This is a genomic window from Ensifer canadensis (genome assembly GCF_017488845.2).
In the GTDB taxonomy this organism is placed as follows: Bacteria; Pseudomonadota; Alphaproteobacteria; order Rhizobiales; family Rhizobiaceae; genus Ensifer; species Ensifer canadensis.
In genome coordinates this window covers 789,077-845,131 of the sequence record NZ_CP083370.1, presented here as the reverse complement: position 1 = coordinate 845,131, position 56,055 = coordinate 789,077, and the positions used below count along the sequence as shown (strand labels likewise).

General features: G+C 61.1%; 55 protein-coding genes, 1 tRNA gene and 1 pseudogene. 24 read left to right on the top strand and 33 right to left on the bottom strand.

All coding sequences use genetic code 11. The annotated features are described in order from the left end of the window. Positions 1-500: 500 nt before the first annotated feature. Positions 501-647: a hypothetical protein gene (locus J3R84_RS04115; protein ID WP_162174732.1), complete on the top strand. Its 147-nt coding sequence runs from the start codon at positions 501-503 to the stop codon at positions 645-647. A 13-nt stretch (positions 648-660) separates the two neighbouring features. On the opposite strand, the gene J3R84_RS04110 is transcribed toward J3R84_RS04115, so the two are convergent. After that, entirely contained in the window at positions 661-1,500 is an 840-nt protein-coding gene (locus J3R84_RS04110; RefSeq protein ID WP_025426420.1) for an SOS response-associated peptidase, read from the bottom strand. Between J3R84_RS04110 and J3R84_RS04105 the strand changes: the two genes are divergently transcribed. The 9 genes from J3R84_RS04105 to J3R84_RS04065 all read left to right on the top strand — a co-directional run bounded on the left by J3R84_RS04105 (position 1,499) and on the right by J3R84_RS04065 (position 7,451). Next, positions 1,499-1,969, top strand: a complete 471-nt coding sequence (locus J3R84_RS04105) for an NUDIX hydrolase (RefSeq protein ID WP_025426419.1) — start codon at positions 1,499-1,501, stop codon at positions 1,967-1,969. The two genes, J3R84_RS04110 and J3R84_RS04105, sit on opposite strands and share 2 nt — an antisense overlap. Beyond that, a complete protein-coding gene (locus J3R84_RS04100) occupies positions 1,969-2,421 on the top strand; it encodes a TIGR02301 family protein (RefSeq protein ID WP_025426418.1) in 453 nt (150 codons plus the stop codon). The genes J3R84_RS04105 and J3R84_RS04100 overlap by 1 nt, the downstream gene beginning before the upstream one ends. Before the next feature lie 159 nt (positions 2,422-2,580). Further along, positions 2,581-2,850, top strand: coding sequence for a hypothetical protein (locus J3R84_RS04095; protein WP_025426417.1), 270 nt, complete (start codon positions 2,581-2,583; stop codon positions 2,848-2,850). 16 nt (positions 2,851-2,866) lie between these two features. Beyond that, positions 2,867-3,637: a hypothetical protein gene (locus J3R84_RS04090; protein ID WP_025426416.1), complete on the top strand. Its 771-nt coding sequence runs from the start codon at positions 2,867-2,869 to the stop codon at positions 3,635-3,637. Positions 3,638-3,978: 341 nt separating this feature from the next. Next, the gene (ygfZ, locus tag J3R84_RS04085; RefSeq protein ID WP_025426415.1) at positions 3,979-4,824 is read left to right on the top strand and encodes a CAF17-like 4Fe-4S cluster assembly/insertion protein YgfZ; all 846 of its coding nucleotides are present in this window, start codon (positions 3,979-3,981) and stop codon (positions 4,822-4,824) included. Continuing rightward, a complete protein-coding gene (locus J3R84_RS04080) occupies positions 4,821-5,429 on the top strand; it encodes a YfbR-like 5'-deoxynucleotidase (RefSeq protein WP_025426414.1) in 609 nt (202 codons plus the stop codon). The genes ygfZ and J3R84_RS04080 overlap by 4 nt, the downstream gene beginning before the upstream one ends. 1 nt (position 5,430) lies before the next feature. Continuing rightward, positions 5,431-5,970, top strand: a complete 540-nt coding sequence (locus J3R84_RS04075) for a tyrosine phosphatase family protein (protein WP_025426413.1) — start codon at positions 5,431-5,433, stop codon at positions 5,968-5,970. 1 nt (position 5,971) lies between these two features. Then, complete coding sequence (locus J3R84_RS04070; RefSeq protein ID WP_107028447.1) at positions 5,972-6,952, top strand: NUDIX hydrolase; 981 nt, start codon at positions 5,972-5,974, stop codon at positions 6,950-6,952. Positions 6,953-7,208: 256 nt separating this feature from the next. Continuing rightward, positions 7,209-7,451, top strand: a complete 243-nt coding sequence (locus J3R84_RS04065) for a hypothetical protein (RefSeq protein WP_025426411.1) — start codon at positions 7,209-7,211, stop codon at positions 7,449-7,451. Between the two features lie 113 nt (positions 7,452-7,564). Here the strand turns inward: J3R84_RS04065 and nadC are convergent, their stop codons facing one another. The 3 genes from nadC to nadA are packed head-to-tail and all read right to left on the bottom strand — an operon-like array spanning position 7,565 to position 11,256. Next, positions 7,565-8,473, bottom strand: a complete 909-nt coding sequence (gene nadC, locus J3R84_RS04060; protein WP_025426410.1) for a carboxylating nicotinate-nucleotide diphosphorylase — start codon at positions 8,471-8,473, stop codon at positions 7,565-7,567. A gap of 49 nt (positions 8,474-8,522) precedes the next feature. After that, on the bottom strand, positions 8,523-10,121 hold the full coding sequence (locus tag J3R84_RS04055) for an L-aspartate oxidase (protein WP_025426409.1): 1,599 nt from the start codon (positions 10,119-10,121) through the stop codon (positions 8,523-8,525). A 55-nt stretch (positions 10,122-10,176) separates the two neighbouring features. Beyond that, complete coding sequence (gene nadA / locus J3R84_RS04050) at positions 10,177-11,256, bottom strand: quinolinate synthase NadA (RefSeq protein WP_025426408.1); 1,080 nt, start codon at positions 11,254-11,256, stop codon at positions 10,177-10,179. Between the two features lie 61 nt (positions 11,257-11,317). On the opposite strand from nadA, the gene J3R84_RS04045 reads away from it, so the two are divergent. Further along, the gene (locus tag J3R84_RS04045) at positions 11,318-11,509 is read left to right on the top strand and encodes a hypothetical protein (RefSeq protein WP_203529452.1); all 192 of its coding nucleotides are present in this window, start codon (positions 11,318-11,320) and stop codon (positions 11,507-11,509) included. Here the strand turns inward: J3R84_RS04045 and J3R84_RS04040 are convergent. Further along, positions 11,426-12,648 (bottom strand): annotated as a pseudogene (locus J3R84_RS04040) (MFS transporter). The gene J3R84_RS04045 and the pseudogene J3R84_RS04040 overlap by 84 nt on opposite strands. 106 nt (positions 12,649-12,754) lie before the next feature. After that, positions 12,755-13,621 (bottom strand): helix-turn-helix domain-containing protein, encoded by an 867-nt coding sequence (locus tag J3R84_RS04035; protein WP_025426406.1) that lies wholly within the window; start codon positions 13,619-13,621, stop codon positions 12,755-12,757. 129 nt (positions 13,622-13,750) lie between these two features. Between J3R84_RS04035 and J3R84_RS04030 the strand changes: the two genes are divergently transcribed. After that, entirely contained in the window at positions 13,751-14,674 is a 924-nt protein-coding gene (locus J3R84_RS04030; protein WP_038576814.1) for a phytanoyl-CoA dioxygenase family protein, read from the top strand. A 29-nt stretch (positions 14,675-14,703) separates the two neighbouring features. Here J3R84_RS04030 and J3R84_RS04025 read toward each other — a convergent pair whose 3' ends face one another. The 5 genes from J3R84_RS04025 to recO form a co-directional block, all read right to left on the bottom strand. Then, positions 14,704-15,552: an MOSC domain-containing protein gene (locus J3R84_RS04025; RefSeq protein ID WP_025426404.1), complete on the bottom strand. Its 849-nt coding sequence runs from the start codon at positions 15,550-15,552 to the stop codon at positions 14,704-14,706. Positions 15,553-15,631: 79 nt separating this feature from the next. Continuing rightward, on the bottom strand, positions 15,632-16,288 hold the full coding sequence (locus J3R84_RS04020; RefSeq protein ID WP_025426403.1) for an HD domain-containing protein: 657 nt from the start codon (positions 16,286-16,288) through the stop codon (positions 15,632-15,634). A 9-nt stretch (positions 16,289-16,297) separates the two neighbouring features. Beyond that, on the bottom strand, positions 16,298-19,126 hold the full coding sequence (locus J3R84_RS04015; RefSeq protein WP_025426402.1) for a DUF2339 domain-containing protein: 2,829 nt from the start codon (positions 19,124-19,126) through the stop codon (positions 16,298-16,300). 253 nt (positions 19,127-19,379) lie between these two features. Further along, positions 19,380-19,889 carry a PaaI family thioesterase gene (locus J3R84_RS04010; RefSeq protein ID WP_057211453.1) on the bottom strand — a complete coding sequence of 170 codons (510 nt, stop codon included), beginning with the start codon at positions 19,887-19,889 and terminating at the stop codon, positions 19,380-19,382. A 63-nt stretch (positions 19,890-19,952) separates the two neighbouring features. Continuing rightward, the gene (recO, locus tag J3R84_RS04005) at positions 19,953-20,699 is read right to left on the bottom strand and encodes a DNA repair protein RecO (RefSeq protein ID WP_038576811.1); all 747 of its coding nucleotides are present in this window, start codon (positions 20,697-20,699) and stop codon (positions 19,953-19,955) included. 236 nt (positions 20,700-20,935) lie between these two features. Between recO and J3R84_RS04000 the strand changes: the two genes are divergently transcribed. Further along, entirely contained in the window at positions 20,936-21,673 is a 738-nt protein-coding gene (locus tag J3R84_RS04000) for a L,D-transpeptidase (protein WP_025426399.1), read from the top strand. A gap of 16 nt (positions 21,674-21,689) precedes the next feature. Here the strand turns inward: J3R84_RS04000 and J3R84_RS03995 are convergent, their stop codons facing one another. Together J3R84_RS03995 and J3R84_RS03990 are read right to left on the bottom strand one after the other, a co-directional pair. Beyond that, positions 21,690-22,046: a glyoxalase/bleomycin resistance/dioxygenase family protein gene (locus J3R84_RS03995; RefSeq protein WP_025426398.1), complete on the bottom strand. Its 357-nt coding sequence runs from the start codon at positions 22,044-22,046 to the stop codon at positions 21,690-21,692. Positions 22,047-22,059: 13 nt separating this feature from the next. Next, positions 22,060-22,542 carry an SRPBCC domain-containing protein gene (locus tag J3R84_RS03990; protein ID WP_025426397.1) on the bottom strand — a complete coding sequence of 161 codons (483 nt, stop codon included), beginning with the start codon at positions 22,540-22,542 and terminating at the stop codon, positions 22,060-22,062. A 49-nt stretch (positions 22,543-22,591) separates the two neighbouring features. On the opposite strand from J3R84_RS03990, the gene J3R84_RS03985 reads away from it, so the two are divergent. The 3 genes from J3R84_RS03985 to rkpK all read left to right on the top strand — a co-directional run bounded on the left by J3R84_RS03985 (position 22,592) and on the right by rkpK (position 25,423). Next, a complete protein-coding gene (locus J3R84_RS03985) occupies positions 22,592-22,924 on the top strand; it encodes an ArsR/SmtB family transcription factor (protein ID WP_025426396.1) in 333 nt (110 codons plus the stop codon). A 69-nt stretch (positions 22,925-22,993) separates the two neighbouring features. Further along, positions 22,994-24,037: an NAD-dependent epimerase gene (locus J3R84_RS03980; protein ID WP_057211454.1), complete on the top strand. Its 1,044-nt coding sequence runs from the start codon at positions 22,994-22,996 to the stop codon at positions 24,035-24,037. A 72-nt stretch (positions 24,038-24,109) separates the two neighbouring features. After that, positions 24,110-25,423 carry a UDP-glucose dehydrogenase family protein gene (gene rkpK / locus J3R84_RS03975; RefSeq protein ID WP_203529446.1) on the top strand — a complete coding sequence of 438 codons (1,314 nt, stop codon included), beginning with the start codon at positions 24,110-24,112 and terminating at the stop codon, positions 25,421-25,423. 136 nt (positions 25,424-25,559) lie between these two features. Here the strand turns inward: rkpK and J3R84_RS03970 are convergent, their stop codons facing one another. From J3R84_RS03970 to J3R84_RS03955, 4 genes are all read right to left on the bottom strand, one after another. After that, on the bottom strand, positions 25,560-25,877 hold the full coding sequence (locus tag J3R84_RS03970; RefSeq protein ID WP_203529448.1) for a hypothetical protein: 318 nt from the start codon (positions 25,875-25,877) through the stop codon (positions 25,560-25,562). Between the two features lie 209 nt (positions 25,878-26,086). Then, a complete protein-coding gene (locus J3R84_RS03965; protein WP_025426392.1) occupies positions 26,087-28,393 on the bottom strand; it encodes a Tex family protein in 2,307 nt (768 codons plus the stop codon). A gap of 172 nt (positions 28,394-28,565) precedes the next feature. Beyond that, a complete protein-coding gene (locus J3R84_RS03960) occupies positions 28,566-29,822 on the bottom strand; it encodes a cyclopropane fatty acid synthase (RefSeq protein ID WP_025426391.1) in 1,257 nt (418 codons plus the stop codon). A 306-nt stretch (positions 29,823-30,128) separates the two neighbouring features. Then, entirely contained in the window at positions 30,129-31,175 is a 1,047-nt protein-coding gene (locus J3R84_RS03955; protein WP_057211459.1) for a glutathione S-transferase family protein, read from the bottom strand. A gap of 174 nt (positions 31,176-31,349) precedes the next feature. On the opposite strand from J3R84_RS03955, the gene J3R84_RS03950 reads away from it, so the two are divergent. Next, a complete protein-coding gene (locus J3R84_RS03950) occupies positions 31,350-32,375 on the top strand; it encodes a glycerophosphodiester phosphodiesterase family protein (protein WP_025426389.1) in 1,026 nt (341 codons plus the stop codon). A gap of 240 nt (positions 32,376-32,615) precedes the next feature. Here the strand turns inward: J3R84_RS03950 and era are convergent, their stop codons facing one another. The 8 genes from era to rpoZ form a co-directional block, all read right to left on the bottom strand. Further along, positions 32,616-33,545 (bottom strand): GTPase Era, encoded by a 930-nt coding sequence (gene era / locus J3R84_RS03945; protein WP_025426388.1) that lies wholly within the window; start codon positions 33,543-33,545, stop codon positions 32,616-32,618. Positions 33,546-33,553: 8 nt separating this feature from the next. Then, entirely contained in the window at positions 33,554-34,273 is a 720-nt protein-coding gene (rnc, locus tag J3R84_RS03940) for a ribonuclease III (RefSeq protein WP_025426387.1), read from the bottom strand. Next, complete coding sequence (lepB, locus tag J3R84_RS03935; protein WP_025426386.1) at positions 34,270-35,013, bottom strand: signal peptidase I; 744 nt, start codon at positions 35,011-35,013, stop codon at positions 34,270-34,272. The genes rnc and lepB overlap by 4 nt, the downstream gene beginning before the upstream one ends. 169 nt (positions 35,014-35,182) lie before the next feature. Further along, positions 35,183-35,602 (bottom strand): holo-ACP synthase, encoded by a 420-nt coding sequence (gene acpS / locus J3R84_RS03930; RefSeq protein WP_025426385.1) that lies wholly within the window; start codon positions 35,600-35,602, stop codon positions 35,183-35,185. Beyond that, positions 35,599-36,063, bottom strand: coding sequence for a DUF2062 domain-containing protein (locus J3R84_RS03925; RefSeq protein WP_234907713.1), 465 nt, complete (start codon positions 36,061-36,063; stop codon positions 35,599-35,601). Before J3R84_RS03925 ends, acpS begins: the two co-directional genes overlap by 4 nt. Before the next feature lie 284 nt (positions 36,064-36,347). Beyond that, complete coding sequence (locus tag J3R84_RS03920; protein WP_067698885.1) at positions 36,348-36,500, bottom strand: DUF3563 family protein; 153 nt, start codon at positions 36,498-36,500, stop codon at positions 36,348-36,350. A 345-nt stretch (positions 36,501-36,845) separates the two neighbouring features. After that, positions 36,846-39,071, bottom strand: a complete 2,226-nt coding sequence (locus J3R84_RS03915) for a RelA/SpoT family protein (RefSeq protein ID WP_025426383.1) — start codon at positions 39,069-39,071, stop codon at positions 36,846-36,848. Between the two features lie 103 nt (positions 39,072-39,174). Next, entirely contained in the window at positions 39,175-39,582 is a 408-nt protein-coding gene (rpoZ, locus tag J3R84_RS03910) for a DNA-directed RNA polymerase subunit omega (protein WP_025426382.1), read from the bottom strand. A 470-nt stretch (positions 39,583-40,052) separates the two neighbouring features. Here rpoZ and J3R84_RS03905 point away from each other — a divergent pair, with 470 nt between their 5' ends. Continuing rightward, on the top strand, positions 40,053-40,634 hold the full coding sequence (locus tag J3R84_RS03905) for a LabA-like NYN domain-containing protein (protein ID WP_025426381.1): 582 nt from the start codon (positions 40,053-40,055) through the stop codon (positions 40,632-40,634). A gap of 71 nt (positions 40,635-40,705) precedes the next feature. On the opposite strand, the gene smpB is transcribed toward J3R84_RS03905, so the two are convergent. Next, on the bottom strand, positions 40,706-41,185 hold the full coding sequence (smpB, locus tag J3R84_RS03900; RefSeq protein ID WP_025426380.1) for an SsrA-binding protein SmpB: 480 nt from the start codon (positions 41,183-41,185) through the stop codon (positions 40,706-40,708). Next, positions 41,185-42,069: a 4-hydroxy-tetrahydrodipicolinate synthase gene (gene dapA / locus J3R84_RS03895; RefSeq protein ID WP_025426379.1), complete on the bottom strand. Its 885-nt coding sequence runs from the start codon at positions 42,067-42,069 to the stop codon at positions 41,185-41,187. The genes smpB and dapA overlap by 1 nt, the downstream gene beginning before the upstream one ends. A 296-nt stretch (positions 42,070-42,365) precedes the next feature. Between dapA and J3R84_RS03890 the strand changes: the two genes are divergently transcribed. The 3 genes from J3R84_RS03890 (at position 42,366) to J3R84_RS03880 (ending at position 46,388) form a co-directional block, all read left to right on the top strand. Next, complete coding sequence (locus J3R84_RS03890) at positions 42,366-44,438, top strand: lytic transglycosylase domain-containing protein (RefSeq protein WP_203529450.1); 2,073 nt, start codon at positions 42,366-42,368, stop codon at positions 44,436-44,438. 342 nt (positions 44,439-44,780) lie between these two features. Then, entirely contained in the window at positions 44,781-45,266 is a 486-nt protein-coding gene (locus tag J3R84_RS03885) for a BA14K family protein (RefSeq protein ID WP_081788894.1), read from the top strand. Positions 45,267-45,488: 222 nt separating this feature from the next. Beyond that, positions 45,489-46,388, top strand: coding sequence for an alpha/beta fold hydrolase (locus J3R84_RS03880; RefSeq protein ID WP_025426377.1), 900 nt, complete (start codon positions 45,489-45,491; stop codon positions 46,386-46,388). Between the two features lie 204 nt (positions 46,389-46,592). Here J3R84_RS03880 and J3R84_RS03875 read toward each other — a convergent pair whose 3' ends face one another. The 5 genes from J3R84_RS03875 to J3R84_RS03855 all read right to left on the bottom strand — a co-directional run bounded on the left by J3R84_RS03875 (position 46,593) and on the right by J3R84_RS03855 (position 53,171). Then, positions 46,593-47,654 (bottom strand): porin, encoded by a 1,062-nt coding sequence (locus J3R84_RS03875; protein ID WP_025426376.1) that lies wholly within the window; start codon positions 47,652-47,654, stop codon positions 46,593-46,595. Between the two features lie 75 nt (positions 47,655-47,729). Beyond that, positions 47,730-48,662 (bottom strand): tyrosine-type recombinase/integrase, encoded by a 933-nt coding sequence (locus tag J3R84_RS03870; protein ID WP_082555454.1) that lies wholly within the window; start codon positions 48,660-48,662, stop codon positions 47,730-47,732. Positions 48,663-48,842: 180 nt separating this feature from the next. Further along, positions 48,843-49,898 carry a porin gene (locus J3R84_RS03865; protein WP_207932891.1) on the bottom strand — a complete coding sequence of 352 codons (1,056 nt, stop codon included), beginning with the start codon at positions 49,896-49,898 and terminating at the stop codon, positions 48,843-48,845. A 655-nt stretch (positions 49,899-50,553) separates the two neighbouring features. Next, a tRNA-Ser gene (locus J3R84_RS03860) sits at positions 50,554-50,643 on the bottom strand. 308 nt (positions 50,644-50,951) lie between these two features. Continuing rightward, entirely contained in the window at positions 50,952-53,171 is a 2,220-nt protein-coding gene (locus tag J3R84_RS03855; protein WP_025426375.1) for a caspase family protein, read from the bottom strand. Positions 53,172-53,491: 320 nt separating this feature from the next. On the opposite strand from J3R84_RS03855, the gene J3R84_RS03850 reads away from it, so the two are divergent. The 3 genes from J3R84_RS03850 (at position 53,492) to J3R84_RS03840 (ending at position 55,689) form a co-directional block, all read left to right on the top strand. Beyond that, the gene (locus J3R84_RS03850) at positions 53,492-53,848 is read left to right on the top strand and encodes a hypothetical protein (protein ID WP_025426374.1); all 357 of its coding nucleotides are present in this window, start codon (positions 53,492-53,494) and stop codon (positions 53,846-53,848) included. 209 nt (positions 53,849-54,057) lie between these two features. After that, positions 54,058-54,432, top strand: coding sequence for a PilZ domain-containing protein (locus tag J3R84_RS03845; protein WP_025426373.1), 375 nt, complete (start codon positions 54,058-54,060; stop codon positions 54,430-54,432). A gap of 132 nt (positions 54,433-54,564) precedes the next feature. After that, positions 54,565-55,689, top strand: a complete 1,125-nt coding sequence (locus J3R84_RS03840; RefSeq protein WP_025426372.1) for a pyridoxal phosphate-dependent aminotransferase — start codon at positions 54,565-54,567, stop codon at positions 55,687-55,689. 67 nt (positions 55,690-55,756) lie between these two features. Here J3R84_RS03840 and J3R84_RS03835 read toward each other — a convergent pair whose 3' ends face one another. After that, positions 55,757-56,023, bottom strand: coding sequence for a sel1 repeat family protein (locus tag J3R84_RS03835; RefSeq protein WP_025426371.1), 267 nt, complete (start codon positions 56,021-56,023; stop codon positions 55,757-55,759). Positions 56,024-56,055: the final 32 nt, after the last annotated feature.

The following is a 56,055-nucleotide window of genomic DNA, read 5'->3' as shown; positions in this document are numbered from 1 at the left end:
GACCGTCAGAAATACGGCGCCCGGGAGGCCCGCACGTTTGTCATCTTGGATTTCGGGAGACGAAAACGGCCAGGCCAGCGAAGCGCTAGCGAATAATCTTCCGGCAGATAATGCAGGTAACCGTTTTCATGGCCACACTTATCGCGCGTCGCATGGCGCCGGTCAAGTGGTGAGCCGCATGCGAAGCACAGCCAACTATCCAAGCTGAGGCATGGTCATGGATTTGTCACGATTTGGCTTATCTGGGATCGCCACGCGGGAAAGAGATTCGCGGTGCAGCTTGGCCCTGCGCCACGGTTCCTGTCTCCGGAGAAAATGAGGAGGAGCGTCGTTGTCGCCTACAGCGCCGCGCGTCTTATCGGACGCGCCAAGGTCGCTGTAGCCCTTTGAATTGCTGCATGTTCTTATCCTTGAATCGGATACGATTTAAGGAAACATGCAGTAGGCAAGCGAGAACGAGGCGTTTCCGGTCCAGGAAAAGCATCAAGGAGTGCATGCACGTGAAGACCGCCAAGACCACCGACATCGCCAAGACACCCGCCGATCTGGTTCAACAGTACCGTCCGCTTGGTCTCAAGGCCGTGCTGGCCGCTGCCCTGCAGGTGAAGGCAAAGCCCACCGCCAAGCTGAAGAAGCAGACGGCCTAAGTACCCATGAGATTCAGAATAGGGACATCTGCCCGTCGTCGGGCTTGTCCCCGTTCTTGTCGTCCTTCACGGGCGCTTTCGGCACCAGTTGCGGGATGACCGCCTCCTGGATATCGGCCCCCGCATTCGCCACCTTGTTGACCTTGTCGGATACAGGGATCGCTTCGAAATAATCCTCCGACGCCGGCACCATCAGATCGAGGACGTCGCGCGGCTCCTGCGTCTTGCAATCCAGCCAGCGGGCGAAATCTTCCGGCTGGATCACCACCGGCATGCGGTCATGTATGGGGGCAATCGCGGGATTGGCGCTGGTGGTGAGCACTGCAGCAGTGTCGACTTCGGAGCCATCGGCGGAAGACCAGGTCTCCATCAGGCCGGCAAAGGCGACGATGCCCCCTTTTCGAGGACGGATCCAATAGGCCTGCGACGCCTCGCCGCTGCCCTTTGCGGGGCGATGCCATTCATAGAAGCCGGATGCCGGGACGAGAACGCGCCGATGGCGCATCGCGGCGCGAAACGATGCCTTTTCGATCGCCGTCTCGGCACGGGCATTGATCAGCAGCGGAAAGTCCCTGGGGTCCTTGACCCAGCCGGGCGTGAAGCCCCAGCGAACGAGAAGGGCCTTGCGCTCCGGCAGATTGCTGCCCGGCCCGGCGCGATCCGCGGCGACCACGACGATGATCGGCTGCGTCGGCGCAATATTGAAGCGCACCGGAAAGTCGTCGCTTTCCAGCAGGCCGAACAGCTCCATCAATTCTTCCGGGGTCGCCGTCAGCGCAAAACGTCCGCACATGACATGGATGTGGCACTTCACGTAGGATGGGTCAACGATACCGATCGAAATTGATTCCATCATGCCGAAACAGCCCGAACTCGCCTCCTCCGTCATTCTCGAACGCGATGGCCGCTACTTGCTTGTGCGGCGCGCCAATCCGCCGTCGGCCGACATGTACGCTTTTCCCGGCGGCCGGGCCGAGCCGGGAGAGACGCCGGAGCAGACGGCCCTGCGCGAATTGCAGGAAGAGACCGGCATTTGTGCCGACAACCCCGTGCTGTTTGAAACCTACGATCTGCCGGGCAAAGAATCCGAGGGTCGGCATTTCTTCCTCTCCGTCTTCAAGGCGCAGGCGGACGCGAAGGCTGTCGCTGTTGCCAGCGACGACGCAGCCGGCCTCGGATGGTTCACGCCGGACAAGATCTTTGCGCTTCCCATTCCCGACAGTGTTCGCGAATGCGTGGAAAAACTGGCCGCCCAGGCTGCAGCCAACGCAAAGACGGGCGGATGCCTTGAAACAGCCGTCGATTCGGACTTGAAGGGATGATGACATTCGGCCCGACCATCATCCGCCTGACTGTGACAACACTGCTGCTTGCCACGGCGACGGCCGCTGCGTCGCAGAAGACGGCTGCACCTCCGCAGGACAAGACGCAGACGCAAGCGCCCGCACCTGCTGTCGTCGAGGAGAAGCCGACACCCTATGACCAACGGCTGATTCGCCTCGCCGAGGTGCTTGGATCGGTCCATTATCTGCGCAATCTCTGCGTAAAAGAGCCCGAGGATGTCTGGCGGCGCTCGATGCAGCAGCTGATCGACAAGGAAACGGCCAACGAGGAAAAAAGGCGCGAGCGGATGACCGCCGCCTTCAACCGGGGGTATCGCACCTTTGCCTCTGTCTACACTACCTGCACGCAGCCGGCGATCGTCGCGGAACAGCGATATCGTGCCGAAGGAGCAACACTTGCGTCAGAAATCGTCGCTCGCTTTGGAAATTAGCAATAAATTAACCTCTTTTCTCACGACCCCGTGTCGTTTCGGGAAAAGGCTGCTAAGTTCGTTAAGAGAGTGGTAAGAAGTGACAACCGGGTCACAGTCGTTCAGTTGGGGTTCAGCCGGACGACGTTAAAGTGAGCCACTTGCAGCAATGGAAGTCGCATGGAACGAATGATGGAACCAAGCCTGACCGACATCGATGACATGATCGTCCACGAGAAAATGCAGGCAGCGCTGGAACACCAGAACGAGGCCTGGGCGGACGGCATGGCTGATGGCATCGAGCCAGAAATCATCGCCGATGCGGCCATCGCTCTAGCCATGCGGGAAACCGTTCGGCTTCATGGTGAAGAAGGTGCGGAAGCGATGCTCAATTCGCTTCGCGAGCGCATGCTCGCCGGTGAATTTTCGCCCCAACGCTCGCTTCAGTAATATCAGGACTGCCCTTATGAGCCGGAACCATGCCAACCGGACCTCTCCGGTTCGCCTTGTTACGCTGCTTCTGGCCGGTGTCGCTCTCTGCGTTCCGGTTATGATGTCGCCCGCATTCGCGCTCAGCGAATTGCAGGAAGCGCCCAACGCAGTCGCAAGCGACCAGAATACTCCTCCTCCGCCAGCCGAACCTGTGGACGACGAACCGGATCAGGAAGAAAAGCTCCCGCTCGAAATCCCGATGCCGGACCCGCTGATCAAAAAGACGGTTACCATAACGAAGGAAGATCAGGCCGCCGAAGAGCCGAAGACGGTCGAACCCGTAGAAGTGCTCAGCGACGTCTCCAAGATACCGGCGCCTGTGGCGCGCATGCGCGAGTTGATCGTCGAGGCGGCTGCCTCCGGCGATATCGAGCGGCTGCGGCCCCTGCTCGGCAAAGGCCCGACCCAGACCCAGGTCACTGGCGTCAGCGCCGATGAAGATCCGATCGCGATCCTGAAAAGCCTGTCGGGCGACCAGGATGGCGTCGAGATCCTGGCAATCCTGCTCGACGTTCTTTCGACCAGCTTCGTCCAGGTCGACAAAGGTACGCCACAGGAAGCCTATGTCTGGCCCTATTTCGCCGAAAAGCCGCTGGCCTCGCTGACCGCCCCTGAGAAAGTCGACCTCTTCCGGCTGGTGACGGCAGGCGATTTCGCGGACATGGAAGAATTCGGCAGTTACAACTTCTATCGTGTCGGCATCATGCCCGACGGGAAGTGGAAATTTTTCATCGCCGGCGACTAGAGCACTTCATCTTTAAACAGAAGCATTCTGCCGGAAGGAATTTCGGCCAGGACCAAGGCGGCTGGCAAAGAGCGCAGCAGAAGCTGCGGTCGAGACGGCCGCCGCCGGTAATGGCCGAAATTCATCCGGCCCTTAGGGTTGGCTGAAAACGGCCGCCCACTGTGTCGGATGGCTTGCCCGATGGATCCGCATCGCTCAGCGCCATCCTTCGTGTGGAACGGCCGTTTTGAGCCAACAGAATTGCTTCCGTTTAAAGATGAAGTGCTCTAAGCGCCGGCGATACGCTTGCCGTTCATCCCTGAACATCCTACCTGTTCGGCAATGTGAACAGGAATCGAGCCATGCCCAGAGTTCGCCTCGACGACCGCGCGATCGTCTCCGTTTCCGGCAAGGATGCGGAAGATCTTCTCCAGGGGTTGATCACCACCGATCTCGATGCCCTCGCCCCTGACGAGGCGAGGCCAGGCGCGCTGCTGACGCCGCAGGGCAAGATCCTGTTCGATTTCATGATTTCCCGCGACGGCGACGGCTTCAGGCTGGAAACGACTGCGGATCAGGCCGAAGCGCTTCTGAAGCGGCTGACCATGTACAAGCTGCGCTCGGCGGTGACCCTGTCGCTCGACACCTCCACACCCACTGTCATTGCCTTCGACGAGCCGCTGGCCGAGGGATTTCGCGACCACCGCTTCGAGAAGGCCGGCGCCACCGTTTTCCGCTTCTATGGTGAGAGCGAAGCGGACTCAGCCTCTAATGCCGACCTCGACCAACTCCGGATCGTCTCCGGCATTGCCGTTTCCGGCCCCGATTATGCGCTGCAGGACGCCTTCCCGCATGATGTGCTAATGGACAAGAATGGTGCGCTCTCCTTCCGCAAGGGCTGCTATGTCGGTCAGGAAGTGGTTTCGCGCATGCAGCACCGCGGCACGCAGCGCCGTCGCGTCGTAATCGTCGCCGGTGCATCGGCGCTCCCGCCGACCGGCACAGCGATAACGGCAGACGGCAAGTCGATCGGCACGCTCGGCACAGTGCGTGGCACTTCGGCCCTCGCGATCGTGCGCATCGATAAGGCCGGCGAAGCGATGGCCAACGGCGTCGACCTGCTCGCGGGCGACGTGACTGTGACGTTGACCCTGCCGGAATGGACCGGGCTTGCCTTCCCAACCACCGCCGACGAGGCAAGCGCGTGACCTCGGCACGCGCCTGGCAGCGCATGCTCTCCGGCCGGCGGCTCGACCTGCTCGACCCGTCACCGCTCGATGTCGAGATCACCGACATCGCCCACGGTCTTGCCCGCGTTGCCCGGTGGAACGGCCAGACGGCCGGGGACCACGCCTTCTCCGTCGCCCAGCACAGCCTCATCGTCGAGGACATCTTTCGCCGGAGCTACAAGTGCAACGCCGACGACTGCCTGATGGCGCTGCTGCATGACGCCCCGGAGTATGTGATCGGCGATATGATCTCCCCCTTCAAGGCCGTGGTCGGCGGCGGCTACAAGCTGGTCGAAAAGAGGCTGGAAAGCGCCATTCACCTGCGCTTCGGTCTGCCTGCCCATTGCGCCAAGGATCTGAAGGACCGGATCAAGAAGGCAGATCATATTGCCGCCTATTTCGAGGCGACTGCGCTTGCCGGCTTTTCGACCGAGGAGGCGCGAAAGTTCTTCGGGCAGCCGCGCGGCATCACCCGCGACAGCCTGCTGATCGCCCCCCTGCCGGCCATAGAGGCCCAGCGTCTGTTTACCGAGCGTTTTGCCACGCTCGAGGCGGAACGCGCCGCTGCGAAGGTGGATGCCTGAGATGCCCCAGATCGTCGTATCGCCGCTTGCCCGCATCGCCGAGATGGCTGTGCGCCACGGCTGCACCGAGATGCTGAGCCTGGTCGCCAAGGGCCAGGACTTCCACCGTCCGGCCGTCATTGCCAAGGCGCGGCACCTGACGCTGGGAATGAACGATATCAGCTTCGCCGGTACCGGTGGGCTCATCGCTCCGCAGGAAGAGCACGTCCAGCAGATCGTCGCCTTCGCCAAGGGCTGGGACCGTTCGCGGCCGATGCTCGTTCATTGCTGGATGGGCGTTTCGAGGTCGCCGGCCGCTGCCCTTATCGCCGCCCTTGCGGTGGAGCCTGAGCAGGACGACCGAGAACTGGTCGAGCGGCTGCGGTTCGCCTCTCCCTATGCGACGCCGAATACGCGGCTTGTCGAAATCGGCGACACTGTCTTGTCGCGCGGCGGGCGGCTGGTCGCTGCCGTACGCTCGATCGGCCGCGGTGCGGACACGGACGGCAATGTTCCCTTCGTGCTGCCGCTTGTAGCCGAGGGAGCCAATGTTGGCGACTGAGATGCGGGCCGTCACCGTCGAAATCGGTCTCAACGCGGCCATCGTTGCCGTCGTCAGCCGCAGCCCGCGCATCCTGGCCGTCAACGAGGCGGATGGCGACGCGAGGGACAGCCTGCCCTTCGGCCCCTTCGACCCTGCTCTTCACCGCACCTTCGAGACCAGTCTGCGCGACCGCGTGGAAAAACGCACGGCGCTCAAGCTCGGCTATATCGAGCAGCTCTACACCTTCGGCGACCGCGGACGGCAGCGCCTGCCGGGCGAAGAAGGCAAGCACATGGTCTCGGTCGGCTATCTCGCCCTGACGCGAACCGATACCGAGAACACCGAGCGGTTGGCCGAGGCCGGCGCGCACTGGCGCGACTGGTACGGCTACCTGCCGTGGGAGGATTGGCGGCAGGGCCGCCCTGCCATCCTCGACCAGCTGATTTTGCCCGCGCTCTCGCGGTGGGAGCTTGCCACATCAGACGACGAGCGCATGGCGCCAAGCGCGCAGCGGCGCGCACGCATCCGGCTTGCCTTCGGCCTCGACGATTTCCCCTGGGACGAGGAACGGGTGCTGGAGCGTTACGAGTTGCTCTACGAGGCCGGTCTCGTGCGCGAAGCGGTGATTGACGGCCGCAGCCGGGAGCAGGACAACGCTGCCGCCGGGCAGGCCATGCGCCACGACCACCGCCGCATCGTCGCAACGGCGATCGCCCGCCTGCGCGGCAAGATCAAATATCGGCCGGTCATTTTCGAACTGATGCCGCCCGAATTCACCCTCACCGATCTGCAGGCAACGGTAGAGGCCATTTCCGGCCGCCACCTGCACAAGCAGAATTTTCGGCGTCTGGTCGAAGGTGCGGAGCTGGTCGAGCCGACCGGCATGACGCTGGCGTCGACCGGCGGCAGGCCTGCGGCGCTGTTCCGCTTCCGCCGGCAAATCCTCGACGAACGGCCCGCACCCGGCCTCAAGGTGGGCGGCCGCTCATCCTCCGCATGAAACGCGCAGGCAGAAACGACTGGGGATTTATGCTGGCGATGACATCGTTGCGGCGGGTTTAATGTGCGGACTGCATCTAACACTTCGGCCAATGCGCGCTACATTCGTTCAATTGGATATGGTGCCGGCTCTGTGGCCGGCTAGAGCGCTTCCGGTTGAAACGGAGTCAAAGAAGCACTCTACCTCTTTGTTTTAACGCATTTCCGAACGGAAAATCGCTCCGCACTTTTTCTGGAAATGCTTTAGGGAAGAACACATGCTGCTTGCGCTTGCGCTGCTCACCAGCCTCCTGACGGACCAGCCTCTCCTGCCGAACCCGCAGGGGAACAAGGCGATCCCCGACTATTTCAAGAACAACCAGATGGGCCGCGGCCAGGTGACGATCTGCAACCTCAACGGCCAGGACATGCGAGGGCAGTTCAAGATCTGTCGCTATGACTGCGGCACGGAGATCACCATCGACAAACGCGTCGTCTGCCCCTTCATCATGCAGCGCTAGCGTCGGCCTCAACTGCGCCGACGGCCACTAAACAACTCCTTAAACCGGAATCGATTCAGGGCCCTATGCGGCGCGCTTCAAGCATTATCGCGGCGCTTACGCGTCGGAGCGCCTCAGTGCTTGATCGCTACGTCCAGACCGATGTCGAGCGTCGGAGCGGCCATGGTGATCTTGGAGGTCGAGATATAGTCGACGCCGGTCTCGGCGATGGCACGTACCGTGTCGATCCTGACGTTGCCGGAAGCTTCCAGGCGCGTGCGCCGCGGGTCTGCGGCATAGGCCTCGTCGCCAAGCTGCCAATGGGCGGCGTTGATGGCGACGGCTTCGCGCAGGCGCACCGGTCCCATATTGTCGAGCAGGATGACGTCCGGTGCCGCAGTCAGCGCCTCGCGCATCTGGTCGAGGCCATCGACCTCGATCTCGATCTTGACCAGATGACCGCAATAGGCGCGCGCCGCATGGACGGCGCCGGCAACGCCGCCGGAGACGGCGATGTGATTGTCCTTGATCAGCACGGCGTCGTCGAGGCCATAGCGATGATTGGAGCCACCGCCGAGACGCACGGCGTATTTCTCCAGCGCGCGCAGGCCAGGGATCGTCTTGCGGGTGCAGCAGACCTTTGCGCGCGTGTGGGCAATCTCGTCGGCAAATTTCGCGGTGTAGGTGGCAATGCCCGAGAGATGCATGAGGAAGTTCAGGCCAACGCGCTCGGCCGACAGAAGCCCGCGGGCGCGACCAGAGATGCGGGCAATCGCCGTTCCCGGTGTCACACGATCTCCGTCCGAAACCAGAGCCTCGAAGACGATGGACGGATCGACGAAGCGGAACGCTGTCCGCGCCAGCTCAAGCCCGGCAATCACCCCGGGATCGCGGGCGTTCATGCCAGCCGTTGCCGACAGTTCCGGCCCGATCGTCGACAGGGTGGTGATGTCGCCGGCGCGACCGAGATCTTCGAGCAAGGCGGCACGCACCTGATCCTCGACCATGAGGGCGGGCAGTTCGGGGCGAAGGGCTGCAGTCATCTGGTCGTTGGTCCTGTCTCTATTCTCAAGTGACTATTGCGCGCCATGCTCAGGCCGTTTCGGCTTCCGCGACGTCGGCCGCCAGACGGTTCGCTTCCGCAAGCGTCAGGTAGGTTCTGCGCCGCCATTCCGGCTGTTCCGTCGGGCAATCGGCGCGGTAGTGGCCACCACGGCTCTCGGTGCGGCGAAGGGCGCCGACGGCGATCAGCTTGGCGGTGGTGATGATGTTGGTGAAGCGCATGCGGGTGTTGTCGCGCTCGAGCGCCGAAATTTCGCGGATCGCCCGCAACAGGCTTTCGCGCGTGCGCACCACGCCGACGCAGTCGCTCATCAGGCTGCGCAGGATCGTGAGCTGCGGGCTGTCTTCGACCGTGACCGGGTCGTCGTTTTCGCCGGCATTGTCGCCCCATTGGGTAAGCTGCGGCGTCGGCAGGGTGCCCTTGATGTTTTCGGCGATGCGGGCGGCAAAAACCACCGCTTCCAGCAGCGAATTGGAGGCCAGCCGATTGGCGCCGTGCACGCCGGTCGACGTCACTTCGCCGGCTGCCCAAAGACCGTCGATCGAGGTGCGGCCCTCAGCATCCGTCAGCACGCCGCCCATGTGGTAGTGCACCGCCGGTACGACCGGGATCGGCTGCGTCACCGGATCGATGCCGGCACCGATGCACGAGGCATAGACTGTCGGGAACATGTCCGGGAAATGCTTGCCGACCGCCTTGGTGCAATCGAGAAAGGCGCCGCGACCGGCCTGGACCTCGGCGAACACGCCGCGCGAGACGATGTCGCGTGGGGCAAGCTCGCCGTCCGGGTGAATGTCAAGCATGAAGCGATGCCCAGCCGAGTTGATAAGCTGGGCGCCGTCGCCACGCAACGCCTCGGTCGCAAGCGGCGCCGGGTCTTTGCCAATGTTGATCGCCGTCGGGTGAAACTGGACGAATTCCGGATCGGCGATGATCGCCCCTGCCCGCGCCGCCATGCCGAGACCCTGGCCGCAAGCTTCCCAAGGGTTGGTTGTCACCGCATAGAGGTGGCCGATGCCACCGGAACACAGAACCACGGCCCGCGCCGGAAACGAAACGCGCTTCTTCGCCTGGCCGGCATCCGGCCGGGCGATGACGCCGGAGATGAAGCGGCCTTCGCGCACCAGCTCTTCGACCACATAGCCTTCGATGATGCGGATCGACGGGGTGTTGCGCACAGCCGTGATCAGCGCTTCCATGATCGCCTTGCCGGCCATGTCGCCCTTGACGCGCACGATGCGGCGTTCGGAGTGGGCAGCTTCGCGCGACAGGATCAACTTGCCTTCGAGATCGCGGTCGAAGGGTACGCCATATTCCAGCAGATCGTGAATGCGCGCGGGACCTTCGGCCACCATCATGCGCGTCATCTTCTCGTCGACGATGCCGGCCCCCGCCGTCAACGTGTCGGCGACGTGTTTCTCGAAAGTGTCGCCCGGGCTCATCGCCGCAGCGATCCCCCCTTGCGCCCAGGCCGACGAGGCGCCGTGGCCGATCGGTGCGGCGGCGAGAATGGTTACCGGCCGGGGGCTGAGCTTCAGCGCGCAGAAGAGGCCGGCAAGGCCGCCGCCGACGATGACGATATCGTCAATCCCGTTGAAGGATTGCGGACGGAAATGATCTCTCAGCATGGTGCGGCTCTCCTCCAGCGCATGCTTGTATGCCGGGCCTTTCGCCCGGCAGGTGTTATTGCTTGAGGTTGACCATGCGTTCGACTGCAAGGCGCGCCCGATCGGCGATCGCCGGATCGACCAGAACCTCTTCCGTCATGGTGAGCAGGCTGTCGAGAATCTTCGGCAGCGTGATGCGCTTCATGTGCGGACAGAGATTGCAGGGCTTGATGAACTCGACGCCTTCGATCTCGGCCTGGATGTTCGATGCCATCGAGCATTCGGTGACGAGCAGGACCTTCGACGGCCGGTGGTCTTTGACGTAGTTGATCATGCCCGATGTCGAGCCGGCGAAATCGCAAACGGCAATCACATCCGGATGGCATTCGGGATGGCCGATGATCTCGATGCCCGGATTGGCTTCCTTGTAGGCCAGCAGTTCGGCGGCGGTGAAGCGCTCATGCACCTCGCAGTGGCCCTTCCAGGTCAGGATCTTCTTGTTGGTCTGGCGTGCGACGTTCATGGCCAGATATTCGTCCGGGATGCACAGCACCGTGTCCGATGCGAAGCTCTCAACGACCGCAAGCACGTTCGACGAGGTGCAGCAGATATCCGTCTCGGCCTTCACGTCGGCGGAGGTGTTGACGTAGGTGACGACGGGAACGCCGGGGTAACGCTGCTTCAGCAACCGTACATCCGCGCCGGTAATCGATTCCGACAGCGAGCAGCCGGCCTTTCCATCAGGGATCAGCACGGTCTTTTCCGGGCTCAACAGTTTGGAGGTCTCCGCCATGAAGTGAACGCCGCATTGGATGATGATCTCGGCATCGACCTTGCTGGCGTCGCGCGCCAACTGCAGCGAGTCCCCGACGATATCGGCGACGCAATGGAAGATATCGGGCGTCTGGTAGTTATGCGCGAGGATGACGGCGTTGCGCTCTTTCTTCAGCCGGTTGATGGCGTGAACGTAAGGCGCATAGACCGGCCACTCGATCGCCGGAATGAAATCCTTCACCTTCTCGTAAAGATGCTCCGTCTCGCGCGCGACTGCGGGTGTGAAAGCAAGCTCGGGTCTTTCGATGACGCCGAAGCGCTGGGCGGCGCTTACAAGAACCGGGTTCGCCACGGCCTGCGTGCGGGTGTCAAGGCGCGTCATCGAGATCTCCTCTCCGCCCCTCTCCTGGGCGGCTCTTCAATTATGCTCAAAATGAGCATAATTGAACCAAAACAAAAGCGGCAAAGCCGCATGGATTGATTTAGAAAGTTTTGTGACAGAATTCAAGAACGGAACGTCGCATTTTGCGACGCCCCGTTCACGGATTTCTTCAGGCCATGGCAGGCCGGGGAACGGCTTTCTCCTCGATCGGCCAATGAACGACGGCCGCAAACAGGCCGAGCGCCACGCCTAGCCACCATACCGGATCATAGGAGCCGAAGCGGTCATAGAGGTATCCGCCCATCCACACGCCCAGGAACGAACCCACCTGGTGCGAGAGAAAGACGATGCCGCCGAGCACCCGAACATGATGGCAACGAGCGCGTTTGTCGGCGGCACGGTCGAAAGCCAGAGCAAGCCCATGACGATTGCAAAGACAATGACCGAGGTCGGCGATTGCGGCAGCAGCAGGAAGGCGGTGACCGCGACCGACCGGGCAATGTAGATCAGCGCCAGGAAATAGGGCTTGGAATAATGTTGGCCGATGAAGCCGGCCGACAGCGAGCCGATGATGTTGAAGAACCCGATCAGCGCCAGCGCGATTACCGCATAGCGGGCGTCGATGCCGATGTCGCCGATATAAGCAGGGAAATGCGCGGTGATGAAGGCCACCTGGTAGCCGCAGACGAAGAAACCGGAGACCAGTAGCAGGTAGCTCTTGTGGCCGAGCGCTTCCTTCAGCGCCTGACCGATCGACTGCTTGTACTGCGCTTCCGTCTGCCGGCCGGAGGAAGCGTTTCCACGCAACGGAATGGCGAACAACGGCACCAGCAACATCAACACCCCGAGATAGACAAGGCTGTCCGACCAGCCATAGGCGGAGATCAGCCCCTGGCTCAGAGGCGCGAACAGAAACATGCCGGCGGACCCTGCCGCCGTGCAGATGCCGAAGGCCATGGAGCGCTGGTGCGGCGTGACGTTGCGGGCGAATGCGGAGAGCAGAATGCCGAACGAACCGGAGCCGACAGCCATGCCGATCAAGACGCCGCCACCGATGTGCAACCAGATCGCCGCATTGGCGTGGGCCATGATGAACAGGCCGGAGGCGTAGAGAAGCCCCGACATGGTCAGCACGCGCCAGGTGCCGAACTTGTCGGCGATCGCGCCGAAGAAGGGCTGGCTCAGCCCCCAGCAGAGGTTCTGCAACGCCATTGCCAGACCGAAGGTCGTGCGGTCCCAACCGGTCTCGGCAAGCATCGGCAGCTGGAAGAAGCCCATCGCCGAGCGAGGACCGAAGGTGAGCATCGCAACGAGCGAACCGGCGACAATAATCAGCCAAGGCATTTCCTGGCGAACGCTCGACGGCGCGGATGCTCCCGAAATGGCGGACATGGGTTTTCTCCTGATGACGAAGCGCGACCCTACGCGGACGCTAAAATAGATAAAAGCCAATTAAATTGACGACGCGATCACCGGAATTGATGAGGCCGGAAGCCACTCATCGGACATGCTGAAACCGCTGGCGAAACAGTCGTGGCGTCATACCCTTCTGGACCCTGAACTGCCGGTTGAAATTGGCGATCGAGCGATAGCCGACCGCCTCGGCCACATGAGCGATGGATTTTCCGGAGCCGGATAGAAGCGCGCAGGCCTCGCCGATCCTCAGCCGCATCAGATACTCCGAGATCGGCATGTCGAGATGGCGCAGGAACAGGCGGTGCAGGCCCGAGAGACTGAGGGCGGCAATATCCGCAAGCTCGTCCATCGAAGGGCTTTCGGCATAGGTGAGGTGGATGTGATCGAGCACGCGGTCGAGGCGACCACGATCGACGGCCCTGCCCGAGGGCGCGACGACCCGGTTAGACAATGGCGTTACATGCTCGTCCCGCGCAAGGATCGTCAGCAGCGCAAGGACATCCGGCAACCGCTCTTCAGGCTCGAGCGTACGCAGGCGCTCGAACAGCGGCCGAACGCGACGGGCTGCTCCTTGCGAGAATTGCAGGCCGGGCGCGGAGCGATCGAACATTGCCCGCACGCCACCGAGCTCGACAAAGCCGTCCTGCATCCGCTCCACCCATTCCGGGTGGAACCAGAGTACCAGCGCCACATGGGGCGCCCCCTCATCGACCTTGGACGCGGAATGCCATGTGTGCGGCAGGTTCGACCCGACCAGCACGAGATCGCCATCATCATAGGTGCCGATGTGGTCGCCGACGAAACGCTGGCCGCGCGAGTTCAGCGTAAGGGTCAGCTCGAATTCCGGATGGTGATGCCACTGAAACGGGATGCAATCGTCAAGCCGTCGGTCGAGAAGGATGGAGGATGCTTCCGTGGGCCTTGGGATCTTCTGCAGAACGGCCTTCATATTGCGCTCATCTGGATCATGACGCCAGATTAGTACCAATCTTTGCCGTACGAAGGCAACATGCCAGCCACGGAACGCCTAATCTGCCTGCATCGACAGAAAGACGCAGATGCACAGGAGGCCTTGCGCATGCTCAGAGACAGCCACCCCACAGCCGCCGCCGAAACCCAACTGAAGGACATCAAGAAGCGCCTCCCGTTGCGCGTGCTCTCGGAGGAGGACTGGCAGCACTGGATCACCAAGGGTTACGTGATCGTCCGGCAGGCCGTGCCGGCAGCCAATGTCGAGCGGCTCGTCGAACTGCTCTGGCGCTTCGACGAGAAGGATCCAGCCGACCCTTCGACCTGGTACGCGCCGCAGCGCCGCGAACACAAGATGAAGGAACTCAACAACACCGGCATGCTGGAGATCTACAATCACCAATATCTCTGGGACAATCGCCAGGAACCGCGCATCTATGGTGCCTTCGTCGATATCTGGGACCGGGAGGATCTTTGGGTGACGATCGACCGCGCCAACCTCAACCCGCCGAAAAGGGTCAAGGGAAATCCCAACGGTTTCATTCATTGGGACGTCGACACCTCGATCCGTCCGCTGCCGATCGGCGTCCAGGGCGTGCTCAGCCTGCAGAAGCAGGATGGCGATGTCGGCGGCTTTCAGTGTGTTCCTGAGCTGTTTGAAAACTTCGCCACCTGGGAAAAGACCCAACCGGCGGACAGAGACCCCATGCACCCCGACATGTCAGGCCTTTCGACCGTCAATATCGAGATGGAGGCAGGTGACCTGATGATTTTCAACAGCCTGCTTGCCCACGGCGTCCGGCCCAACCATTCCGATGGCAGGGTTCGCATGGCACAGTACATCTCCATGCATCCAGCCAAGTGGAACAACAGAGCCGAACGCGAAGAACGCGTGCGGCTCTGGCGGGAGCTCGACCATCCGAAGCGCGACGCCTTTCCGGGCGATCCGCGCGAATGGGAAAAGCACAACGCCACGCCCGCCAACCTCTCGGACCTCGGGGCAAAGCTGCTCGGCGTAACGCCCTGGTTCTGAGGCGGAGATCGTAGGTGGCTTCCGCCGGTTCAGGAAGCGCGCACCTTCATCGGCCAGCGCTCCCGGCGCCGGTCGACAATCCGCGCCTCGTCGCCGAGCTTCAAGGTTCCTTCGCCGCGCGGCACGACGTTCCAACCGAACAGCACGCCCGCCACGCGGCGGTCGGCCGACATGCGCTTTTCGGCGAGGCCCTGGATCGGATTGCCGCCGATGCGTTCGCCGGTGATCTGGTCCTGGGTGGTCATGATGCAGCGGGCGCAGGGTTTGACGAAATCGAAGCGGATGCCGCCGATCTCCAGGCTCTCCCAGAAATCCTCGTCCCAGGCCTCATCGCAATCGAGCAGGATGTTGGTGCGGAACCGGTCCATGCCGACGGGCTCCTGCCCCTTCTCCGCAAGTGTACGGTTCAGATCGGCAAGCGAGCCTGTGGTGGTGATCAGCACCGGAAAGCCATCAGCAAAACCGACGGGTGCTGCCGTGCCGGCCCACTCGGCACCGACGAAACGCTCCGCCGAAGCATCCATATGGGCAAGCTTGACGGGCCGGCCGAACCAGCCCGACAGCGTCTCGTTTGTTGCATCGTCGGCCACTGCCGCATCGACGTCGCTTGCCCAGACGCGCACGTCGAGCCGCTGGTCAGGATCGAAGCGCACGATGAGTGCCTTGTCGCCCATCTTCAGCTGCACGCCGCCATCAATGTGGTTTGCCTCGACCTGTGCCAGCGTCTGCAGCTCGCGCTGGGTGATGAAACGCCCATCCGGCTCCACCAGCATGAAACGGCGGTCGCCCTCGAAACCATCGAGATTGACGGTGACCGTCTCAAGCGGGATCGCCCGGCCGCTCTTCAGCGGATGAATGTTCAGTCCGGTCACCTTCATCGAAAACGCTCCACGTTGAGAAACAGATTCAGGCCGTTCGCGATCTGATTCACAGGACGGCGGTAATGGATTGAAAGGCTTAGATTTCATCCAGCATCATGGCAAGCACATCGCGCAGCCGTTGCTGGCGTTCGAGCGCCAGCCTGCGACCGGTAGCCGTCTGAAATCCATCGGCCAGCTTGAACAGCTTGGTCTCGAAATGGTCAATGGCAAAGGCCTTGTCGTCGAGCTCTCGATCCTCTGCCAGCGGATCGAGCGGATCGTAAAGGCCGCTGCCCATGCGCCCGGCGATGTAGAAGCAGCGGGCAGCGCCGACCATGCCGATCGCATCCAGTCGGTCTGCATCCTGCAGGATCTTCGCCTCGATCGTCTCGGGCGTGATGCTGGCCGAAAAGCTGTGGGTGAGAATTGCATGGGCGACGGACGATATGGCTTCAGCCGACCAGCCGAGATCGCGCAGGATGTCGGCGGCTTTTTCAGCCGCAAGCCTTGAGGCCTGCGTGCGATGCGGCGAGTTCTTTTCGACAGAAACGCAATCGTGCAGCAACACGGCTGCGGAGAGCACGCGTTCGTCACCACCCTCTTCGGCATGGATGCGGGCGGCGTTCTTCCAGACCCGGATCAGGTGGGATGCATCATGCGAACCGTCATCTGCCGCAAAAGCATGCGGCAGGAGAACGGCGGCGAGATCAGCATGCGGCGCGAATGCCGCCGCCAATGCAAAATTACGAGTCATGGCATCAACCTATTGCGGCTGTGTCGGCGCAGCAGACGACTGCCGCGTCACGCCGACGCCCGAAAGGATCTTCTGGTAGAACAGCCCGATGCCGATCAAAACGCCGCCGAGCCCGATGAAGGAGAGCGCGCGCAGGAAGCCCTCGAGATTGGACATGTCGATCAGGAAGACCTTCAGAACGGCAATGAAGACCAGCACGGCCGAGGCGATGCGAATGCTCTTGGCATTGAAGCGCGAGCCGAACACCAAAAGCAGCACGCCGAGCACCAGCCAGACGACCGAATAGGTGTAGGTCTCACCCTGCAGGAAGCCTTTCCAGTCCACGATGTTCTCCCCCTGCCAGAGGCGCCGGACGGAAAGCGTTGCCCATGCAAAAGCGAGGATCGCGCCACTGACGGCGAGCGCCATGACGTAGGGCAATGGTCGTTTGCCGCGCGCATACCAGGCAAGGCCCGCATAACCGATGCCCGGCAGGAGATAGCCGATCAAAAGCAGATCGAAGAACGGGATGGCCCCCAAGAGTTCGCCGCTGAAATACGGATTGAGCCCGAAGAGATGCGCTGAGAGAACCGAGAGCATCGAGAACACGCCAAGCCCCATGCCGCCGTAGCGGAAGACAGGGCTTGGTGACTTCATGTCCAGCGTCATGAACACACCCGAGGCACCGATCGCCAGCAACGTGTAGATCGACTGCTCGCCAAGCGTCGGTACGGCGCTGTCGAGCACGCCACCGTTCATGGCATGGCGAACGAGGATCGCCAGCGTCAACAGCACGAAGAGGCTCGCCAGGGCCTGCAGCAGGTTGCGCACACGCACATCCGGCCAGGATCGGACGAGATAGGCAGAGGCGACAAGCAAGAGCGCGGGAATGCCGTAGCCCGGCAACAGCGCATTGAACACCGGCGTGGTGCCGAGGTTTTCAGCGCCGACGATCGTCGGCTCCCAGGCGATACGGCCAAGAACGACGATCGCCGCTGCGCCGGTCATCCAGGGCAGGATTGGCCAGGTCCGAACACGGGTCGCGCCGGCATAGGCAGTCCCAAGCAGCGCAATCGCCAGGGTGGTGACGAGGCCATCGGTCCAGGCATGCAAGGCGATCACGAAGAGCGCAAAGGAGCCGGTAACCAGAAGGCTCGAGGCGATATCCACGCCCTCTGCTTCGCCGTCACGGCGATAGAGCCAATCGGCAAGCGCCAGCAGACCACCACCGACAACGAGCGCGAAAAGGCCGTGCGGCAGATCGAAGGTGTAGTTGCCGGTCATCAGGAATGACATCGTGGTCAGAGCAACCGGAACGACGGCGGCAATGCCGGCCCACAGGATAGCGAACTGCGGGTGTTCGCGCAGGCGGCGGGTGAGCACGAATGCGCCGAACAGCACGAACAGCGTTGCCAGCAGCAAGGCCGTCAGCGTCGCGGTTCGGCTGGGCAGAACGATCTCCGGCGCAACACCGGCAAGCGAAGAGTCGAGATAGGCAAGGACGCCGCTCAGCGCCGTCAGGCTGCCGATGCCGACGATCGCGCCGAGGGCAGACAGCAGGGCCGGATAGACGGCATTCGTCCGCCATGCGCCGAGTGCGGCCAGGGCCGCGACCACGACGAAGAACTCCTTGACGGGATATTCCACGGCGCTGACGGCCGGGCTGATGAAGATCAGAGCGAGCACGGTCGCGGCAATGGCCGCGGAAACGCTGATGGCGGCATAGGCCGGCGTGAAGAGCTTCTCCCACGGGCCGGCAACCGCAATCGGGCGGTTCGTCGGCTCAGGCAACGGCTCACTGGGCGCATCGGTGTCCATCGCACCCGGCCAGACCAGCCCGACACCCAGGATCATCACCAGCAGCGCAAAGGCGACCGGCAGCGCGTCGAAGGGCGATACCGCGGTGACATAGGCAAGCCCCCAGAGCCCGATGCCGACATTGGCGAGCGTCGGCACGACCATCCAGCGCCGCAACCGCGACGCCAATAAGGTCGCGAGCCACACGACCGACAGGAAGCCGAAGAGAACCCAGGGGCGCGGCTCATCGCTCGATACCAGCAACGGTGTGATCAGCGAGGCAAGCAAGCCGAGGCCGGCCAGCGCCTGCCCATGCAGCAACGACAGGCCGACGGTTGCGAGCGAAATCATCGCCAGCAGCACGAAGGCCGTCGCCGTGCCGATGAAGCCATAGATGTCATAAGCCGCATAGGCGACCCCGAACAACGTGACGGCACCGGCGGCAGTGAGGATGCCGGGGATCATCGCATTCTGGAATTCGTTGGCGATAACGGGCACGGCGCGACGGCGAATGACCTCGCCAGCCGCAGCCAGCAGCAAACCGAAGAGTGCGGCCAGCGTCAGCCGGACGGCAGGGCTCAGAAGACCGGCGTCGATCGAATACTTGACCATGAAGACGCCACCGAGCGCCAGTGCGATGCCGCCGACCCAGACGGCCCAGCGGGCACCGAGACGGCTTTCCAGGCTTTCCACCTGCCGGGATGGCGCTGCATCGACGGAGGTCGCCTCGACGCTCGCGGCCACGGCTTCGTCGGATGCGGTTTCGGGCTCGGTCGGTTCGGCATTGCCGAAGATCCTTGCGCCTTCGCGAGCGCTCGCCGAGAGCCCATCGACGCCTTCATCATCGTCGGTCACCGCATCGGCGGAGCGTTCAGAAAGCGCTGCCGCCTGCTCCGACGCGATATCGCCTTCCGGCGCTGCGAGCCCGGCCGCAGCCGTCAATCGCGCGATCTCCTTCTTGAGCGCGGCGACTTCGCTGTCCAACCGTTCTGCTGTCTTCCTGCCGCCGAAAAAGGCGGAGAGCGCCAGAACAAAAGCGACTAAGGCAATAACTTCAATCATGTTTTCCCCTGGCGGCAATATTCGCAGGCCGATCGCGACCATACAGAGTTTTGCACGACCGCCAAAGGCATAGACGGTTGAGAGCCCCAATCTCTTCGCGGAAATGTATAAGTTTCATTCACGTGATGCGCCGGCGTCGCGACAGCCGAGCAGCTATGAGGCACAGCCAACGGCATCCCACTCACGTATGCGACTTCCGCCGGCGCCCATGTGAGCGCCGACGATCGTTGCAGCGTCGGGGAAAGGGCGGCTGCTATCGGCGCAGATTGTCGATCGGGAAGATCGCGCAGGTTTCCGTCCCGTGCGCCAGAAGCTTGCCACCAGCATCACGCAGCCAGGCCTCCGACGTGGCGATGGTGCGGCCACGGTGGACGATCTTGCCTTCGCAGAAGACTTCGCCCATGCCGGGCAGCAAGGGCCGCACCAGGTTTACCTTGAATTCGACAGTGGTGTAGGCCTCGCCGGGCTTCATCATCGTGAACACTGCGCATCCCAGCGCCGAATCCATCACCGTCGCCGTCCAGCCGCCATGCACGGTTCCAAGCGGGTTCAGATGCTCCTCGGTCGGCAGCCCCTTGAAGACCACCCGCCCCTCCTCGACCTCGGTCAGGCCAAACTTGAGCGTTGCCGACATCGGCGGCGCCGGCAGGTCGCCCTTCAAAAGATCCTGCATGACCTTGAGGCCGCCGTCGCGCGCAACGCGATCCAGCGGAAGCACGCCGATGCCGGATACAGGCATGCCGGGGAAAAGTTCTTGAAACATGCAAACTCCCTTGAGGTGTGACAGCCTCTTTCACACGCCCGATCGGACGCGCGGCGCTGTCGATCACGCGGCTGAAGAAGAAGGCCTCAATGCCTTGAGCGCCGCATTGACGAAACCATCGCGCGCGGACGAAACCTTGAGGCCGCGTGGCTCATAGACATGGCGGTTGAGAAAGAAGGCCGTCAGGCGGAAGGCGGCGGCAAGGCTGTCATAGTCGGCCGCACTTCGCGCTTCGACGGCGAGAAACTCCGGCAGCGCGAGCATGCGGTCGGCATAGGGCATGCCGGCTGCGCGGCAGACGGCCCGGCCCGACTTCGGCGACACGAAGGCCAGGTCTTCGCGCGTTCCGGTCGCCACGCATTCGGTCAGATCAAGCCCGAAACCAAGATCGTTCAAAACGGCAAGTTCGAAGCGCACGAACAGTTCACCGGCATCGGCCGGATCCTCGAGGTGATCGACGATGACGGCCAGCGCCTCATAGAGATGCGGATGCGGATCGCGCTCCGGCAGCAGGCGTAAAAGCGCGCCCAGCGCCTGGATGCCATAGACTGACGTGGCCGCCTCCATCAGCCGCGCCGCCCGGAGTTCGAGCGGCTCGATGCGGAACTCGCCCATATGCTCATCGAGCCGCGCGCGCCAGGTCAATTCGACGGTATTTCCCGGCTGAAGGACGGGCTGCATGGTGCGCGAACGGCCGGACCGCACCATGCCAAGATGCCGGCCCCGCGACGCAGTCATGACTTCGGCGATGGCCGAGCTTTCGCCGTGCCGCCTGATCCCGAGAATGATGGCCTGATCGCTCCATTGCATGAAAAAGGCATACACCCGCGATGGAAAGCGGATCAAGCGATGATGCCAGTCTGGCATCGCGATCTAGCGCTTTCACGCAGACCTCCGCACTGTCGCCTTTCGGTGACACTCACCAATTGCCTCAATTCCGTCGCGCTCTTGCCTCCCCGAGGCCATGTTTGGCATTAGAACGGCCGTACACGGCGGCAACGTCCGCTCCCTCCCGAAATGCAATCAGCAGGAATATTGACCCGATTATGTGTGTGTCCCGGAACAGCGCCGGCCGCTTGGCGCAGCTCTTCGCCCTCCTTCTTGCCACGTCCACGCTCGCAGGCTGCGTGACCAGCGGCGGACCGGCGAAGCCGAAGGGACCCGATCCCTACTATGTCGCGATGTATGGACCGAAGCCGGACGAAAAGTTTCCGCTCGACGCCATCGATATCAGGAAGGTCGATACGCGCTATCTGCGCCAGCAGGTTGCCTATGCGACCCATGAGCCGCCCGGCACCATCGTGATCGACACGCAGAATCGCTTCCTCTACCTGGTCCAGGACGGCGGCATGGCGATGCGCTACGGTATCGGGGTCGGCAAGGCCGGCCTGGAATTCGAAGGCGAAGCCCGTATCGGCCGCAAGGCCGAATGGCCGCGCTGGACGCCCACCTCCAGCATGGTCGCGCGCGAACCCGAACGCTACGGCCCGCTTGCCGGCGGCATGGAACCGGGCGTGCGCAACCCGCTTGGGCCGCGCGCGCTCTACCTTTTCCAGGGCGACCGCGACACGCTGTTCCGCATCCACGGAACCACCGAGGCCTGGTCGATCGGCAAGGCGGTATCGAGCGGCTGCATCCGGCTCTTCAACCCTGATATCATCGATCTCTACAGCCGCGTGCCGAAGGATTCGCGCGTCGTCGTGCTGCAGGCGGAAGCGCCGATGAATGAGACGCTCGCGCCAATGTCGACGCCGGCAAACGCCGGCGAGCCGTTCGCCTACTAATCCCGCTGCCGGGCGCCTACCAGGCGTCCGGCGTGCGCAGCATGTGCACAATGTTGGCCGGGTTCATGATCCAGCCGCCGCGAAAGCCTTCGCCGAGATCCTCGACCGCATCGCAGCGCACCACGCCTTTTTCGGCAAGCCCGCCGAGTGCGGCCTCATGGTCGTCGGTGAAGAGTTCGAGCCACACCTCCGCCTGGCTGTAATTCGGCGCCTCGTCGATCCAAAGCCTGTTAGGACCGAGGATAAAACCCTTGGCCGGCGCCTTCTCGTCGAAAGGCTCGAGACCGACCGTGTCGCGGTAGAAGGCGACGACCGCCTCATATTGGTGCGACGGCACCTTCATAGCGATGTTGATACCACCCGTAATCGTCATCGTGTGATCTCCCTTAAAGCGGCGGCTCGGTTGCGGGCTGCCCGGACAATTCGCTGACGTAGTAGCCCTGGCGCAGGTTGATGCCGTATTCGAGCCAGGCCTTCATGCAGGCCAGCATTTGCGACCAACCCTCGCAGTTCATGTAGGAACTCTTCTGTCCGCGCGCGTTTTCGCGCCAGCCGGTTTCGGCGATCGTCACCATGGTGGCGCCGTCCTCGAGTGGCTGGAAGCGCATCTCGACCTTGGTGCGATAAGGCTCCTCCTCCTTCTCCACCATCGCATCCCAGCGAAGGACGATGCGCTCGTGGGGTTCCACGGCCTCGACCTCTATCGGCACGTTGCCCCACCAGGTAACCGTTGTTCCGGCGACCAAGGGCCCACTGACCCCGCCAAGGGTGACGAAGTACTTGCTGATCTGATCAGGATTGACCACGGCATCGAATACCTCGGCGACAGGCCGGTCGATGCGTCCATTCACACGAAATTCGAAAGACATGACCTCTTCTCCCATTGTGCTGACACAGCATATGTTATAAAAATATAACATGTCAACCGATTCGAAAGATGACCTTGTTTTCAAGGCACTCGCCAACGGCCTGCGCCGACAGATCCTCGACGCCCTGAAGGATGAGCCGCAGACGACCGGCATGCTCTGCGAGCAGTTTGACAGCCTTGATCGCTGCACCGTCATGCAGCATTTAAGAGTTCTCGAAGACGCCGATCTGGTGATCGTTCAGCGTGAGGGCCGCGAGCGCTGGAACCACCTCAACGCCATGCCGATCCAGGCCATCCACAATCGTTGGATCAGCCAGTATGCCGGCCAGGCGATGTCGATCCTTTCCGCCCTTCAGCAAGGGCTCGACCGCCCCTCGGAATGACGGTTTCGGCTTTCCATTGCCCTGCTTTCTTCGTATGAACGCGCGACAACGCAATCTGGGGATATCGTCTTGCGCTACCTCATCACCGGCACGGCCGGCTTCATCGGTTTTCATCTTGCAAAGCGACTGATCGACGAAGGGCATTTCGTCGTCGGCTTCGACGGAATGACGCCCTACTACGACGTCACGCTCAAGGAACAGCGCCACGCGATCCTCGCCCGCTCGAACGGCTTCAAGGCGGTCGTCGGCATGCTGGAAGACCGGGATGCGCTGAACCACGCCGCAGAGCTTGCCGAGCCGGAGGTCATCATCCATCTGGCTGCCCAGGCCGGCGTCCGCTACAGCCTGGAAAACCCCAAGGCCTATGTCGATTCCAACCTCATCGGCTCCTGGAACATGTTGGAGTTGGCGCGCGAAATCGGCCCCAAGCACCTGATGCTGGCCTCGACCTCATCGATCTACGGCGCCAACGAAAAGATCCCTTTCGCCGAGACAGACCGGGCCGACGAGCCGATGACGATCTACGCGGCGACGAAGAAATCGATGGAACTGATGGCGCACAGCTATGCCCATCTCTACAAGGTGCCGACGACGGCCTTCCGTTTCTTCACGGTCTATGGCCCCTGGGGTCGGCCCGACATGGCGCTGTTCAAGTTCATCGACGCCATCCACAACGACCGGCCGATCGACATTTACGGCGAAGGCCGCATGAGCCGCGACTTCACCTATATCGACGATCTCGTCGAAGGCATCCTCAGGCTTTCGCATGTCCTCCCCTCGGAGGAAAACCGGGTGCCATCCGAAAAGGCGCAGGACACGCTGTCGCGGCAGGCGCCATTCCGCGTCGTCAATATCGGCGGCGGCCAGCCGGTCGAACTGATGACCTTCATCGAGACGATCGAAAAGGCAGTCGGTCGCCCGGCGCTTCGCAACATGCTGCCGATGCAGCAGGGCGATGTGCCACGCACCTATGCGTCTCCGGATCTGCTTGAGGCGCTCACCGATTTCAAGCCGTCGATTTCGGTGGAAGACGGTGTCGCGCGCTTTGCAGCCTGGTATGACGAATATTACGGTCGCTCCGAGAAGGCTGGCTCGCCGGCCCGGCAGGCCTGAGGCAACCATCGGCGACGACTGCCGTCGCCACACTTTGCATAAGCGAAGCTCTCGCAACAAAAGGAAGAGCAGATGAAAGTCACGATGATCGGCGCCGGCTATGTCGGCCTTGTTTCGGGTGTGTGTTTTGCCGATTTCGGCCATGACGTGGTTTGCCTCGACAAGGACGAAAGCAAGATCGATGCCCTGATGCAGGGGCGCATTCCGATCTTTGAACCCGGCCTCGACCATCTCGTCGCGAGCAATGTCCAGTCCGGCCGCCTGTCGTTCACCACGGATCTCGTTTCGGCGGTCGCGGACAGCGACGCGATCTTCATCGCCGTCGGCACGCCGTCGCGTCGCGGCGACGGCCATGCCGATCTCTCCTATGTCTACGCCGCAGCGCGCGAGATCGCCGTCAACCTCAAGGGTTTCACCGTCATCGTGACGAAGTCGACGGTTCCGGTCGGCACCGGCGACGAGGTCGAGCGCATCATCCGCGAAACCAACCCGGACGCCGATTTCGCCGTGGTTTCCAATCCGGAATTCCTGCGCGAAGGTGCCGCCATCGAGGACTTCAAGCGCCCCGACCGCATCGTCATCGGCCTTGCCGACGATGATGCGCGCGCCCGCGACGTCATGACCGAGGTCTACCGTCCGCTCTACCTCAACCAGGCGCCGCTGGTCTTCACCTCGCGCCGCACCTCCGAACTAATCAAATACGCCGGCAACGCTTTCCTGGCGATGAAGATCACCTTCATCAACGAGATGGCCGATCTCTGCGAGAAGGTCGACGCCAACGTGCAGGACGTTGCCCGCGGCATCGGCCTCGACGGCCGTATCGGTGGAAAATTCCTGCATGCCGGCCCGGGTTACGGCGGCTCCTGCTTCCCGAAGGACACGCTGGCGCTGGTCAAGACCGCCCAGGACTTCGACAGCCCCGTGCGCCTGGTCGAGACCACCGTCGCCATCAATGACAACCGCAAGCGCGCCATGGGCCGCAAGGTTATCGCGGCTGCCGGCGGCGATGTACGCGGACGCAAGGTCGCCGTCCTCGGCCTCACCTTCAAGCCGAACACCGACGACATGCGCGACAGCCCGGCCATCACCGTGGTTCAGACGCTGCAGGACGCCGGCGCCCATGTCGTCGGCTATGATCCGGAAGGCATGGAAAACGCCAAGAAACTGATGGACGGTCTCGATTTCGCCAAGGATCCGTACGAGGCAGCCGCAGAGGCCGACGTGCTGGTGATCGTGACCGAATGGAACGAGTTCCGCGCGCTCGACTTCCGCCGGTTGAAAGCCGTGATGAAGGCGCCGGTACTGGTCGACCTCAGAAACATCTATCGCCCCGACGAAGTTGCAAAGCACGGCTTTGCCTATGCCAGCGTCGGCCGGCCGCAGTGAGGGCTGCAAGACACGGAATCTAACGCCGGGCGCCCTGCCCGGCGATCGTCTGCGACAGGCGGCGACAGACTTAAAGTTTCCTGTTATGCCGCATGTCGTTATCGCAAAACCGCTGCACACTTTTGCGCGACATGCTCTATGCCTTCGGTATCGGCTGGGGCGGCAGTGCCTCCCAGCTTTTGCCGGCAAGGATGACACAGCTTCGGCCGGTGACATCCGTGACGATCAGGGTCCAGGTGCCGCTATCGGCGGCATAGATTTCCATCACCGCATGCGGGTTGATCAATCCGATCCCCGCAGGCTTTTCCTGATACTGTCGCATGAAAAATTCGATCACTTCGGATCGCGCGGCACAGTTCGCCATCACCTGCGAACTTGCCGGGTTTGGAAGTGCCGTCACCGCGGCCGCCAATATGACGGCTCGAGCGAGGCCACGGATCATATTGCGTCCCATGACGCACCTCCTTTCGCCGGGAAACCCGGCGGAAAAGGAGTTTCCGCTGACCTCATCCGCCGTTGACCGGCATTGTTATGATCGGCACTTGCTCGCGACACGATACAAGTGCCGCCACGAGATCAGTATGGCGGAGCAATCCGTATATTACAATTGACTAATTTACGGAGAGTAACCCGGGAACCGATACGACTTCTGGGCGACCCGTATTACTTGCGCTTCATCGCTTCCATGAGCGCGGCACCAAAGGCGCCCTGCGACGGCTGCTGCGGCTTCTGCGGACGCGCTGGCGCGCTGCGATTGCCGTTGTTCGATGCCGGCGCCCTCGCCTCGCGGCCCGTATCGGCACCGATGTCCTTGCGCATGGTCAAGCCAATGCGCTTGCGCGGTACATCCACCTCGGTCACCCGCACCTGAACCACGTCGCCGGCCTTGACCACTTCATGGGGGTCCTTCACGAACCGGTCCGCAAGCTGCGAAACATGAACGAGGCCATCCTGATGGACGCCGATGTCGACGAAGGCGCCAAAGGCGGCAACATTTGTCACGGTGCCTTCGAGCTGCATGCCGACCTTCAGATCCTTGATGTCGTCGATGCCCTCGGCGAAGGTCGCGGTCTTGAAGCTCGGGCGCGGGTCGCGGCCCGGTTTTTCCAGTTCGGCCAGAATGTCCTTCACCGTCGGCAGGCCAAAACGCTCATCGACGAAGACACGCGGATCGAGCTGCTTCAACGCCGCGCTGTCGCCCATCAATGCGCGCACATCGCGCCCGCAGGCCGCGACGATCTTCTTGGCGACACCATAGGCTTCCGGGTGGACCGACGACGCATCGAGCGGCTCCTTGCCATCAGGAATGCGCAGGAAGCCGGCGCACTGTTCAAAGGTGCGGGCGCCGAGACGCGCGACGTTCAAGAGTTCCTTGCGGCTGGCGAACGGTCCGGCGGCATCGCGGTGTGCGACGATCGCTTCTGCCGAAGACTTGCCGAGACCGGAGACGCGCGCAAGCAGCGGTGCGGATGCCGTATTCACATCGACACCGACGGCGTTCACCGCGTCTTCCACGACCGCATCCAGCGAGCGGTTGAGCTTCGACTGGTCGACATCGTGCTGATACTGGCCGACGCCGATCGACTTCGGCTCGATCTTGACGAGCTCAGCCAGCGGGTCCTGCAGGCGCCGGGCGATGGAGACGGCGCCACGCAGGGAGACGTCTAGACCGGGGAACTCAAGTGCGGCCGTCTCCGAGGCGGAATAGACCGAAGCACCGGCTTCGGACACGATGACCTTGGTGGGCTTTGGCGCCGGCAGTTGGGCAAGCATGTCGGCGACAAGCTTCTCCGTCTCGCGGCTGCCGGTGCCATTGCCGATCGCGATCAGCTCGACCTTGTGCTTGCGGACCAGCGATGCCAGCTCGGCCTGCGTGCCGCGGACATCGTTCTTCGGCGGGAACGGATAAACGGTCGTTGTCTCCAAAAGCTTGCCGGTACCATCGACAATGGCGACCTTGACGCCGGTGCGAATGCCCGGATCCAGCCCCATCGTCGCGCGCGAGCCGGCCGGAGCGGCCAGCAGCAGGTCCTTCAGGTTGCGGGCGAAAACGTGGATTGCTTCCTCTTCCGCCCGTTCGCGCAGCTCGCGCATCAGGTCGAGAGACAGCGACATCGACAGCTTCACGCGCCAGGTCCAACCGATAACCTCGGAAAGCCATTTGTCGCCCGGCAGCTGTCCGCCGACATTGTAGGCGGCCGCAATCATGCGCTCGACCGGTTTGACGGGAGACGTATCGTCCTGATCGACGACGATATCGACTGACAACACCTCCTCGTTCCAGCCGCGCAGCATGGCAAGCGCCCGGTGACCCGGTGTGGTCGCCCAGCGTTCGGAATGATCGAAATAGTCCGAGAACTTGGCACCCGCCGCCTGCTTGCCGTCGACGACCTTGGCCCGCAGGAACGCCGCGCCCTTCATGTGATTGCGCAGGCGGCCGAGCAGGTCGGCATTCTCCGCCATGCCTTCGGCGATAATGTCGCGCGCGCCGTCAAGCGCCGTCTTCACATCGGGCACATCTGCCGTCAGAAACTTTGCGGCGCGGTCAGCCGGTGCGACCGTCCGGTCGGCGAGAATAGCTTCGGCAAGCGGCCCAAGGCCCCGCTCCTTGGCGATCTCCGCCTTGGTGCGCCGCTTCGGCTTGTAGGGCAGATAGATATCTTCGAGTTCGGCCTTGGTTTCCACCGCGGCGATCTTGGCTTCGAGTTCGTCGGTCAGCTTGCCCTGTCCGCGGATCGATTCGATGATCGAACCCCGCCTTGCCTCCAGTTCGCGCAGATAGGTCAGACGCTCAGCCAGCGTGCGCAGCTGCGTGTCGTCGAGCCCGCCGGTCACTTCCTTGCGGTAACGCGCGATGAACGGCACCGTCGCGCCCTCATCGAGCAGCTCCACCGCGGCGATTACCTGGGAGGTCGACGCCTTGATCTCGCTGGCAATGATGGCGGCGATGGGTTTTGCTGGGCTGGCCATGGTGGGATCCGTCTTTCCTGTTTTCAGTCGGCGACCATAAAGGCGCAGGTCTTCAAGGCCAAGTGAAGGCTTGCGTGGCGAAACCGGAACTCCACAGGAGAGGTGCGCTCGACCTGTGTTTTCTAAGGATGTCGTTGCACCGAAACCGCGGCGCACTTTCGGGCGACATGCGTTAAATATCCACCAGCTCAAGCGGCGGGCGGGTCATTTCGAATTCCATCAGTTCCCGTTCCTTCGCCTCGATGTAACCGCGTGCGAAAGGCACCGTATCGAGCGACGGCGACAGCTGCAGCTGGAAGATGAAGTGCTTGTCATGCAGGAAGGCCGTCTCCGACGCGGCGAGATAGAACTCCCACATCCGGAAGAAGCGCTCGTCGAACAGCTTTACCGCCTCTTCGCGCCGCGCGAGGAAACGCTCCCGCCACGCCCTTAATGTCCAGGCATAGTGCATCGACAGGATCTCGATATCCTTGACGAGAAGCTGGGTCTTTTCAACGGAAGGCAGAACCTCCGAAAGCGCCGGGATGTAACCGCCGGGGAAGATGTATTTCTCGATCCATGGATTGGTCGCCCAGGGTTTGTAGACCTGCCCGATCGAGTGCAACAGCATCACGCCCTCAGGCTTCAACAATTCCCTGATCTTGCGAAAGAATCGGCCGTAATTGCCGATGCCGACATGTTCGAACATACCGACCGACACGATGCGGTCGAACTGCCGCCCCTGCATCGTCCTATAGTCCTGAAGCTCGAAGCGGACACGATCGGACAAGCCTCGCTTGGCCGCCCGCTCGCGCGAGATCTTCAGCTGCTCTTCGCTGAGTGTGATGCCCGTCACCTCGACGCCGGAGGATTCCGCAAGATACATCGCCATCCCGCCCCAGCCGGAGCCGACCTCAAGCACCTTCTGCCCGGGTTCAAGCAGCAGCTTGGCGGCGATATGGCGCTTCTTGGCGAGTTGCGCCTCATCGAGCGAGATGCCCGGCGGCTCGAAATAGGCGCAGGAATATTGCCAGTCCTGATCGAGGAACAGATTGAAGAGCTTGCGATCGAGATCATAGTGATGGGCGACATTGTGCCGGTTGCGATTGACCGGCATGCGGCTCTTCACCTGCTGGCGCAACACATGCTGAAGAGCAACCAGCGTGTTGGGAACAGTCGCGGCGTTCTCCAGACCGTTTTCCTTTACTATCGAGAGCACATCGAAAATGTCGCCGTCCTCGATGACGACGCGGCCATCCATATAAAGCTCGCCGAAACGAAGCCCCGGGTCGATAGCGATCGCTTTTTCAGCTTCCGCATCGACAATGCGGATCGTTGCCGGCTTTCCCGAGCCGTCACCCAGAATGACCTGCTCACCCGCAGAAAAAAACACCGTCAGATTGCCCTTGCGCACCAGACGGCGAAGCAAATTCAACAATGCCGCATTCATATCCAACCCCTGCCAGACACATCCTGTGTCCTGCTGCGTAGGAGCGGCGACGGGGCCGGTTCTATCGGGGCTTCCGGGAAAGCGTTGCGGCGCGCATGAAGAATGATGCGGAACGCAGGGGCATGACGCGACCTAATTCCGGAAGCGGCGAAAACCGGCTCTGGCGTGGCCTCATGGTATCCGGAACAGATGCGGCGCTCCTCGTGCGCGCGCTGCCGGAAATTCGCCATGCCAGCCGCCATCGGGCTCCTATCCATCAGAACTTACACTAACTTAGTAAGCTTCAAACGATTGGCAATGGGCTTTTTATGCCCCCTCAAAGATTTGTTTGCTTAGTAAATCGGCCGAATTGGCCTCAGCTCCGACGACCCCGCGACCCGGTAGGGAATGCCGGTCATGCGGCCGGGTGAAATCGAGCATGGGACCAACAGGCACGATGCGGGTCGGATTGACGTGGGCGATGCCGTAATAGCCTCGCTTGATATGGTCGATGCGCACCGTCTCGGCGATGCCGGGCCACTGGTAGATTTCGCGCAGATAGTTGGAAAGCGCCGGATAATCTTCGATCCGGCGAAGATTGCACTTGAAGACGCCGTGGTAGGCCGCATCGAACCGGATCAATGTCACGAACAGACGGATATCGGCCTCCGTCAGGTACTCGCCGGCGATGTAACGATTGGCCGCCAGGTGGCGCTCGAGCTCGTCGAGCATCCCGAACAGGCTCGTGACGGCCTCGTCATAGGCGCTTTGAGACTTGGCGAACCCGGCGCGGTAGACGCCGTTGTTGACGCGCTCGTAAATCGGGTCGTTCCAGTGATCGATCTCCGCACGCAGCGCTTGAGGGTAAAAATCGAGGCGGTTGCCGGTCAGGTCGTCGAAAGCCGAATTCAGGATGCGGATGATGTCGGCGGATTCGTTGTTGACGATGCGCCCTTCCTTCATGTCCCAAAGGACGGGGACCGACACCTTGCCGGTGTAATGGCCATCACTCGCCGTATAGAGCTCGTGATGATAACGGATCAGACCAACACGCCCGCCAGCGTCCACAGGCTCGTCGTAGACCCAACCATCCTCGCCTAGCAGCGGGTCGGAGACGGTAAGCCCGATGACGTCCTGCAGTCCCTTGAGATTGCGAAAAGCGATCGTGCGCGACGCCCAGGGGCAGAGGTACGAAACGAACAGACGAAAGCGCCCGGCCTCCGCCGGAAGACCTGGCTGCCCCTGCGGGCCGGGGCCGCCATCGGCCGTGATCCAGCTGTGGAAACGGGTCGGCTCGCGGAAAAAGGCGCCACCCTTCATCTCGCTCGCAGCAACGTCACCCTTGACCCATTTTCCATCGACGAGCTGCGGCATGAATTCTCTCCTGAACCTACGGGGAATGCCAACTCACTCACACGCGGGCGCGTGCCGGTCAATTCGGCGGCCGGTTGACAGATCGTTCGCATTACACAGCCCACACGCCCAGCGCGTAGCATCACGGTAGCGCCACATTGTCGAGCAATCCCGGTCGCGAGAGGGAGAATCAGGATGAAAAGATTCGTCATTGTCGCCGTGCTTTTTGCTGCCGTCGTCTGGCTCCTCAACACGTCCCTGCTGGCAACGCCCCCCGAGGGCCCGCCTAAGATTCTCGCGCATCGCGGCATCCACCAGACCTATCCGAAAGCGGGCGTGGGGAACGATACCTGCACGGCCGAGATCATCGAAAAGCCACGGCACGATCACCTCGAAAATACCGTCGCCTCAATGCAGGCCGCCTTCGATTCCGGCGCTGCGGTCGTCGAACTCGACATCCACCTGACGCCCGATCGGCAGTTCGCGGTCTTCCACGACTGGACGTTCGACTGCCGCACTGAAGGCAAAGGGGTCACCGAGGAAACGCCAATGACGGTGCTGAAATCGCTCGACATCGGCTACGGCTATACCGCCGACGGCGGCAAGACCTTTCCGTTCCGCGGAAAAGGCACCGGCCACATGCCGACCTTGGAGGAGGTTTTCACCGCCCTGCCCGATCGCCAGTTTCTCGTCAATTTCAAGAGCCGCCGGGCCGAGGAAGGCGCAGCGCTCGCCGCCCTGCTCGAAACACATCCGGAATGGCGGCAAGCCGTCTTTGGGGTCTATGGCGGCGGCGAGCCGACGCGGGAAGCGCTGAAGCTGGTGAAGGGCCTGCGTGGTTACGACAGGAACTCTGTCGTCGGCTGCCTCGCCCGCTACATCGCCTATGGCTGGACCGGCGTCGTTCCGGCCGCCTGCCAGAACACGCTGGTGATCGTTCCGGGAAACTATGCGCCCTGGCTGTGGGGTTGGCCCGACCGTTTTGCACAGCGCATGAAATCAGCCGGCAGCGAGATCATCCTGCTCGGCCCCTATGCCGGCGGAGATTTCACCACGGGCATCGATAGCGCGGAAGATCTTGAACTGGTGCCGGAGAACTTCTCGGGCTACGTCTGGACTAACCGTGCCGAGATGATCGGGCCGATGCTGGCAAAAAGACAGCCGGCGTCCTACAGCGCCGCGCGTCTTATTAGACGCGCAAAGGTCGCTGCAGCACTTTGATTTGCTGCATGTTTTTATCCTTAAATCGAATAGGATTTAAGGAAACATGCAGTAGCGGTTCCTATCCAATCTCGTTTGTCACTGAGGGAGCGTACGGTTGGGGCACCGGCGCCTTGACCTGAGACAAGTCCCGCCTGTCGTTTCGGCAGATGCCCGGCAGCCCGAAGTTCACCCTCCGAGAGGAGCCGGCCGCCAGCAGGGCTGGCGAGCGGCGTTAGCGGTATTGAGAATACTGGCCGATCAGCGTGGGAACTCAAGACCCATTTCGCGGAAGCGCTCGGGATCATCGCCCCAGTTTTCACGCACCTTGACGAACAGGAAGAGGTGCACCGGCTGCTCAAGGATTTCGGAGATTTCCTTCCGCGACGCGGTGGAGATCGCCTTGATCGCATCGCCATTCTTGCCGAGTGCGATCTTCTTCTGGCTTTCGCGCTCGACGTAGATCACCTGTTCGATACGAACGGATCCGTCCTTGCGCTCTTCCCACTTCTCGGTTTCGACATGCGAGGCGTAGGGAAGTTCCTGATGCAGGCGCAGGAACAGTTTTTCGCGAGTGATTTCGGCCGCGAGCTGGCGCATCGGCAGGTCGGAGATCTGGTCTTCCGGATAATACCAGGGACCTTCCGGCAGCGTCTCGGCAAGATAATCCATCAGATCCTTGCAGCCCGAGCCGGTCAGCGCGGAGATCATGAAGGTGCGCTCGAACTTGATCGTCTCGTTGGCCGCCGCTGCAAGCTTCAGCAGATCCTCCGGTCGCACCTGGTCGATCTTGTTCAGAACCAGGATCTTCGGCTGGTGGACTTCCTTCATGCCCTGAAGGATCGTTTCCGCATCGCCCTTCAGGCCACGCTCGCTGTCGATCAGGAGCATGATCACATCGGCGTCCTTGGCGCCACCCCAGGCCGTCGTCACCATTGCCCGGTCGAGCCGGCGCCGTGGCTTGAAGATGCCCGGCGTGTCCATGAACACGATCTGTGCGTTGTCGTGGATGGCAATGCCACGCACGATCGCCCGGGTCGTCTGAACCTTGTGGCTGACGATCGAAACCTTGGCGCCGACGAGGCGGTTGACCAGCGTCGATTTTCCCGCGTTGGTGGCGCCGATCAGCGCCACGAAACCAGAGTGGGTCGGCGCGCTTTCGGCGGCCGTATCTTTTTCCATATCCGTCATGTTTTCCGTCAATTTCCGGCGGAGACTTTCCGCCACACGCCTTCGCGTTCCAACAATTTTGTCGCGGCCACCTGCTCGGCGCCGCGCTTGGATCGATCCGTCCCGGTCTCGGGCGCAACGCCGGCAACCTCCACGGTCACCGTGAAACGCGGGTCGTGGTCGGGGCCGGAGCGGTTGTCCGTCCGATATGTCGGCGCAATGCCAAACTTGGCATGCGCCCATTCCTGCAATTCGGTCTTGGCATCGCGACGGGCGCCGTCGGCACGGGTCGCCCGCTCTTTCCAGTGAAGCAGCACGAATTTACGCGCCGCCTCCAGCCCGCCGTCGAGATAGATGGCGGCGATGAGCGACTCTACCACATCGGCGCGCACATTCATCATCGCCTTTCCGGTGATTTTCTTCACGTCGGAACCGGTGCGGATAAACTGGTGCAGCGCCAGGTCGTCGGCGACCAGGGCGCAGCTCTCGGCGCTGACGAGCTGGTTCAGCCGCACCGAAAGTTCGCCCTCGTTGGCATCACGAAAGGTCTGGAACAGAAGCTCGGAGACGCAAAGCCCCAGCACACGGTCTCCGAGGAATTCGAGCCGCTGGTAGTTCGATCCCCTGGCATTGCGGGCGCTGGAATGGGTCAGCGCCCGATCGAGCCGTTCCTTCTCGCTGAACTGATAGCCAATCACGGCCTCGAGCTTGGCCCGATCCTCCGCGCTTAGCGACCGCGCCTTCATCATTCGACCGCCTTGAACAGGCGGTCGTAGCGCAGGTTCGCCGGCCACTTCCAGATCTCGCGGAACGAGGTGTCATTGCCGAGCGAGAAGAAGATCAGGCTCGCGCGGCCGACAAGGTTCTCGGCCGGCACGAAGCCGACGTCGAAGCGGCTGTCGGCCGAGTTGTCGCGATTGTCGCCCATCATGAAGTAATGACCTTCGGGCACGATGAACTCGCGGGTGTTGTCACCGCGCGAATCCGGGAACTGATCGAGCGTGTCATAGGAAACGCCATTGTCCATGGTTTCGCGGTAGACCGGAACGTCGCCACCGGTGTCGTACTGATCGTCGGCGCGGAAGACACCGTCAGGCGCGCGATCGATCGGCTTGTCGTTGACGTAGAGAATGCTGTTGCGGACCTGGATGCGATCGCCCGGCAGGCCGACCAGACGCTTGATGTAGTCGATGTCCGGGTTTGGCGGAAAGCGGAAGACGACGATGTCGCCGCGCTCCGGCTCGCTGGCGAAGATTCGGCCCGAGAACAGATCCGGCGAGAACGGCAGCGAATACTTGGAGTAGCCGTAGGCGAACTTGTTGACGAAGATGTAGTCGCCGACAAGCAGGGTCGGCATCATCGAGCCCGACGGAATGGTGAAGGGCTGAAAGAAGACGGTGCGAATGACCACGGCCAGGAGCAGCGCCTGGATGATGACCTTCACATTCTCCCAGAGACCGCTCTGCTTCGCTTCTGTCTTTTCTGCCACGCTGCTGTCTTCCTTTGTCATCGGCGCGCTGGATAGGCGCTCCGCTCAATCAACTGTCATTCGCGCTTTCGGTTCCAGCCTCACCGGCGGATGCGCAATTCTGTATCCATGCTGCAAGGGCGCTCTGCCCCCTGCAATCGGGCACGCCCGGATTTCTCAACGGAATGCTCTAAACCGTTCCCTCTGGCGGGGCAACGGGGAGTGCTTCGATAATCACGAAGGCCTGCGCCAGCGGGAAATCGTCGGTAATCGTCAGATGGATTGCCGCCCGATGCCCCTTGGGCACCATCGCCTGGAGCCGTTCGGCAGCACCACCGCTCAAATGCATCGTGGGCTTGCCACCGGGCATATTGATGACGCCCATGTCTTTCCAGAAGACGCCATGCGCTATTCCGGTGCCGAGCGCCTTGGAACAGGCCTCCTTGGCAGCGAAGCGCTTGGCGTAGGAGGCGGCGCGGTTCTTGCGACCTTCGGACTTGGCAATTTCCACCTCGGTGAAGCAACGATTGACGAAACGCTCGCCGAAACGCGAGAGCGAGTTTTCGATGCGCCTGATGTCGATGAGGTCGCTGCCGATACCGATGATCATGATGTGGACCTTGCACCGGACGCGCGCGCGCGCCTGCGGCGGGACTGGAAAAGACGGGCTGCCTGATAGGCAAGAGGATAGAAGATCAGTGCGCCGGCGGCGGCAAGCGGAACCGATCCGATGAGCATAGGCTTGAACACAGGCCCCCAAAGCGCCGACAATTCGAGGTGCTCGACCATATGCGCGACGTCCGCGCCGGTTGCGGGACCTGACGCCTGCGGTCCCATGATGACCGTGCCAAGTTCGTAGGACGCGGTCAGGATCATCGGGATGGTCACCGGGTTGGCAAGCGCCGTGGTGATCGCTGCCGCAAGCAGATTGCCGGAGAACGCGGAGGCAACCGCGACCGCGATGATGATATGCAGCCCAAAGAAGGGCGTGAAGGAGGACGCGGCACCTGCAGCGACCCCGACCGCAATCGAGTGCGGTGACGACGACAGGCGCAGGATGCGCAGCGCCATGTATCTCGGGCCACGCCGAAAGCCCTTGCGCGGCCATAAAAGCGCGCGAAGCCTCTCGGATATCGTGACCGGTTTTCTACGTCTGAATAACATTATGCCGTCATGACCGCATCTTGAAACCGCCAGTCGGCACAAGACGGCGTGTCCGCCTGTTTAAAGGCCGCAAGATAGGCGTCATGCCCCTTGCTTGCAACCCGCTGGCGTGTGGTGCAGCGATCACGATTGAGCCATTCGCCTGGCGCATGGCTCGCCATTCCCGCCATCATGCGGGAACAGGCAGCGGCTTAGTAGCCGTTGCGGAACAGGCCGCGATCGATCTGGCGCTGACGGTATTCGAGATCGATGCGATCGACCGAACCGTTGAGATAGGCGAGCTCGCGCTCTTCCTGAGTGGCGACGCGCAGAGCGCGGGTGATCTTCTTCAACTGATTTAACATGGCAAACCTCTTCGTTTACCTCCCATGCAGAAGATAGTTTAGAGGTCACTGTTCCACCAGAGCCAGGAAGAGACAGCAGCCATGCGCAACAAGCATGCCTTGCCGTTTTTCAAGCCCCGACCTGCCTGTTTTGAAGGCAACTGCGCAAAACGGACGCGCACAGGCCCAAACTTCACCGCCGAATGCGAGTATCGCCAACCCTCACGGACGGCCAGACAGACGGAGGCAAGAAGAAGAAAGTGCCGGTCATGATCCGCCTGCCAAGGCGAGACCCCGACGGAAGGCGGAAGCAACGGCGCCGGTGGTGACGGTTCGGCAGCTATGCGAAAGTCGAGCGGCGCCCCTTCACTCGAAGAGGCGCTTGACCGTGGAGATGCTCGGCAATTCCTTCAACTGCGTGATCAGGTGGTTCAGCTGCCTCAGATCCCAGACCTCGAGATCGAACTGCAACTCACTGAAGTCGGCAGCCACACGCCCCATGGAAAGCGAGCGGATGTTGACGTCGCTCGTCGCGATCGACTGGGCGACCTCCGCCAGCGTGCCCGGCTCGTTCAAGGCGCTGATGGCGATGCGCGCCATGAAGCGGCTGCTGTTGGCCTCGTCCAGATCCCAACGCACGTCGATCCAGCGCTCCGGCTCGTCGTCGAACTTCTGCAGGATCGGCGACTGGATCGGGTAGATGGTGATCCCCTTGTCCTTCTCCATGATGCCGACGATACGGTCGCCCGGAACTGCACCCGCCGCGCTGAAATGCACGCCGGCGTTACCCGAGAGCCCGCGGATCGGCAGCGCTTCCGGACCTTCCGCTTGCGCCGGCTCGCCCGCCTCCTTGGATCGGCCAGGCAACTTGAACACCATGCCGGCGGCACTGCGCATGTTGAACCAGCCATCGTCGGCGTTCGGCTTGACGGTGACGCGCTCGTCCTGATGGTCGGGGAAAACCGCGCGCAGCACGTCGAGCGACGACAGTTCGCCGCGGCCAACCGACGCGATCGCATCCTCGACCTCTTTATGTCCAAGCCGATGCAGCGCGGGCTTCAGCGCTTCGCGTGAAAACGTCTTGCTGGCGCGCTCGAAGGTTCGCTCCAGAATGCGATAGCCGAGGCCGGCATATTGCTTGCGGATGGCAGCGCGCGTCGCGCGCCGGATGGCGGAGCGCGCCTTGCCGGTGACGACGATTTCTTCCCACGCCGGCGGCGGCACCTGGATGCCCGAACGGATGATCTCGACTTCGTCGCCGTTGTTGAGGCGCGTGACCAGCGGCATGATGCGGCCGTTGATCTTGGCGCCGACGCAGGTGTCGCCGATGTTGGTGTGGACCGCATAGGCAAAGTCGATCGGCGTCGCGCCACGCGGCAGCGCAATCAGCTGCCCCTTCGGCGTGAAGCAGAACACCTGGTCCTGGAAAAGCTCGAGCTTGGTATGCTCGAGAAACTCTTCCGGGTTGTCGCCTTCGGCGAGCGACTCGATCGTGCGCCGCAGCCAGGAATAGGCGTTCGAGGTCGGCGACAGGGCGGTTTCCGTCGAGACCCCCTCGCCGTCCTTGTAGAGCGAGTGAGCGGCGATACCGTATTCGGCGATATCGTTCATCCGGCGCGTGCGAATCTGCAGTTCGATGCGCTGGCGCGACGGGCCGACGATGGTCGTATGGATCGACTGGTAATCGTTCTGCTTTGGCGTCGAGATATAATCCTTGAAGCGGCCAGGCACGACGCGCCAGCGGGTGTGCACGATGCCAAGCGCGCGATAGCACGACGGGATATCGTCGACGACGATACGAAAGCCCCAGACGTCGGAAAGCTGCTCGAAGGACAGGGATTTCGACTGCATCTTGCGGAAGACCGAATAGGGCTTCTTCTGCCGCCCCTTGACTTGCGCGCCCTTCAACCCCTCGGTCTGGAGCAGCTCAGTCAATTCGTCCTCGATCTTCTTGATCAGGCCTTCATTGCGCTCGGACAGCTCTTCCAGGCGGCGGGTGACGGTTTCGAAGGCCTCCGGATTGATATGGCGGAACGAGAGGTTTTCGAGCTCCTCGCGCATATCCTGCATGCCCATGCGGCCGGCGAGCGGCGCATAGATGTCCATCGTCTCTTCGGAGATGCGTGCCCGCTTCTCGGGCGTCATATGGTCGAGCGTGCGCATGTTGTGCAGACGATCGGCAAGCTTGACCAAGAGGACGCGCACGTCGTCGGAGATCGCGAGCAGCAACTTGCGCAGGTTTTCCGCCTGCTTGGCTTTCTTGGTGACGAGATCGAGCTTCTTGATCTTGGTCAGGCCCTCGACAAGCGCACCGATGTCCTCGCCGAAGAGATCATCAATCTCCTGCCGGGTCGCGGTCGTATCCTCGATCGTGTCGTGCAAGAGCGCGACTGCGATCGTCGATTCGTCGAGATGCATTTCCGTAAGGATCGCCGCCACTTCCAGCGGGTGGGAAATGTAGGGGTCGCCGCTTGCCCGCTTCTGCTGCCCGTGCTTCTGCATCGCGTAGACGTAAGCCTTGTTCAACAGGGCTTCATTGACGTCGGGCTTGTATTTCTGAACGCGCTCAACGAGCTCGTACTGGCGCATCATTCGCTGGCGGCTCCATGGGAAAAGACAATAAAAAAAGTGCGCCAATCATACGAGTGGCGCACTGCTTTGAAAACACGCGGGAACGCTTGTTCCGTTACGGATCTCAGTAGTCGTCGCTCTTTTCCGGGGGCACGAGGCCCTCGATGCCGGCCAGAAGTTCCTCTTCCGACATGCGGTCGAAAGTGATTGCCTCCGGCTGGTCGTCGTCTTCCGCCGTCTCGGCAAAAGTCGTGTCGGCATCGGCTTGCACCAGCGAAGCCGGATCGGGCTCGGGCTCGTCCACTTCGACGTGCTTCTGCAGCGAGTGGATCAGGTCTTCCTTGAGGTCGCCGGGCGAGAGCGTCTCGTCGGCGATTTCGCGGAGAGCCACGACGGGGTTCTTGTCATTGTCGCGATCGATGGTGATCGCTGCGCCCTGCGAGATCAGGCGGGCGCGGTGGCTGGCGAGCAGCACGAGTTCGAAACGGTTGTCGACCTTGTCAATGCAATCTTCGACGGTGACGCGGGCCATTGCCTGTCCTTTTGGGCTCAAAGCGCGGCGATCATCGCCGCAGCACGGATTAACGACACGAGACCGGAACGGCCGCCGGATGACGGCCTCGTCGGCTCCGATTTCTGGAATTAGCCGCCCGGATACAATCAAAACAGCATAAGTTCAAGTTTTTCCTGCACGGAGCGCTCACATCATCCTTTACTGCGTGATAAAATGCGACGCGGACGGGCTGGACTTTGTATTCACACACCCTAGTTGCATTTTCTAATACAAACCGGAAACGCCTGGTAGAAACTGCAGATTTCCGATGTGGACGAACTGCAGCAACTGCTAAAACTAGCTATATTCGCGTGCCGCCGCTTGGAATAATGCAAGTGGTTAACTACATTATTTGCAATATCAGCAATTATTAATGTAATCGCCGTATTTTCGCGCATCCGCCGACGGGCCGCTTACCCGAATGTGATGCGCACCAAAAAGGAATAACGATGTTTGACCCTCGCGAGAAAATCGCTCTTTTTATCGACGGCGCCAACCTCTACGCCGCGTCGAAGAGCCTCGGTTTCGACATCGACTATCGCAAACTGCTCAAGGCATTTCAAAAGCGTGGCTATCTGCTACGCGCCTACTACTATACGGCTCTCATCGAAGACCAGGAATATTCGTCGATCCGTCCGCTGATCGACTGGCTTGACTATAACGGTTACAAGGTCGTGACCAAGCCTGCGAAGGAATTCACGGACTCGCTCGGTCGCCGCAAGATCAAGGGCAACATGGACATCGAACTTGCGATCGATGCCATGGAACAGTCAGAAACCGTCGATCATCTGGTGATCTTCTCGGGCGATGGCGACTTCACCACGCTCGTCGAAGCGCTGCAGCGGAAGGGTCGCAAGGTTTCGGTGGTATCGACGATGTCGACCCAGCCACCGATGATCGCCGATGACCTGCGCCGACAGGCGGATCACTTCATCGATCTCGTCACGCTGCGGGCCGAAATCGGCCGTGACCCATCGGAACGCGTTCCCCGGCAACATGTCGAGCCGGTAGCCGACCCCGTTGGGATCTGAGCGAACCAGTCACTCGCCAAACAACGAAAAAAATTTTTAGGCAGGGCGTCGGGGCGAGAGTGCGGCTGCGTTCAGCCGCGCTCTTTCAGCAGTCGGCTCTTCTGCCTGTTCCAATCGCGCTCCTTGGCGCTTTCACGCTTGTCGTGCAATTTCTTGCCCTTGCCGAGCGCCAGCTCGAGCTTCGCCCGGCCCTGATCGTTGAAATAGATCTTGAGCGGAATGAGCGACATGCCTTCGCGATTGACGGCCCCCTGCAGCCGGTTGACCTCGCGCTTGGACAGCAACAGCTTGCGACGGCGGCGGGTCTCATGGTTGAATCGGTTTGCCTGCAGGTACTCCGGCAGATAGGAATTGATCAGCCAGATTTCCCCGCCCTCGTCGGTGGCGTAGGATTCGGCGATGTTTGCCTTGCCTTCACGCAGCGACTTCACCTCGGTGCCGGTCAGAACCAGGCCGGCCTCGTAGGTGTCGACGATCTCGTAGTTGAAGCGGGCCTTTCGGTTTTCCGCGACAATCTTCTTGACCGTGCGCTGGCTTCCCTTGGGTGCCATCAGTTCATCAATCCTGCATGTCTGAGCGCCGAGTCGATTGCGGCTTCCGTTGCCGGCTCCAGTGTCGAAAGCAGCGGCGAACGAACCGCGCGGCTCATACGGCCGAGACGGTTCAGCGCGTACTTGGCGCCGCACAGGCCAGGCTCCATGAAGATCGCCTTGTGCAGCGGCATCAACTTGTCCTGATATTCCAGTGCCTTGGCATAATCGCCAGCAAGGGTGGCCTGCTGGAATTCGGCGCAAAGCCGCGGCGCGACATTTGCCGTGACCGAAATGCAGCCGACCCCACCATGGGCGTTGAAGCCGAGCGCCGTTGCGTCTTCGCCGGAAAGCTGAACGAAATCCTTGCCGCAGGCCATGCGCTGCTCGGATACGCGTTCGATCTTGCCGGTGGCATCCTTCACGCCGATGATCGTCGAATGGGCCTTGGCAAGCGCGGCCATGGTTTCGACGCTCATGTCGACGACGGAGCGACCGGGGATATTGTAGATGACGATCGGCAGCTTCACGCTCTCGGCAATCGCCGAATAGTGGGCAAACAGGCCCTTCTGCGTGGGCTTGTTGTAATAGGGTGTAACGACGAGCACCGCGTCCGCACCCGCCTTTTCGGCGTGCTGCGCAAGCTCGATGGCTTCGGTCGTGTTATTGGAGCCGGCGCCTGCGATTACCGGCACGCGGCCGGCGGCTGCCTTGATGCAGAGCTCGACGACCTGCTTGTGCTCGGCATGCGAAAGGGTCGGGGATTCACCTGTCGTGCCGACGGGCACGAGACCGGAGCTTCCCTCTTTTATCTGCCATTCCACATGCGCGACGAAACCTTCCGCATCCACCGCGCCGGCGGCGGTGAACGGTGTTACGAGAGCGGGAATGGAACCCTTGAACATGCACAACTCCTGACGGCTCAAAGGACGAGCATACACTCACGCTTTGGCCGTAATCGACGGTTAAAAAACTGCCGCACCATAATCATGTGAGGGGGCTGCGGCAAGCGCCGTGACACGGCATTTCATGCCGGTTTTCACGTAAAAGCTTGACGTTCAAGCCGCATAATCCTTGAGGCTCGCCACCCGGTGCTAAGGTGGCGGCGGTGCGATTGCTGTGATCTATAAACCCCGGTAACCTTTCGTTAGGCAATCCGGCGGCAAATGAATGTGAGACACGGGGAAACACGGGGCTCTTGATGCGCGGATCAATTCTTCTGCCTGTCGCCGCCATGATCGGCACAGCGCTTCTGGCCTCGTCGGCCCTCTCCTCCGAAGCCTCGAACACAGTGCCGGTACCGGGCAGCAAACCCGCAATCTCCGACAAGGTCGGGCGCGTTTCGGGTAAGGACATCACCGGCGCGATCCCGGCGACGGTATCGCCCATTCAGGGCGGCTTGAAGGTCGGTCTGGATGCGCTTTCCGACAAGGATCCGACCAAGGCGATCACCGTTCGAAACGGCATGCACGAGGGCACGCTCGATCGTCATATTCTGACTTGGGCAATCGCCGTATCGGGGCAACGTGGCGTCCCCTCCTACGAGATCGCCGACGCCCAGCGCGAACTGCAGGGGTGGCCGGGCCTCAAATCGCTTCGCGCCCATTCCGAGCGCGCACTTTACCGCGAGAACCCGGCAGCCCCCGATATTCTTGCCGCCTTTGGGCAGACGCAGCCCGAAACCACGGAAGGGACGATCATCCTTGCCCGCGCGCTGGTGGCACAGGGGCAGAGTGCGACCGCAGCAACGCGGCTGCGCGCGCTCTGGTTCAAGCAGGGGCTCGACAAGGATGTGGAAACGCAGATCCTGTCGGAATTTTCCGGCCTGCTGACGGTTGCCGACCACAGACGGCGGATGACGATGCTGCTTTATCGCAACCGCGTCGAGCAGGCCGAACGCTTCAGCGATCTCGGCAAGGCGCAGTCGCTCTATCGCGCCTGGGCCGCCGTCAGCCGCGGCAGCACCAATGCCCCTGCGCTGATATCGGCGATCGACGCCTCATGGCATAAGGACCCGGCCTATCTGTTCATCCGTATCGAAAGCCTGCGTAAGCAGGACAAATATGCGGAGGCCGCCAAGCTGCTGGCCACGATGCCTAGGGATCAGGACGCGTTGGTCAATCCCGGTGAATGGTGGACCGAACAACGGATCGTCAGCCGCGGCTTGCTGGACAAGGGGGATTTTCGCGGCGCCTACCGAGTTGCCGCAAACCACAAGGCAACCGAGGCGACCGATATCGTCGATGCAGAGTTTCACGCCGGCTGGTTCGCGCTGCGCGGCGTGGAAGATCCGGCCGCAGCATCGCAGCATTTCCGACGGATCCTTGATGTTTCCAACCGGCCGCTTTCGGCGTCCCGCGCTTGGTATTGGCTCGGCCGATCGGCGGAAGCGGGCGGACCGGGCAATGCCAAGGACTATTTCGCCAATGCCGCCCGCTTTCCAGGCACCTTCTACGGTCAACTCGCCGCTGCGCGGCTCGGCCACAAGGCACTCAACGTTACCTATCCCGCCCCTTCAGCGGAAGACCGTGCCCGTTTCGAAAACCGCGAGGCGGTTCGCGCCATCGCACGGCTGGAAGCGGCAGGTCACGGCTGGCGTGCCGACAGCATCTATCGGGCACTTGCGGAAGAACTGACGAGCCCCGGCGAACTGGCGATCCTTTCGGCACGCGCCGAAAAGACCCGCAATCATCAGCTTTCACTCCAGATCGGCAAGACCGCCTTTGGCCGTGGCATCGATGTCGCTGCACTCGCTTTTCCCGTCGGCGTCATCCCGTCGACCGCCAACATCGATGGCTCGGGCAAGGCGCTCGCCTACGCGATCGCGCGCCAGGAAAGCGCCTTCAATCCTGCGGCGGTCTCCACGGCCAACGCGCGCGGCTTGCTGCAACTGCTGCCCGGCACCGCCAAAGGGGTAGCCAGCCGCTACGGCCTTGCTTACTCCAAGGAGCGCCTGACGAGCGATGCCGGATACAACGCCACCCTCGGCGCGCATTATCTCGGCGAGCAGATCAACAGCTTCGGTGGTTCCTATATTCTCACCTTCATTGCCTACAATGCCGGCCCGCGTCGCGTACCGGACTGGCTCAGCCGCTATGGCGACCCGCGCGGCAAACCGATCGACGAGGTCGTCGACTGGATTGAGCGCATCCCGTTCCAGGAAACGCGCAACTACGTCCAGCGCGTGATGGAAAACTATCAGGTCTACAAGGTCAGGCTCGGTCAAGGCGCTGACATAGTCGCCGACCTTAGAATGGGACGACAGTTACCTTAGCGCAATTCCAGCAAGAGTGCGCAGCGGTGGTGCGTCAGACATCGCATAAAAACAAAGAGATAGCGCGCTTCTATGAACCCGTGCCAACGGGAAACGCTACTGCATGTTTCGTTAGATCGTATGCGATTCAAGGATAAAACATGCAGCAATTCACAGTGCTACAGCGACCTTTGCGCGTCTGATAAGACCCGCGGCGCTGTAGGTTCAGATTGGTTGTTCGTCGTTATCGTTGACAAATGGAGATGATCAAATAATCGTGATAGCAGAAGGCGGCACAAAGTACGATGTCACGCATTTCCCTTCTTGAAGGTTCCATCCTCCCCGAAGAAAATGGTGAAGGCAATGAAGACGTTAACAGTTATCGCCCTGTCGGTGGTGACAGTAATGAGTGGCGTTCCGCCAGCACAAGCATTTCCGATCGCCCCGAAGATTGCGTCTCAAGCCACCGATGTCCAACCGGCGCAATTCCCGTACGAGCGCGGTGAAGCGCGGAAGAGTGCTAGCGGATGTGGTTTCCCCTATTGCGGCCGTGGCTATCGGTACAACCGGCACGGTTACTACGGCGACAGACATGGCCATTATCGCGATGGTTACCGCGGATACTATCGGGACCACGATAATGATGCCGGCGCGTTCATCGGCGGACTTGCGGCCGGTGCGATCATAGGCGGCTTGTTGAGCCAGCCAAGATACTACAACCGTCCGGGAGTTGCCGGCGGCAGCTCACATACCAGCTGGTGCTACGCCCGATATCGGTCCTATCGAGCCTGGGACAACACGTATCAGCCTTATGGTGGTCCGCGGCGGCAGTGCAATTCGCCCTACTGAAAAGACTGGATGGGGCGGCGGCCCCTCGCACCCTCCCAATGTTTCCGCTGCTCCGGTATCGGCGCGAAAACGTGGTTTTAAAGCCTGTGACCGGCGATCTCGCGGTCCAAAAGGTAGCGCGAGCGGCGAGTCCCTTCATTCCCTGAACGCCGGACCGCCTGCTTGCCGTTTCCGTTTCAATGGCTACGATCCGCCCGGGTGCAGATGGAGGGCGAGGCTGAAATGAACGAGTATGGGGCGGATGCGTTTCGGGAACATCGCTTCCCCGGGGTTGGCGGATTGCAGCTCTACGCGCGGGCCTACGGACCTGGGCCTCAGCCACGTGCGGCAACTCCGGTTATCTGCCTGCCAGGGCTCACGCGCAACAGCCGAGACTTTCACCAACTTGCCACCTTTCTTGCATCGTCGTCGGGAGGCGGGCACCCCGTTATCTCATTGGACTACCGTGGCCGCGGGAATTCGGAACGCGACGGCGATAAGAGTCGCTATACGGTTGCAGTCGAAACGTCCGACGTCATCACCGCGTGCGCATATTTCGCTATTGAAAAGGCAATTTTTATCGGCACCTCACGTGGTGGGCTGATCCTGCACCATTTGATCGGCCTGGCCCCCGGCTTGATAGCAGGGGCCGTGCTCAATGACATCGGGCCTGTCATCGAAATCGGGGGATTGCTCGGGATCCGGGACTATCTCAACACAGGGACCGGACCGGTAAGTTGGACCGCAGCGCCCAACTACCTGAAAGCCATACACGGAGACGATTTCCCGATCCTTCACGAGGTCGAATGGCTGCAGATGGCAAGGGCGATCTATCGCGACGAAGGCGGCATTCCTGTCGTCGACTTCGATCCAGCAATTGCGGCACAACTGCAGGCGCTGACGTCGGACATGTTGCTGCCGGATCTTTGGCCCCAGTTCCACGCCTTTACCGGGCTTCCGATGATGGTCGTTCGCGGCGAACATTCCAAGCTGCTGTCAAGCACCACGGTCGATGAGATGAAGAGCAGGCATCCCAACTTGACGACCGTGACAGCCGCCGGACAAGGCCATGCACCGCTGCTGCATCTCGACGGCCCCAGGCATGCCATAGCCGCCTTTGTTCACCACTGCATGTTTCCTTAAATCCTATTCGATTTAAGGATAAAAACATGCAGCAATTCAAAGTGCTACGGCGACCTTTGCGCGTCTAATAGGACGCGCGGCGCTGTAGCAGCGAACGCGCGCCTGCGCTCCCGCCTGAGATCGCATTTCCTTTATGGAAAGCGCCAAACGAAAAAGCCCGGCTCGAAAGCCGGGCTTCTCTAAACTGACCGAGGTCAGATCAGATTAGAAGTCGCGCTGCAGGCGGACGAAGCCGAATACCTGGTCGTCGCCGTTGTCTTCATCTTCGTACTGAACCGATACGCGGGTAGCGAGGCCTTCGGTGATCTTGTAGTCAACCGTTACGCCAGCGCGCCATGCATCGTCGCCGCCGAAGCTGTTGACGGAATCCTGCAGGCTACCGAAGTACTGAGCGCCAGGAGTGATCGCCAGCTTGTCGGTTGCGTTGAAGCGGTACGAAGCAGCAACGCTCCACTCAGACTGAGCCCAGTAGGTGTTCGGGTTCGAAGCCCAGATACCAGCAAGCTGGAAGACGCCCGGGCCGAGGTCTGCAGAGAGCAAGCCGCGGATCGCGCCTTCTTCCCACTCGGTGTCGTAGCCGCCGAGCAAGTCGAAGGAAACGCCGCCGAGCGAAGCCGAAACGATACCGGAGATGCCAACGCCGTTTGCCTTGGTGGACCAGCCTTCGAGCTCGTCGATCGAGATACCGGCCTGGAAGGTGCCGCCGTCATAGAGGTAGGCAATCGAGTTGAACTCGGTGACGTTGCCGAGCGTGTCGGTTTCGCCGTTGATGCCCTTATCCCACCAGTTGTAGAAGAAACCGGCCTTCAGGCCACCGAGCTGGATGTAGGCTTCATCAACGTCGATGAAGTCGCTATCGCCAGAGTCGGTGTCGTTGTCGGCATTGAATTCAGCAGCGAAGAAGCCGGTGAGCGTGCCGTACTCGGTGTCGCTCTTGGCATCCCATGCGACGTAAGCGCGCGAGAAGACATCCCAGTCCGACGTGGACTGATCGTTGAAGCCGTCACCGTCGAAGTCATGGTTCGCCTGGTTGTAACGGCTCTGCGATGCCTCAGAACCGAACGAGCCCTGAACGCGGATGAAGCCGCTGAGCTTCAGGCAGGTTTCGGTGCCCGGGATGTAGAAGTAGCCAGTGCCGAAAGCGTCGCAAACGCGAACGTATTCCATGGGCTCCGGCTCGGCGGCGACGATTGCGTCGGCTGCCTGTGCGCCGGATACTGCTGCGAGAGCTGCAGCGGAGCCGAGAAGAAGGCTCTTGATGTTCATTTCTGACCTCCAGTCAGAATCAGGACTGTTCTGACTGTTATCGTCAACCCCAGACTGACGGCCGGGCGAACTCGCTCATGTAATATGGCGTTCAAGGACGGGTACACACATGTCCAGATCGTGGGATGCCAGGTGAGCATAACGCATCGTCATCTCGAGGGTCTGGTGACCCAGCCACATCTGAACGCGTCTGAGATCGATACCGCCTCTCACCAAGCGTGACGCGCAAGTATGGCGCAAGACGTGCGGTACGATATCGGCCTCGTCTCCCAGTCCGGCTGCTGTTTTTGCGTCATTCCAAACGGCGCGATACTTTTGCTGGTCAATGGACGCGAATGGACCCGGAGATCGATCCACCAGGGCATTAAGAGCCTGCTTGGCTCTGGCGGTTAGGGGTACAGTTCGACTGCGGCCAGATTTGGTTACCCAAAACGTCACCCGGCCCTGGTGAACGTCATTCCATTTCAGAGCGATGGTCTCGCCGAGACGTGCGCCGGTATCGACGAGGAATATGGATAGTTTTAGATAGAGGTCTGAGCGGTTTCCGATTTCGCGAAACAGCGCTTCTTCTTCGTCCGGTTCGAGAAAGCGGAGGCGTCCCGCTCTTTCTTTCTGGCGCTTGAACTCCGGCAAGCTATAGATGTCGCCCATTTTGTACGCTTTCCGCAGCAACTTGCTTAGCGCCGCCATCTTCCGGTTGATGGTTGCGTTGCTGTTGCGACGTTTGCGTAAAGCGCCGATCAGGTTGTCGAGCATGTCTTGTGAGAAAGTAGAGAAGCGAGCAGCGAGCAATATCTCGTCGAGTTCTCCGATGAAGGCTTTCACATTGTATTTGTGGTTGCCTTCCTCCCACAGAATGTCGGCATAACGCTGAAGCAGTTCGGCGAGCGTGGTGTCCTTAACCACCCCGCTCGGACCCCGCGGGCTAAAGCTGTAGTGGACTTCGTACCCGCTACTTAGGTTCGGGAAGTCGAAGTCGCCCGCTTGTTTTTCAGCATCCTTCCCCAACTCGCCGATCCCCTTGCCGACTGACGCCGGAGTGAGACCGATAAACCGACGGCTTTCAAGCCGGCGCTTGGTGTCTGGACATCGTCCTGTGTCGAGACGACATGCAAACGTTGCTAAACAGCAACAGCCCGCAACTCTAATGTGAGTTGCGGGCCTGATATCAAACCTGACTAAGTCAGATTAGAAGTCGCGCTGCAGGCGGACGAAGCCGAATACCTGGTCGTCGCCGTTGTCTTCATCTTCGTACTGAACCGATACGCGGGTAGCGAGGCCTTCGGTGATCTTGTAGTCAACCGTTACGCCAGCGCGCCATGCATCGTCGCCGCCGAAGCTGGTGAGCGAATCCTGCAGGCTACCGAAGTACTGAGCGCCAGGAGTGATCGCCAGCTTGTCAGTTGCGTTGAAGCGGTACGAAGCAGCAACGCTCCACTCAGACTGAGCCCAGTAGGTGTTCGGGTTCGAAGCCCAGATACCAGCAAGCTGGAAGACGCCCGGGCCGAGGTCTGCAGAGAGCAAGCCGCGGATCGCGCCTTCTTCCCACTCGGTGTCGTAGCCGCCGAGCAAGTCGAAGGAAACGCCGCCGAGCGAAGCCGAAACGATACCGGAGATGCCAACGCCGTTTGCCTTGGTGGACCAGCCTTCGAGCTCGTCGATCGAGATACCGGCCTGGAAGGTGCCGCCGTCATAGAGGTAGGCAATCGAGTTGAACTCGGTGACGTTGCCGAGCGTGTCGGTTTCGCCGTTGATGCCCTTATCCCACCAGTTGTAGAAGAAACCGGCCTTCAGGCCACCGAGCTGGATGTAGGCTTCATCAACGTCGATGAAGTCGCTATCGCCAGAGTCGGTGTCGTTGTCGGCATTGAATTCAGCAGCGAAGAAGCCGGTGAGCGTGCCGTACTCGGTGTCGCTCTTGGCATCCCATGCGACGTAAGCGCGCGAGAAGACATCCCAGTCCGACGTGGACTGACCCGGGAGGCCACCGAAGGTGAAGTCTTCCTGGTTGTAACGGCTGTCAGCAGCGTCACGACCGAACGAGCCCTGAACGCGGATGAAGCCGCTGAGCTTCAGGCAGGTTTCGGTGCCCGGGATGTAGAAGTAGCCAGTGCCGAAAGCGTCGCAAACGCGAACGTATTCCATGGGCTCCGGTTCGGCGGCGACGATTGCGTCGGCTGCCTGTGCGCCGGTAACTGCTGCGAGAGCTGCAGCGGAGCCGAGAAGAAGGCTCTTGATGTTCATTTCTGACCTCCAGTCAAAAGTTTCAAACGGGTCTGGGTATTTTGCTGAAGGACAGCGTTCCCTGCCCCATCCCCAACGTTCAAGAAGTCGGACGATCAACCGCCCTTGCTTCCGGATTTGAAAATACAAGACGCGGTCATCGGCGCAACGTCCAACTGATGAGATCGCGTGCTTTGCCTCGCCCTTCGCCGAACCCTGTTGCTGAAACGACACAAAATCGCCGCATGCGGCCCGAGAAAATTAACAAAGGATTAAGAAAAGCCTTTATTCCCTTGAGCTTAGCGTAAGGACAAGTGGCATCTCCTGTTTCAGAAAGAGGCAGAAAGCGGCCCAAATTGGGGGGAAACGCCGGTCCGGCTGCCAAATTCCTTGGAAGGAGCGACGTGCTGCATCGCCACATTTCTCAGAATCGACATTGCGGGTTGCCCCTCCGACAGCGGGAATCACCAGAATCAATTTGCGAGATTCGCAGTTGATCGTGCGCAGCGCCTGATTCTGAGCGGAGAAAAGCCGAGGAGATTCATGAACATTGGCGCGAATGGCGCTGCGAGTGTTTTCCCGCTCGCGACTAGACCGATGTCACATGGGTAAAGACGAGACCCATCAGCCGATGACCGAGATGCGACGAGTGGGAAAATTCAACCTTGGAAGGTGATGGCGGAGAAGAAGGGATTCGAACCCTCGATACCCTTCCGGGTATACTCCCTTAGCAGGGGAGCGCCTTCGACCACTCGGCCACCTCTCCGTTAGCGCCTGACTAGTGTCAGACCGCAGGCAATGCAAGATTTTTTTGTCGGTTTCCGGGAAATGATCGCATTTTCATGTGGGCACCGGGGGAACCAAGCCCCTCACGCGGCCGAAGACTCACGGGAAGCAGCGGTTCGACTGTGGTCGAGAGCGGCAGCAATGCGAGACGAACAGGACCGAGCCTACTGCATGTTTCCTTAGATCGTATTCGATTTAAGGATAAAAACATGCAGCAATCCAAAGTGCGACAGCGACCTTTGCGCGTCTAATAAGACGCGTGGCGCTGTAGCTTTCACCAGCACGTTTCTATGACTTTCGCGAAAGCCTATCGATCGCATCGAGCGTTGCCGCGCCAAAGTCCCCGTCGACAGGACCACTGTAAAAACCGCGATCCTTCAATAGCGCCTGCATTTCCTTGCGGAAGGCCGGCGTGAAATTGCTCGGCTGGGACTTCAACTCCTGAAGCTTGGCCGGATCGCCGCCCTCGATGCTGGCTGCCGCCCAGCGCACCGCCTCCTTCGCATCCGCCTTGGTGCCCAGGCCATAGTCATAAAGGCGGCTCAGATTTCCCATGGCGTAGGCGCTGCCGGCATTCGCCGCCATCTCGTACCAGGTGCGGGCCTGAGCATAGTCCTGGGTGACGCCGGTGCCGATATCGTAGAACCAGCCGAGCAATGCCATGGAATAGGAATCCCCGACATTGGCCGCCTTTTCATACCAGGTCTTGGCTTCGACATAGTTCTGCTCGGTGCCGAGCCCGTTCTGGTAGGCCCAACCGAGCGACGACATCGCGTTGACGTCGCCACCTTCGGCGGCCTTCTTGTACCACGACAGCGACTGCGTCAGGTCCTTGGGCAGGCCGAGGCCCTCTCTGTAGAACCAGGCCACCGTCGCCATCGCGTTGGCGTAACCCTGGTTGGCGGCCAGTTGGTACCATCTGGCCGCTTCATCATAATCCTGGGCGATGCCGCCATAGCCCTCGCGATAGAGCCAGCCGAGCGATGCCTGGCCATAGGCATTGCCGGCCTTGGCTGCTTGCTCGAACATCCGGCGGCCCTGGTCGACATCGACGGCGCCATCGGTGCCGTAAACGGAGAACCATGCCAGATTGGTCAACGCGTACATATTGCCGCCGTCGGCGGCCTTTTGATAATTGTGGCGTGCCTCGACATAGTCGCGTCCGGCATCCTGTGCCCGGCCCAACATATTGACGAGCATCATGTCATCCGGGTTTTCGTTGACCGCCTGGGCGCAGGCCGTCAGTGCGCGGGCGGAATCAAGCTTCAAGAAATTCACACCAACGAAGCCGGGCATCGACTGAGGTTCACCTGCCAGCAGATAGCAGTCGCGCGAAGCCTGCGTGTCCTTGCCGGTCTGCGAGATGTTGAGGCCCTTTTGTGGTTCGAGGGCGGCGATCTGCTGCTCGGCCTCTGCCTTATGCTTGCTGTCGGGATAGCGCTCGAGGAACCGCGTCAGCGCGGCGGCATCGGTCGATTGCTTGAGGGCATCCCAGGCGATCTCGTCAGGGGTCACGCTCGACATCTGCTCCGCCTCGGCCAGGAGCTTCAGCTTCTTCTCCGCCAACATCTTGTAGACGGGATCGGACCCATGCTTGGCGAGAAAGGCATCGATCAGGTCTTTGTCGGCGAGATCGCGGATGTTCTGCCAGTCGGCAGCGGCAGCCGACTGGCTGTTCGGCGAGAGCTGCTCGCCGTTATTCGTGATGTTGATGTTCACTTCCTTTATATTCAGGAAGATCTGCGCACCGCCAAGCGACCCATAGACAAAGGGCTCCTGACCGCGGTTTGTGACCGAAACCACCTCATCGCGGACCTTGCCCAAGGCGATTCGCACATCGACACCCGGCTCGGTGAGATATTTGGCAAGTGCGGTGGCAAACGGGCTGTTCTTGCCCTCGCCATCAAGCGCCACTGTTCCGGCCTTGGAAGCGAAAGCGACAAGCAGGTCGGCCGATTCCGGCTCGACACGCGCCAGGCCCCGCGAAACTGCGCGCGTCGAGATCGAGCGCGTCATGCTTTGCTCGAACGGATTGTTGCGACAGGCGTCGAGTATCACCAGCTTGAGCTTCGTTGCGCCCTCGAGCGAGCGCTGAACCCGATCAAGGCCAATCGCCTCGTCCTCGATATCCTTGTCCGTCTTCAATTGCACATCGGTCGGCAGCAGGAAGTTCTGGCCGTTCATTTCCATGCCGTGGCCGGAATAGTAGACGATCGCCACGTCGGCGCCCGTCGCCAGATCTTCAAAATCGCGCAGCGCCTTGACCATGTCCTGGCGCCCGAGGTCATGAACGGTGGTGACGGAATCGAAGCCGGCCTCCTCGAACGAAGCCTTCATCAGTTCGACGTCATTGGCGGGATTGTTGAGTTGCGAGGTCGCTTCGTACTTTTCGTTGCCGATCAACAGGGCAACGCGCTTTGCGGCCAAGACCTCGGCCGGCGCAAACGCCGACACCGCCACCAAAAGAATGACGAACGACCGCCAGCGCGACGAATGCCCCGAAAACATGCTCTTCCCTCCGGCGTCACCCCTTATCCACCAACTCCTCGGGAGCAGGATTGAGGAGGCGCACAACCCCAATGACGGCACTTCGGGACGATGCCAACGCCCCACAATCATGCCCAAATGAAACTATTACGTATGAGCCAGGGGCTTTCAATGTCTCCGATCGCCATATTTTTTGAGGTGGCTCGTCGTCTGCGCCGCCGCAAGGTCGAAGCAAGCAGGCGATCTTAACCCGGACGCCGCATCGCTTGCTCCGGGTGATTCCGGCCGAGCCTGATGCGTTTCCTGCGCCAATGAAAGGCTATGCGTTCTCGGAGTTTGCCATGTCGATGAAAATGCACGTCGCGGAAGCGAAGCCAGGACAGCTGGCAACGACGTATCAACACTACTTTATTGAGCGTCCCTGCCGGATTCTCATCATTGGCCAGCACCTCAAGGCAAAGACCAAATATCAATGCCTGCTGCGTCACATTTCGATCGCCGGCGCCATGCTCGATTTCAATGCCGCACTGATCGTGCCGAAACACTTCTTCCTCGAGATCGACGGATTCAAGGAAGAGATCGGCTGTTCCCAGGTCCACCGCAGCGGCGCGGAACTCGGCGTGCGCTTCAACATGCTGCTGGCGCCCGATTTCATCAGCCGTTTGATCCGCATGCAATTTTCAAGCGGTGGCTTTTGATTGTGGCCGGCTCCGGTACACGGAAAATGACCGATGTTAGATTTTTATCGAACTCCTTCAGGGGATTGCAAACTTCTCAACCGAAACTGCACTCGACTTACCTCGGCATTCACGCGAGGATTAAGCGTGGGCGAATGAGTTGCCCACGATCGAAGGCCGAGTTTGGCAATGATCGCATTTCGCGATCCGGCGTTGGCGGAGAATGACAGATGCAGCAGACGATGTATTCCTGCGTGCCCTCGCCGTTCTACGAGCGTCGCTACGAACGCTTTTCCATCGGCCATGCCGCCACCCTGACGACGGTGCAGCCGGGCCTTGGCAGCGTGTCTGTCAGGACCTGTCGGATGATCGACATTTCCCGCGGTGGCGCCAGCTTTGCCGTGCAGACCACCATCGGCCTGCCGCAGCATTATTATCTCCATATCATCGGCACAGCACTCCGCATCGGCTGCGCCGAGGTCTATCGCAACGGCGATCGCGTCGGCGTGCAATTCATCAAGCCGATCGAACAGAGCCTGCTGCGCGAGATCATCCGCCAGGAATTCTTTACCGGCCAGAACGCAAAAACGCCTAAGCGCCGCTGATGCCTCTGCGGCCGGCGCAACGGGCGTCAAAACGCAACAATTCGCGACGGCTTTCTCATCAAGGCGATTCCGCATTGCCGAAGCATGGGTTAAGTTCCGCGAACTTTGTTCGAACGGGGCCTTATATAAAGCATGTCCGCATTCTCTCGCTTCACGCCGCTCATCCAATCCCTGCCCTCCACCATTCCCTTCGTCGGGCCTGAGGCCATTGAGCGCCAGCGCGGGCGCGCCATCGCGGCCCGTATTGGCGCCAACGAAAGCGGGTTCGGACCTGCTGAAAGCGTCGTGCAGGCGATGCGAGAGGCGGCAACGGGAACGTGGAAATATGCGGACCCGGAAAACCATGATCTGAAGCAGGCGCTGGCTGCCCGGCTTGGTGTCCCTGCCGCCAACATTGCGATCGGCGAAGGCATCGATGGCCTGCTCGGGCAGATCGTGCGGCTCGTCATCGAACCCGGCATGCCGGTCGTCACATCGCTCGGTGCCTATCCGACCTTCAACTATCACGTCGTCGGTCACGGGGGCCGGCTGGTGACGGTGCCGTATGTCGGCGATCGCGAGGACCTCGATGGCTTGCTTGCAGCCGTCGAAAAGGAAAACGCCCCGCTCGTCTATTTCGCCAATCCTGACAATCCGATGGGAAGCTGGTGGGACGCCGAGCGCATCGTCGAGTTCGCCAGGGCCTTGCCCGAAACAACGCTCTTCATTCTTGACGAAGCCTATTGCGAAACCGCTCCTGCTGGGGCCCTACCCGCCATCAACAGCTTGATCGACATGCCAAATGTCGTGAGGACTCGGACCTTCTCCAAGGCCTATGGCCTTGCCGGGTCACGGGTTGGTTACGTCATCACCACGCCCGGGACTGCCCAGGCATTCGACAAGATCCGCAATCATTTCGGGATGAACCGGATCGGCGTGGCGGCGGCGGTGGCGGCGCTTGCGGATCAGGATTATCTGAACTCGGTAACGGCAAGGATCGCGCATTCGCGCGAACGCATCGCAGAGATCGCCAGGCGCAACGGATTGTCGCCGCTCGTTTCTGCGACCAATTTCGTTGCGATCGATTGTGGACGGGACGCGGTCTATGCGCGTGCGATCGTCGATACACTGATGAGCGACCACGGCATCTTCATCCGCATGCCCGGCGTAGCCCCGCTCAATCGCTGCATTCGCGTCAGCACCGGGCCGGAAGCGGAGATGGATCTGCTTGAAGCTGCCCTGCCGCAGGTTCTGGCCAAACTGGCAGGCGGCCAATAGGCCTTCATCTCCGGCGCCTGCGCGCTGGCGGGCGCCGCTGGACGGGAGCTTGCTCCCGCCTTGTCGTTCAGTGAACGGTCATCCATTCGCGGGCGGCACGAAGCGCGGCTGCGAGGTCGGATTTGCTCATGGTCATCGAGAGGTCAGCGCGCAGATCAACGGCGCGGTCGCAGCCCTTGATCGCGGCAATGTTCAGCCATTTGTGGGCGGCCACCAGATCGACCGGCCGACCGCGGCCGGTCGCATAGGCCAGACCCATTTCGCAGAACACGTCCGCCTGGTTTTCACCACCCATCGCGGTATTCGAAGCAACCTGCATATCAAAGCGTGCCATTGTCTTGTCCCTGTTTTGCCTGGTTGGTTTTC

Excerpts from the sequence above, each read along its gene's own strand:
- J3R84_RS04065 (WP_025426411.1), top strand. The coding sequence starts at position 7,209 with ATGCTGCTTGCGCTTGCGCTGCTCACCAGCCTCCTGACGGACCAGCCT.
- J3R84_RS04070 (WP_107028447.1), top strand. The coding sequence starts at position 5,972 with ATGCGGGCCGTCACCGTCGAAATCGGTCTCAACGCGGCCATCGTTGCC.
- J3R84_RS04095 (WP_025426417.1), top strand. The coding sequence starts at position 2,581 with ATGGAACGAATGATGGAACCAAGCCTGACCGACATCGATGACATGATC.
- J3R84_RS03990 (WP_025426397.1), bottom strand. The coding sequence starts at position 22,542 with ATGTCTTTCGAATTTCGTGTGAATGGACGCATCGACCGGCCTGTCGCC.
- J3R84_RS04020 (WP_025426403.1), bottom strand. The coding sequence starts at position 16,288 with ATGACTCGTAATTTTGCATTGGCGGCGGCATTCGCGCCGCATGCTGAT.
- J3R84_RS03840 (WP_025426372.1), top strand. The coding sequence starts at position 54,565 with ATGTCCGCATTCTCTCGCTTCACGCCGCTCATCCAATCCCTGCCCTCC.
- J3R84_RS04035 (WP_025426406.1), bottom strand. The coding sequence starts at position 13,621 with ATGAAGGCCGTTCTGCAGAAGATCCCAAGGCCCACGGAAGCATCCTCC.
- J3R84_RS03845 (WP_025426373.1), top strand. The coding sequence starts at position 54,058 with ATGCAGCAGACGATGTATTCCTGCGTGCCCTCGCCGTTCTACGAGCGT.
- J3R84_RS03890 (WP_203529450.1), top strand. The coding sequence starts at position 42,366 with ATGCGCGGATCAATTCTTCTGCCTGTCGCCGCCATGATCGGCACAGCG.
- J3R84_RS04000 (WP_025426399.1), top strand. The coding sequence starts at position 20,936 with ATGTGTGTGTCCCGGAACAGCGCCGGCCGCTTGGCGCAGCTCTTCGCC.
- recO (WP_038576811.1), bottom strand. The coding sequence starts at position 20,699 with ATGCAATGGAGCGATCAGGCCATCATTCTCGGGATCAGGCGGCACGGC.
- J3R84_RS03950 (WP_025426389.1), top strand. The coding sequence starts at position 31,350 with ATGAAAAGATTCGTCATTGTCGCCGTGCTTTTTGCTGCCGTCGTCTGG.
- acpS (WP_025426385.1), bottom strand. The coding sequence starts at position 35,602 with ATGATCATCGGTATCGGCAGCGACCTCATCGACATCAGGCGCATCGAA.
- rnc (WP_025426387.1), bottom strand. The coding sequence starts at position 34,273 with ATGATGAAGGCGCGGTCGCTAAGCGCGGAGGATCGGGCCAAGCTCGAG.
- J3R84_RS03995 (WP_025426398.1), bottom strand. The coding sequence starts at position 22,046 with ATGACGATTACGGGTGGTATCAACATCGCTATGAAGGTGCCGTCGCAC.
- J3R84_RS03850 (WP_025426374.1), top strand. The coding sequence starts at position 53,492 with ATGTCGATGAAAATGCACGTCGCGGAAGCGAAGCCAGGACAGCTGGCA.
- ygfZ (WP_025426415.1), top strand. The coding sequence starts at position 3,979 with ATGCCCAGAGTTCGCCTCGACGACCGCGCGATCGTCTCCGTTTCCGGC.
- rkpK (WP_203529446.1), top strand. The coding sequence starts at position 24,110 with ATGAAAGTCACGATGATCGGCGCCGGCTATGTCGGCCTTGTTTCGGGT.
- J3R84_RS04110 (WP_025426420.1), bottom strand. The coding sequence starts at position 1,500 with ATGGAATCAATTTCGATCGGTATCGTTGACCCATCCTACGTGAAGTGC.
- J3R84_RS03965 (WP_025426392.1), bottom strand. The coding sequence starts at position 28,393 with ATGGCCAGCCCAGCAAAACCCATCGCCGCCATCATTGCCAGCGAGATC.
- J3R84_RS04010 (WP_057211453.1), bottom strand. The coding sequence starts at position 19,889 with ATGTTTCAAGAACTTTTCCCCGGCATGCCTGTATCCGGCATCGGCGTG.
- J3R84_RS03970 (WP_203529448.1), bottom strand. The coding sequence starts at position 25,877 with ATGGGACGCAATATGATCCGTGGCCTCGCTCGAGCCGTCATATTGGCG.
- J3R84_RS03985 (WP_025426396.1), top strand. The coding sequence starts at position 22,592 with ATGTCAACCGATTCGAAAGATGACCTTGTTTTCAAGGCACTCGCCAAC.
- J3R84_RS03835 (WP_025426371.1), bottom strand. The coding sequence starts at position 56,023 with ATGGCACGCTTTGATATGCAGGTTGCTTCGAATACCGCGATGGGTGGT.
- J3R84_RS04015 (WP_025426402.1), bottom strand. The coding sequence starts at position 19,126 with ATGATTGAAGTTATTGCCTTAGTCGCTTTTGTTCTGGCGCTCTCCGCC.
- J3R84_RS03885 (WP_081788894.1), top strand. The coding sequence starts at position 44,781 with ATGAAGACGTTAACAGTTATCGCCCTGTCGGTGGTGACAGTAATGAGT.
- J3R84_RS04055 (WP_025426409.1), bottom strand. The coding sequence starts at position 10,121 with ATGCTGAGAGATCATTTCCGTCCGCAATCCTTCAACGGGATTGACGAT.
- J3R84_RS03960 (WP_025426391.1), bottom strand. The coding sequence starts at position 29,822 with ATGAATGCGGCATTGTTGAATTTGCTTCGCCGTCTGGTGCGCAAGGGC.
- J3R84_RS03865 (WP_207932891.1), bottom strand. The coding sequence starts at position 49,898 with ATGAACATCAAGAGCCTTCTTCTCGGCTCCGCTGCAGCTCTCGCAGCA.
- J3R84_RS03855 (WP_025426375.1), bottom strand. The coding sequence starts at position 53,171 with ATGTTTTCGGGGCATTCGTCGCGCTGGCGGTCGTTCGTCATTCTTTTG.
- J3R84_RS03955 (WP_057211459.1), bottom strand. The coding sequence starts at position 31,175 with ATGCCGCAGCTCGTCGATGGAAAATGGGTCAAGGGTGACGTTGCTGCG.
- J3R84_RS03915 (WP_025426383.1), bottom strand. The coding sequence starts at position 39,071 with ATGATGCGCCAGTACGAGCTCGTTGAGCGCGTTCAGAAATACAAGCCC.
- dapA (WP_025426379.1), bottom strand. The coding sequence starts at position 42,069 with ATGTTCAAGGGTTCCATTCCCGCTCTCGTAACACCGTTCACCGCCGCC.
- nadA (WP_025426408.1), bottom strand. The coding sequence starts at position 11,256 with ATGACGCGCCTTGACACCCGCACGCAGGCCGTGGCGAACCCGGTTCTT.
- J3R84_RS04075 (WP_025426413.1), top strand. The coding sequence starts at position 5,431 with ATGCCCCAGATCGTCGTATCGCCGCTTGCCCGCATCGCCGAGATGGCT.
- era (WP_025426388.1), bottom strand. The coding sequence starts at position 33,545 with ATGACGGATATGGAAAAAGATACGGCCGCCGAAAGCGCGCCGACCCAC.
- nadC (WP_025426410.1), bottom strand. The coding sequence starts at position 8,473 with ATGACTGCAGCCCTTCGCCCCGAACTGCCCGCCCTCATGGTCGAGGAT.
- J3R84_RS03875 (WP_025426376.1), bottom strand. The coding sequence starts at position 47,654 with ATGAACATCAAGAGCCTTCTTCTCGGCTCCGCTGCAGCTCTCGCAGCA.
- smpB (WP_025426380.1), bottom strand. The coding sequence starts at position 41,185 with ATGGCACCCAAGGGAAGCCAGCGCACGGTCAAGAAGATTGTCGCGGAA.
- J3R84_RS04025 (WP_025426404.1), bottom strand. The coding sequence starts at position 15,552 with ATGAAGGTGACCGGACTGAACATTCATCCGCTGAAGAGCGGCCGGGCG.
- J3R84_RS03925 (WP_234907713.1), bottom strand. The coding sequence starts at position 36,063 with ATGGCGCTGCGCATCCTGCGCCTGTCGTCGTCACCGCACTCGATTGCG.
- J3R84_RS04100 (WP_025426418.1), top strand. The coding sequence starts at position 1,969 with ATGACATTCGGCCCGACCATCATCCGCCTGACTGTGACAACACTGCTG.
- J3R84_RS04090 (WP_025426416.1), top strand. The coding sequence starts at position 2,867 with ATGAGCCGGAACCATGCCAACCGGACCTCTCCGGTTCGCCTTGTTACG.
- J3R84_RS03905 (WP_025426381.1), top strand. The coding sequence starts at position 40,053 with ATGTTTGACCCTCGCGAGAAAATCGCTCTTTTTATCGACGGCGCCAAC.
- J3R84_RS03880 (WP_025426377.1), top strand. The coding sequence starts at position 45,489 with ATGAACGAGTATGGGGCGGATGCGTTTCGGGAACATCGCTTCCCCGGG.
- J3R84_RS04030 (WP_038576814.1), top strand. The coding sequence starts at position 13,751 with ATGCTCAGAGACAGCCACCCCACAGCCGCCGCCGAAACCCAACTGAAG.
- J3R84_RS03920 (WP_067698885.1), bottom strand. The coding sequence starts at position 36,500 with ATGTTAAATCAGTTGAAGAAGATCACCCGCGCTCTGCGCGTCGCCACT.
- rpoZ (WP_025426382.1), bottom strand. The coding sequence starts at position 39,582 with ATGGCCCGCGTCACCGTCGAAGATTGCATTGACAAGGTCGACAACCGT.